The following is a 56642-nucleotide window of genomic DNA, read 5'->3' as shown; positions in this document are numbered from 1 at the left end:
GCACCGGAGGACAGGTCGCTGCGCGCCTCGGCCTGGGCGAGCTCGTCGAGCCGCGCCGCGCGCATGCTCAGCAGCGGGCCGACGAGCCCGGCGATCAGCAGACAGGCCGCGAGGACGGCACCGATCGCCGGGTTGAGCCACGCGACGAGGGTGACGGTCCCGACGCCGACGGCGGCGGCGACCGCGGCGGGCAGCAGGCCGCGGACGACGATGTCGCCCACGGAGTCGACGTCCGCGCCGGTGCGGGTGAGCATCTCACCGCGCTGGAGGCCGGAGACGACGTCGGTGGGGGCGTCGGCGAGGGTGGTGTAGACCCGCTCGCGCAGGGTGGCCATGCCGCGCAGGGCGACGTCGTGGGAGACGAGTCGCTCGACGTAGCGCATGAGGCCACGGGAGATGCCGAAGGTCCGCACGGCGACGGACGCGACGCCGAGCTCCAGCACCGGCGGCATCTGCGAGGCGCGGGCGATGAGCCAGGCGGAGGTCGCCGACAGGGCGACCGCGCTGCCCAGGCCGGCCGTCCCGGCGAGGACGGCGAGGACGAACCGCCACCGGTTGAGGTCGAGCAGGTCGACCGCCCGGCGCAGCGCGCGCCGCTCGGCGGGGGTGAGGGCGACGACGGAGCTCATGCGCGCCCACCAACCCGGGCGTCGGCGTCGGTGTGGGGCTCGGCCGGGGCGTTGTGGACCTCGACGACGTCGTCGGCGAGGTCGATGAGCCGCGGCCGGTGCGCGATGACGAGGACGGCGCGACCCTCCGCTCGCAGGGTCGCGACGACGTCGAGCACGCGCTGCTCGGCCGCGGCGTCCAGGTGCGCCGAGGGCTCGTCGAGGACGACGAGCGGGGCCGGGTCGAGGAGGGCGCGGGTGAGGGCGAGGCGCTGGCGCTGGCCGAGGGACAGGCCGGCGCCGCCCTGGCCGATGGGGGTGTCCCAGCCGAGCGGGAGACCCGCGAGGACCTCGGCCAGCCCGGTGGCGCGGGCGGCTGCCTCCTCGCGCTCGCCGACCTCGCCGTCGGGCCCGAGCACCGCCTCGGCGACCGTCCCCGGCGTGAGCACGGGACGCTGGGGGACCCAGGTGACCTGGGCGTGCCAGGAGGCCGGGTCGACGGTGGCGAGGTCGACGGCGTCGGCGTCGGCGTCGGTGTTCGCGCGGAACTCCGCTGTCGCGCGGAAGTCGGCTGTCGCGCGGAAGTCGGCTGTCGTGCGGAAGTCGGCTGTCGCGGGGGAGGGGGTGGCGGGGAGGAGGAGGACGCGGCCGCGGTCGGGGCGCAGCAGGCCCAGTGCGAGCATCGCCGTCGTCGTCTTCCCGCCGCCCGAGGGGCCGACGAGCGCGGTGACGCGGCCGGGCAGGACGCGCGCGCTGAGGCCGGCGGGCGCGAGGAGGTCACGGCCGGGGGCCGCGACCGAGACGTCGTCCAGGACGAGCCCGCCGAAGGCCGGGGCGGGCACCGAGCCGTGGGCGGGCAGCGGGCGCTCGAGCACGGCGAAGGCCTGCTCCGCGGCCGCGATGCCGTCGGAGGAGTTGTGGAACTGGGTGCCGACCTCGCGGATCGGGCGGTAGGCCTCCGGGGCGAGCATGAGCACCGCGAGACCGGTCGTGAGGTCGACGTGCCCGTAGACGAGGCGCATGCCGATCGTCACCGCGACGAGGGCGACGGCGATCGAGGCGAGGAACTCGAGCACCGCTCCGGAGAGGAACGCGACCCGCAGCGTGCTCATCGTCGTGCGGTTGTACGCCTCGCCCAGCGCGCGCACGCGCAGTCCGGGGCCGCGCTCGCGGCCGAGTGCCTTGAGCGTGGTCAGCCCGGCGAGCAGGTCGAGCAGCTGGGCGCCGAGGCGTTGCATGGCGGCGAGCTTGTCCGCCGCGAAGCTCTGCGTGAGGCGCCCGATGAGCCACATGAACACCGGGATGAGCGGGATGGTGAACGCGACGATCGCCGCGGACCCGACGTCGAGGCCGGCGATGACGACGAGCGTGGCGGGCGTGAGTGTCGCGGCCAGCAGCAGCTGGGGCAGGTAGCGCACGAAGTACGGCTCGAGGTCGTCCAGGCCGCGGGTGACGAGGGTGACGAGCTCGGTCGGCTCGTTCATCGCGCGCGGGCCGAGCGCGACGGCGTGGTCGAGCACCTGGGCCCGCAGCTCGGCGACGACGTCGACCGCCGCCCGGTGGGCGAGGGACTCCTGGAGCACCGTGACGAGCACCCGGACCACCGCGAGCACGGCGAACCACCCGACGAGAGGGACCGCGTGCGCCCACCCGGCGTCGCCGTCGATCACCGGCGCGATCGCGTTGGCGATGAGGAGCGCCTGGGTGATGACGAGCCCCGCCGAGACGATGCCGAAGACGGTCGTCAGGGCGATGTACCGGCGAGCCGAGCGCGCGTGGCGGAGCAGCCGGGGGTCGAGGGGCTTCATCAGCCCGACGCGCTGCCCGTCGCCTCGAAGCTGCGCTCCTCCTTGGGGTGCAGCCCCTCGTCCCCGACGATGTCACCGGCCCACACCCGCTTGCGGAAGACCCAGTAGGTCCACGCCTGGTAGGCCAGGACGATCGGCACGAAGATCAGGGCGACGACGCTCATCACGGTGAGGGTCGCCTGGGTCGCGGCGGCGTCGGCGATGGTGAGCGAGGCCGCCGGGTCCAGGGAGGACCGCATGACGTTGGGGAACATCGCGCAGAAGATGAACGCGACGGCGCCGACGATGGCGAGCATGTGGAGGGCGAAGGCCCAGCCCTCACGCTCGAGCCTGGTCGCGACGACGACGCCGATGAGGCTCGCGGCGGCGACGACGGCCGGGATGAGGGAGAAGGAGTTCTCCGAGTAGGAGAACTGCGCCCACAGCACCCACACGAGCGAGACGACCGCGGACGGCGCCGCGAGGCGGTAGGCCAGGGTGACGGCGCGCTCGTGGATCGGGCCCGCGGTCTTGAGCGCGGTGAAGATCGCACCGTGGGTGAGGAAGAGCCCGAGCGTCACCAGGCCGCCGAGCAGGGTGAACGGCGTGAGGAGGGACAGCAGCCCACCGGTGAGCTGGTGGCTGCCGTCGACGACCTCGATCTCCATGCCCTGGACGAGGTTGGCGAAGGCCACGCCCCAGAGGATCGAGGGGATCCACGAGCTGAAGGTCAGGCCCCAGTCCCAGCGGTCGCGCCACGTCGGGTCGTTGATCTTGGCCCGCCACTCCAGGGCACAGATCCGCACGATGAGGGCGATGAGGATGATGAACAGCGGCAGGTACATGCCGGAGAACATGGTCGCGTACCACTCGGGGAAGGCGGCGAACGTCGCGCCGCCCGCGGTGAGCAGCCACACCTCGTTGCCGTCCCACACCGGGCCGATGGTGCGGAGCATGACGCGCCGCTCACGCTCGTCCCGGGCGAAGGGGCGCAGGAGCATGCCGACACCGAAGTCGAAGCCCTCGAGAGCGAGGTACCCCGTCCACAGGACGGCGATGAGCAGGAACCACAGCAGGGGGAGGTCCACGGTCTTACTCCTCGATCAGTACGCGAAGGACAGGGTGGGCTCGGGCTGGTCGGCTGTCGGTGGCTCGACCGGCGTCACGCCCTCACGGACGTACCGGCGCATGAGGAGGAACCACACGACCCCGAGGGCGGCGTACAGCAGGGTGAAGATCGTGAGGGAGAGCAGGACCGTGCCCCCGGACACGACGGTCGAGACGCCGTCGGTGGTGAGCAGGAGCACCTGGTCCACCGGGCTGGCCGGGTTGGGGTGGACCACCCACGGCTGACGTCCCATCTCGGTGAAGATCCACCCGAAGCTCGAGGCGAGGAAGGGCATGGGCAGCGCGACGAGGCACAGGCGGGAGAACCAGGTGGAGTCGGTGACCTTGCCCTTGCGCAGCAGCCAGAGCCCGGCGACGGCGAGCGCCGCCGAGAAGACGCCGAGCCCGATCATCAGCCGGAAGCTCCAGAAGGTGACGAAGAGGTTCGGGTAGAACTCGGTGTCCGCGGTGACGCCCGGCAGGTCGCCGTAGAGCTCCATCTGCTGCTCCTGGACGTCCTTGACGCCGGGCAGGTAGGAGTCCGGGCCGGTGAAGCTGCCGGTGCCGAGGAAGGAGGTGAGGAAGGGGACCTCGAGGACGTGGTCGACGTTCTCGCAGTCGTTGCTGCCCGGCAGGCCGACCGACAGCAGCGAGAAGCCGACGCCCTCGCCCCCCTCGCACACCGCCTCGGCAGCGGCCATCTTGCCGGGCTGCTGCTGGTACATGAGCTTGCCCTGGACGTCGCCGGTGCCGATGACGCCGACACCGGCGATGAGCATGGTGACGAGGCCGACGTAGGCGCCGCGCCGCCACACCGACGCGGCCTCCTCACGCTTGCCCGCGCGCACCGTGCGCACGATCCACCAGCCGCAGATGCCGGCGACGAAGGTGCCGGCGACGAGGAAGGCGGCGGTGATCGTGTGGGTGAAGGCGGCGACGAGGGTGTTGTTCGTCATCACCTCGAAGAAGCCCTGGACGCCGTCGAGCTCGGCCCGCCCGGTCTCCTCGTTGAAGACCGCGCCGACCGGGTGCTGCATCCACGAGTTCGCGGCGAGGATCCAGTAGGCGGAGAGCGTCGTGCCCACGGCCACCGCCCAGATGCAGGCGTTGTGCAGCCACTTGGGCAGCTTGCCCTCACCGAAGATCCACAGCCCGAGGAAGGTGGACTCGAGGAAGAACGCCGCGAGGGCCTCGATGGCGAGCGGGGCGCCGAAGATGTCGCCGACGTAGCGGGAGTACTCCGACCAGTTCATGCCGAACTGGAACTCCTGGACGATGCCGGTGGCGACGCCGAGGGCGAAGTTGATGAGGAGGAGCTTGCCGAAGAACTTCGTCAGCCGGTGCCACTCGGCCTTGCCGGTGCGCACCCACGCGGTGTGCATGATCGCGACGAGCGTGGAGAGGCCGATCGTCAAGGGGACGAGGATGAAGTGGTAGACGGTCGTGATACCGAACTGCCAGCGGGCGAGGTCGAGCGCTTCCACTGCCATCTCCTCCGTCGTGAACACGTGCCCTTCCGAAGGCACCCCTGTCCACGTTAGGAATGGGGAGAAATCAGGAGTGGGACCTAGGTCCCGACCGCGCGCCAGAGTGTCGCTCGCGCCGCTGATCAGGCGCTGTGCGATACTACGACTGGCCGGTGGACAGGTCCACACCCCGTTCCCCGGCCCGACGACGAAAACAGGTACTCGCCTCGACTTCGCGCCGCCTCACCACCCGGGTGAGTGCGTTGCTGCAGAAGCGGTGAGGGTCTTCGCCGGACGTCCTTCGGGTCCGTCAGGTGGCACCTGCGACGCCGTCGCCGCCCGACCGACGCACACCGCGGAGGTCGGACGTGAACCAACGACTTCCGTCGTCGGCCCCCGCCGGCGACGACTGAACCGGCCGTGGCGCCGATGGTGTGGGCGGTGACCACGGCGAGGGACAAGTCAATGACCACGACACCAGACTCCGAGTCGACCCAGCCGGTGGAGAAGCCCAAGCGACGCCGGGTCACCCGGGCCACGGCGGCACCGACGACGGCGCAGCCGACCGAGGCCCAGCCCGCCGAGACGCAGCCCGCCCAGGCCCAGCCCACCGACGGCCAGGCCACCGAGACCAAGGCCGCCCCGCGCAAGCGCGCGCCCCGCAAGACGGCGCCGAAGCCGGCCGCCGAGACCCCGGCCGCCGAGACGCCGGCTGCCGACAGCCCGGCCGCCGACGCGCCGGCTGCGGACGCCGCCGTGCAGACCGACGTGCCCGCTCCCGCGCGCAAGCGCGCTCCCCGGACCCGCAAGCCGGCCGCCGCCGAGGCGACCCCCGAGCAGGCCCCGGCAGCCGCCGAGGAGAGCCCGGCAGCCGCCGAGGCCCCGGCCGCCCGCAAGCCGCGGACGCGCAGGGCCGCCGCCCCGGCGCAGGCGCCCGCCGACACCCCGGCCGAGGAGAGTGCGGAGCCGGCGCCGAAGCGCGCCGCGACCACCCGCCGCCGTACGACCAAGCCCGTCGCCGCTGCCGACGCGCCCGAGGCGCCCGCCGCCGAGGTCACCGAGGCACCCGCCGCCGAGGCGGCCACCGACACTCCGGCCGCTCCCAAGCGCGCGCCGCGCAGCCGCGCCCGCAAGCAGCCCGCCGCCGAGGAGGCGGCGCCCGAGGAGGCCGTGGCCGAGCAGTCGGCCGAGGCCGCCGCCGACGCGCCCGCGACGCGGACGCCCGCCGCCCGACGCAGCCGCGCGAGGAAGCCCGAGGCCGAGGTCGCCGCGGAGGCGCCCGCCACGGACGCCGAGCCGACCGCCGCCGAGGAGACCCCGGCCCCGCGCCGTCGTCGGGCCGCCCGCAGCGCGGAGCAGACGATCGACGTGCTCGCCGAGTTCAGCGCCCCGGGCCAGCTCGCGGAGCAGGCCGAGGAGGACGAGGACGCCGAGGAGGTCGAGGAGGCAGCCGAGGTGCGCCTGCCGGCCACCGCGCTGCTCTTCCAGGCACCGGAGCCGCGGGCCCGCCGCCGGGTGCGCACCGACGCCGGCGCGCCGCGCAAGCGCGCCGCCGCCGCTGATGCCGAGGCACCCGCCGCTGATGCCGAGGCACCCGCCGCTGCTCCCGAGCAGCCGGCCGCGGTGACCGAGGCGGACGAGGAGACGATCGAGGCCCCGGAGGACGCCGAGGCACCGGAGACCACCGACGGTGAGGGGAGCGGCCAGCGCCGTCGCCGTCGCCGCGGTGGCCGTGGCCGCCGCAACCGCGGGGGTGGCCGGGAGGACTCCGCCGAGGAGTCCACCGACGAGTCCACCGACGACGAGGACGAGCAGGACGAGACGGCCGCGCCGGACGTCGAGTCCGAGTCCGAGACCGAGTCCTCCGACGACGAGGGGACCGACGGCGACGACGAGACCGACGACGACGGCTCGGCCTCCAGCCGTCGCCGCCGCCGTCGCCGCCGGAGCGGGTCGAGCGCCCGCGCCGCCGACGACGGCTCGGCGACCTCTCGCGAGGGCCGCGCCGCCCGCGACGAGATCACCGCCCTCAAGGGCTCCACCCGCCTGGAGGCCAAGCGTCAGCGCCGCCGGGAGGGCCGCGACGCGGGCCGCCGCCGCACGACGATCACCGAGGCCGAGTTCCTCGCCCGCCGTGAGGCCGTCGACCGCTCCATGATCGTGCGCGAGCGTGACGGCCGTACCCAGATCGCCGTCCTCGAGGACGGCGTGCTCGTCGAGCACTACGTGGCCCGCGAGACGCAGACCTCGATCGTCGGCAACGTCTACCTCGGCCGCGTGCAGAACGTGCTGCCGAGCATGGAGGCCGCCTTCGTCGACCTCGGCAAGGGCCGCAACGCCGTCCTGTACGCCGGTGAGGTCAACTGGGACGCGGTCGGCATGTCCGGCCAGCCCCGCCGCATCGAGCAGGCGCTGAGCCCCGGCGACCCCGTGCTCGTCCAGGTCACCAAGGACCCGATCGGGCACAAGGGCGCGCGCCTCACCGCGCAGGTCACCCTCGCCGGGCGCTTCCTCGTCCTCGTGCCCTCCGGCGCGATGACCGGCATCTCCCGCAAGCTGCCCGAGAACGAGCGCACCCGGCTCAAGAAGATCCTCAAGCAGGTCGTGCCCGAGGGCTCCGGCGTCATCGTGCGCACGGCGGCCGAGGGTGCGAGTGAGGAGCAGCTGCGCGCCGACGTCGAGCGCCTCACCGCGCTGTGGGAGGACATCCAGGCCAAGGCGAAGGCAGCGAAGAGCGCCCCGGTGCTCCTCAAGGGCGAGCCCGAGCTCGCCGTGCGCGTGGTCCGCGACGTCTTCAACGAGGACTTCGGCTCGCTCGTCGTCTCCGGTGACGGGGCGTGGCAGACGATCTCCTCCTACGTCCGCGAGCTGTCCCCGGACCTCGTGGACCGGATGCACCACTGGACCCACCGCGCCGACGTCTTCGCCGAGTACCGCATCGACGAGCAGCTGGCCAAGGGCATGGACCGCAAGGTCTACCTGCCCTCCGGCGGGTCGCTCGTCATCGACCGCACCGAGGCGATGACGGTCGTCGACGTCAACACCGGCAAGTTCACCGGCTCGGGCGGCACGCTCGAGGAGACGGTGACGAAGAACAACCTCGAGGCCGCCGAGGAGATCGTCCGCCAGCTCCGGCTGCGCGACATCGGCGGCATCATCGTCATCGACTTCATCGACATGGTCCTCGAGTCCAACCGGGACCTCGTGCTCCGTCGCCTCGTCGAGTGTCTCGGCCGCGACCGCACGCGTCACCAGGTCGCCGAGGTCACCTCCCTCGGGCTCGTCCAGATGACCCGCAAGCGGGTGGGCCAGGGCCTCGTCGAGGCGTTCAGCGAGCCGTGCGAGCACTGTGGCGGCCGCGGGTTCATCGTCCACGACCACCCGGTGGAGAAGGGCGGCTCCGGCGGCGACAACGGGGGCGACGGCGGCAGCCGGCGACGCCGCGGACGCGGAGGACGTTCCGCGGAGACCGCCGAGGGTGGGGACGAGCAGGAGTCGCAGGCCGCCCGCGAGGCGGTCAAGGCCACGCTCGCGACCATCGCGGCCGCAGCGGCCCAGGCCCACTCGGACAAGCCCGCCCACCGGACGGCGTACGCCGAGCCCGAGCAGGAGCCCGAGACCGGGTCCACCCCCGACGCCGCGCCCGAGCCGGAGCAGGCCTCCGAGCCCGGGGCCACCCCCGAGCCCGAGGCCACCCCCGAGCCCGAGGTCACGCCCGAGCCCGCGCAGGCCGCCCCGGCGCGCGGGTCCAGGCGGGGCTCCGGTGCCCGCGGCGGCAGGCGCGGGACGACGCCCGCGATCGAGCTGCCCGAGCCCGTGCGGGAGACCACGCCCACCGTGGAGCTCCCCGCCGCGGTCGACGCGACCAGCCGGAAGGTCGAGGACGTCAAGGCGAGCCTCGACGCGCTGGCGGCCGCGCTGCCCAACGGACACGGCGAGCCCGCCGCCCCGGCCCCCGCCGAGGCGCAGGTCCAGGTGGAGGCCGACGAGCCCGCCGCCGAGGAGCCGAGCACGGCCGAGCAGCCTGCTGCAGCCGAGCCCGTCGCCGCCGAGCCGGTCGCCGAGCCGGTGCCCGCCGAGGAGCCGGCAGCCGCGCCGGTGCCCTCGGAGGAGCCGGCCGCGGAGGAGCCGCCGGCCGAGCAGCCCTCCACCGGACGCAAGCGGCGCCACCGCCGCGTGACCTCCGGCGGGCCGATCACGGCCTGACCTGCACGGAGAACGCCCGCCCCTCCGGGGGCGGGCGTTTCTCGTGTCCGGGCCCCGGCGCCCGGGCAGGGGCCGTCGCCTCAGGCCGCCGGTGAACCGTCGAGCACGGCCTGGGCCCGGCGCACCGCGGCGTCCACGTCGCGCAGCAGGCACACGGCGTCGGTGCCGAGCGGCTCCTCGGCCAGCCGGTCACGCAGCGCCGCCACCACGCGCAGCTGCGCGTGGGCGTCCGCCAGCGCCGGCAGCAGCCACGCCGGGTGGCAGAAGCCGGGCAGGGCGACGAGGAGTGCCTCCGCGCCGACGACCCGCAGCACCGCGTCCCGGGGCTGGAGCTGACGCTCGGCGTGGAGGAGGGTGAGCTCGTCGTTCGTCAGGCAGTCCTCCGCCTCGGTGTCCAGGTAGGTGAGCAGGTGGGCACGCACCCGCGGCACCCGCGCCCGGATCGCCGGGTGCGCAGCGACCGGCGCCGTGGCGAAGAAGGACGTGAGGAGGTCCTGCGCCGAGACCGGGACCTGCTCGCCGTCGTCCATGACCGCATCGTGCCACCGACCACCGACATCGCCGGGACGGGCGTTCCCGCCTCGCGGGGACCTCCCCGTGAGACTTGGGACCTTCGGTCTGGCGTCGGGCGCCACGCAGGTGGTCTACTTAGGTAATGCTCACCTCACTTCAGGGCCCGACCGACGAGGCGGTCGCCACGCAGGACGTCCCGCTCGACGGGCGTCCCGCGTACCGGCCCTTCGCCGTCGAGGTGGCCGCCGTCCGTGTGCTCGGGCCGAGCTTCCGGCGCGTCACCCTCACCGGCGCGGACCTGCGGTGGTTCGGCACCCACGGCCACGACCAGCGGGTCAAGCTCGTGCTCCCGCTCGAGGACGGCCACCTCACCGACGTCGGCCAGGAGGACGAGGAGACGATCCTCGCGGGCACCTGGTACGAGCGCTGGCGCCAGACCCCGGAGGACCGGCGCAGCCCGTTCCGCACGTACACCGTGCGCGCCGCGCGGCCCGCGAGCCGCGAGGTCGACATCGACATGGTCGTCCACGGCGACGCCGGTCCCGCCTCACGCTGGCTCACCCGGGCCCAGGTCGGCGACCGCGTCGTCCTCGTCGGCCCCGACGCCCGCTCCCGCGACAACGCCGTCGGCTCGGACTGGTCGCCCGGCACCGCCACCGACCTCCTCCTCGCCGGCGACGAGACCGCCGCCCCCGCGATCTGCTCGATCCTCGAGAGCCTGCCGGCCGGCCGCCGTGCCCGCGCGTTCATCGAGGTGCCCGAGGCCGGTGACGTCCTCGACGTCACCCTGCCGCCGGGCGCCCGCCTCACCTGGCTCAGCCGGGAGGGCCGCGCCCACGGCGAGGAGCTCGTCCCCGCCGTCCGCTCCTGGGTCGACTCGCACGCGGCGCTGCTCGGCGGCGCCCGCGCCGTCGAGCGCCAGACCCTCGAGGACGTCGACGTCGACTCCCAGCTCCTGTGGGACTCCCCGGTCCTGCAGATCCAGCCGATCGACAGCTGCGGCCGCGGCGAGCGCTGCGGCTCCGACTTCTACGCCTGGTTCGCCGGCGAGGCCGCCGTCATCAAGACGCTGCGCCGCCTGCTCGTGAGCGAGGTCGGCGTCTGCCGGCGCCGCGTCGCGTTCATGGGCTACTGGCGCCAGGGCCGCGCCGAGGCGCAGTGACCCCGCGCACCACCCGTCGATGACCCAGACCCTCACCACCGACCCCCGACGACGCACCGCCCCCACCCGGCGGCGCGTGCTCGCGCTCGCCGGCGCGGCCGTGCTGCTGCTCCTCGTCGTCGCGGCCAGCCTCGCGCTCGGTGCCCGAGACATCCCGCTCGGCACCGTCGTCGACGCGCTCACCGCACGCGTGCCGGGCGACGCGGACCACAACGTCGTCCTGGACCAGCGGCTGCCGCGCACCGTCGTCGGGCTGCTGGTCGGCTGCGCGCTCGGCCTCGCGGGCACCGTCATGCAGGGCGTCACCCGCAACCCCCTCGCCGACCCCGGCCTGCTCGGCATCAACGCCGGCGCCTCGCTCGCCGTCGTCCTGTCGATCACCGTCCTGGGCATCACCAGCCCGGCCGGGTACGTGTGGTTCGCCTTCGCGGGCGCGGCGGCCGCGATGGTCGTCGTCTACGGCATCGGCTCGATGGGCCGCAGCGGCACGACCCCGGTCAAGCTCGCGCTCGTCGGCACCGCGCTCACCGCGGGCATCACCTCGGTGCTCACGCTCCTGCTCCTGGGCAGCACGACGGCGACGAACACCTACCGCTTCTGGGCGGTCGGCTCCCTCGCGGGCCGGGGGAGCGGCACCGGCGCCGACGTCCTCGTCACGCTCCTGCCCTTCCTCGCCGTGGGCGCCGTCCTCGCCCTGCTCTCCGGACGCGCGCTCAACCTGCTGTCGATGGGGGAGGACCTCGCCCGCGGGCTGGGCCTGGACATCCGCCGCTCGCGGCTCCTCGCCGTGCTCGCCGCCGTCCTCCTCGCCGGAGGGGCGACCGCCCTCGCCGGCCCGGTCGTCTTCGTCGGGCTCGTCGTGCCGCACATCGTCCGCCCGCTCACCGGGCCGGACTACCGCTGGGTGCTCGCCTTCGCCGCCGTCGTCGGTCCTGCGCTCCTCCTCACCGCGGACGTCATCGGCCGGCTCGTCGCCCGCCCGGGTGAGCTGGAGGTCGGCCTCGTCGTCGCCCTCGTCGGCGCGCCCGTGATGGTCGCCATCGTCCGCCGAGCACGGCTGGCCGGGCTATGACGACGATCGCGACCCCCGCCCCCGCCCGCGACGTGCTGCGCACCGTCCGCCACGCGCGGCGGCGCCGCGCGGTCCTCGTGTGCGCCGTGCTCGTCGCCGCGGTGCTCGTGCTGGCCTGGCTCAGTCTCGTGTGGGGCGGCCGCACGGCCGACACCCTCGACTACTTCGCCGGCCTGCTCGGCACCGGCGAGGGCGGCGGGGAGTTCACCATCGGGCGGCTGCGCCTGCCGCGGGTCGTCCTCGCCGTGCTCGTGGGCGCGGCCCTCGGGATCGCCGGCGGGATCTTCCAGTCCGTGCTCGGCAACCCGCTCGCCAGCCCCGACATCCTCGGCGTCAGCGGCGGCGCGAGCCTGGCGGCCGCGTTCGCGATCCTCGGGCTCGGGCTCAGCGGCGCCGCCGTCGGCATCGCCGCCTTCCTCGGGGCCACCGTGGTCGCTGTGGCGATCTACCTGCTCGCCTGGCGCGACGGCGTCACCGGCTTCCGCTTCGTCCTCATCGGCGTCGCGGCCGCGTTCGTCGTCAACGGCGCCATCGGGTACCTCCTCACCCGCGCCGAGGTCAACGACGTGCGCGCCGCGCTCGTGTGGATGGTCGGCAGCATCGGCACGCCCCGGTGGGGCGACGTCGCCGTGCTCGCCGTCGTCATCCTCGTGCTCATCCCGTTCGTCGTCGGCGTCTCCTGGCAGCTGCGGGCCCTCGGGCTCGGGGACGAGGCGGCAGGCGGTCTCGGCGTGCGCGTCGAGCGCGCCCGGCTGCTCGCCCTCGCCCTCGCCGTCGCCCTCACCGCCGGCGCCACCGCCTTCGCCGGTCCGGTCGCGTTCGTCGCCTTCGTCTCCGCGCCGATCGCGCGCCGCCTGCTGCCGAGCGGGGGGACGGTCCTCGGCCCGGCCGCCCTCGTGGGCGCCGTCGTCGTCCTCGCCGCCGAGCTCCTCGCCACGCACCTCGTCCCGTCCCTGGAGGTCCCCGTGGGAATCGTCACCGGCATCGTCGGGGCCGCCTACCTGCTGTGGCTGCTCGCCACCACCGACCGCCGGGAGGCGACCTCATGACCGCCGAGCACGACCTGCGCGCCGTCGGGCTCAGCCTCGCCTACGACGGCCGGAAGGTGGTCACCGGGCTGGACCTCGCGCTGCCGCCCGGCGCCGTCACCGTCATCGTCGGGCCCAACGGCTGTGGCAAGTCGACGCTGCTGCGCGGCCTGGCGCGCCTGCTGCGGCCCGCGGGCGGCGCCGTGCTGCTGGACGGCACCCCGCTCCACAAGCTCCCCTCCCGCGACGTCGCCCGTACCGTCGGCATCCTCCCGCAGAGCCCCACCGCCCCCGAGGGCATCACCGTCGCCGACCTCGTCGGCCGCGGCCGCCACCCCCACCAGGGCTGGTTCCGGCAGTGGGACGCGGCCGACGACGGCGTCGTGGCCGCGGCCCTGGAGGCCACCGGCACCCTCGAGCTCGCCGCGCGCCGCGTCGACGAGCTCTCCGGTGGCCAGCGCCAGCGCGTGTGGATCGCCATGGCGCTGGCCCAGGACCCCGACATCCTCCTGCTGGACGAACCGACGACGTTCCTCGACGTCACCCACCAGCTCGAGGTCCTCGACCTGCTCGCCGACCTCAACCGCGAGCGTGGCACCACGGTGGCGATGGTCCTCCACGACCTCAACCTCGCCGCCCGGTACGCCGACCACCTCGTCGTCATGTGCGACGGCGAGATCACCGCGCTCGGCCCTCCGAGCGAGGTCCTCACCACCGAGCTCGTGGCCGACGCGTTCGCGCTCCGCGCGCGCGTCGTGCCCGACCCGGTGACCGGCTCGCCGATGGTCGTGCCCATCGGCCCGTACGCGAGCCGGCCCCCCACCCGCCTCCCCGGGTGACCCATACCCCTGTCAACCGACCACTTCCCCAAGGAGACCATCCAGTGTCCCGACGTTCCATCCCGGTGGCCCTCACCGCCACCGTGGCCCTCGCCCTCACCGCCTGCGGCAACGCCGAGGAGCCCGCAGGCAGCGAGACCACCGCGACCGCGGAGGCAGTGACGATCGAGCACGCCTTCGGCAGCACCGAGATCCCCGCCGGCGCGACCGACGTCGTCACCCTCGGCTGGGGCTCCACCGAGGCCGCGCTCGCGCTCGGTGTCGTCCCCGTCGGCATCGAGGCGCAGACCTACGCCGTCGACGAGAACGGGCTGCTGCCGTGGGTCAACGAGGCCCTTGCCGAGGTCGAGGCGGAGCCCACGATCCTCCCCGCCACGGTCGAGGAGCCGGCCTACGAGGACATCGACGCGCTCGACCCCGACGTCATCCTCGCGCCCTACTCCGGCATCACCGAGGAGCAGTACGACATCCTCAGCGAGATCGCCCCCACCGTGGTCTACCCCGAGGAGCCGTGGACCACGCCGTGGCGCGACGTCGTCTCGATCGTCGGTGAGTCCCTCGGCATGGACGAGGAGGCCGACGCGCTCGTCGCCGAGCTCGACGCCACCCTCGAGGAGACCGCCGCCGCCCACCCCGAGCTCGACGGCGTCACCGTGGCCGCGATCTGGGACGTCGGCGGCACGTTCTACGTCTACAAGCCGGCCGACTCGCGCGTGGACTTCCTGCTCGACCTCGGCCTGGAGAGCGCGCCGTCCGTCGAGGAGCTCGACACGGGCGGGGAGACCTTCGTCTACTCCCTGTCCTACGAGGAGACCGACAAGCTCGACGCCGACGTCATCGTCAACTACGCGAGCACCGAGGAGGAGATCGAGAACTTCCTCGCCCAGTCCTACGCCCAGGCGATCCCGGCCGTGCAGGACGGTGCCATCGCGAACATCACCGGTGACCAGCTCATCGCCGCGATGTCCCCGCCCACCGCGCTGTCGATCAACTGGGGCCTGGACGAGTACGTCGACGCCATCAGCGCCGCCGTCGACCAGATCGGCTGACCGACTCCCGGTCGTCCCGCCCTTCTCCGCCGAGAGCCGGATCCTGCCCCGCGCAGGGTCCGGCTCTCGCCGTCGCCGGGGGCGTGCCCTCGCACCCACCCCACCTCACCCCCACCCCAGCCCACCCCGCACCCGCCGAGCGCTGGATCGTGCGCGTCAGCCGACCTGGTCGGCGAGTGCAGGATCCAGCGCTCGGTGAGAAGAGGGCGGGGTGGGTGGAGCGGAAGGCCGGGTGCAGGATCCAGCTCTCGGCGGTAGGTCGCGGAGGGTGGGGGGAGGGGAGACGGGGGTCTCGGTGCGGGTGGGTGGGAGCGGGGCTCGGGGCGGGTAGAGTAGGGGCGGCGAGCAGGGCGCGGTGTGCGCGAGAGCACACCCGTTCCGCGGCTCCACCGGGCTTTGCACATTTGCCCGAGCGGGGCGCGGCGCGTACCCTAGAACGTCGGTGCGTCTCGGACGCGCCTCCCTTGTACGCCTTGCGCGTGCCGGCCTGACGGCCGCCGCGCGAGGTCCCGTAACGACAGAGATGAGCAGCAACGTGGTGTACGCGATCGTCAAGGCCGGCGGCCGACAGGAGAAGGTGTCCGTCGGCGACGTCGTCGTCATGAACAGGGTTGGCGGCAAGGTTGGTGAGACCGTCAACCTCACCCCGCTCATGCTCGTGGACGGCGACAAGGTGACCACCGGCGCGGACGACCTGGCCAAGGTCACCGTCACCGCCGAGATCGTCCGCGCCGAGCGCGGCAAGAAGATCACGATCATGAAGTTCAAGAACAAGACCGGCTACCGCAAGCGTCAGGGTCACCGCCAGGAGCTGACCCGCGTCAAGGTCACCGGCATCAAGTAAGGCTCGCGGTCCCACCGGGCCCGGTTCCGCACCCGTTCCCCCCTCACCACGAAAGCAGGTTCGAGATGGCACACAAGAAGGGCGCCAGCTCATCCCGGAACGGCCGCGACTCGAACGCGCAGCGCCTCGGCGTCAAGCGCTTCGGCGGTCAGGTCGTCAACGCCGGCGAGATCATCGTCCGCCAGCGTGGCACCAAGTTCCACCCCGGCGACAACGTCGGCCGCGGCAAGGACGACACCCTGTTCGCCCTCGCCGCCGGCGCCGTCGAGTTCGGCTCCAAGCGCGGGCGCAAGACGGTCAACGTCGTCGCGGCCGAGGCCTGAGCGACACCGCTCCACACGCTTCCGGCGGGGGCGGACGGCACGAGCCGTCCGCCCCCGCTGCCGTATCCGCAACACAGTAGGAGGACAGATGGCCAGCTTCGTCGACCGGGTCGTGCTGCACGTAGCCGGCGGCAACGGCGGCAATGGCGTCGCCTCCGTCCGGCGTGAGAAGTTCAAGCCCCTCGGCGGCCCCGACGGCGGCAACGGCGGCAGGGGCGGGGACGTCATCCTCGAGGTCGACCCGCAGACGACGACGCTGCTCGCCTACCACCACTCCCCGCACCGCCGCGCCACGAACGGCGCCCAGGGTGCAGGGGACCTGCGCAACGGCAAGAACGGGGAGGACCTCGTCCTCGCCGTGCCCGACGGCACCGTCGTCAAGACGAAGGACGGTGAGGTCCTCGCCGACCTCGTCGGGGCCGGCACCCAGTTCGTCGCCGCCGCCGGCGGTCACGGCGGCCTGGGCAACGCCGCCCTCGCCTCCCCGCGCCGCAAGGCTCCCGGCTTCGCGCTCCTCGGTGAGGAGGGGGAGACCACCGAGCTCGTCCTCGAGCTCAAGAGCGTCGCCGACGTCGCGCTCGTCGGCTTCCCCAGCGCGGGCAAGTCGAGCCTCATCGCCGCGATGTCCGCCGCCCGCCCGAAGATCGCGGACTACCCCTTCACCACGCTCGTGCCGAACCTCGGCGTCGTCCAGGCCGGCGACGAGCGCTACACCGTCGCCGACGTGCCCGGCCTCATCCCCGGCGCCAGCCAGGGCAAGGGACTGGGCCTGGACTTCCTGCGCCACATCGAGCGCTGCGCCGTCATCGTCCACGTCCTCGACTGCGCCACCCTCGAGCCCGACCGTGACCCGATCAGCGACCTGGACACCATCGAGGCCGAGCTCTCGGCCTACGCCGAGGACCTCACCGTCGCCGGCCGGCTCCCGCTCGCGCAGCGTCCGCGCGTCGTCGTCCTCAACAAGGTCGACGTCCCCGAGGCCCGTGACCTCGCCGAGCTCGTCCGGCCCGAGATCGAGGCCCGCGGTCTGGAGGTCCACGAGATCTCCGCAGCCAGCCACGAGGGCCTGCGCCCGCTGTCCTTCGCGCTGGCCCGGCTCGTCGCCGAGGCGCGGGCCGCGGCCCCCGCCGCCGAGCCCACGCGCGTCGTCCTGCGGCCCAAGGCGGTCGACGACGCCGGCTTCACCGTGACCGCCCGTCACCGCCACGACGGCGTCTTCTACCAGGTCCGCGGCGCCAAGCCCGAGCGGTGGGTGCGCCAGACCGACTTCGCCAACGACGAGGCGGTCGGCTACCTCGCCGACCGGCTCGCCCGCCTGGGCGTGGAGGACGAGCTGTTCAAGGCGGGCGCGAAGCCCGGCGACGAGGTCGTCATCGGCCCGGTCGAGGGCGGGGTCATCTTCGACTGGGAGCCGACCATGCTCACCGGCGCCGAGCTCCTCGGCCCGCGCGGCAGCGACCAGCGGATCGAGGACGTCGAGTACGCTCCCCGCTCCTCGCGCGCCGAGCGGCGCAAGGGGTACAAGGAGCGGATGGACGCCAAGGCCGCCGCCCGCGAGGAGCTGTGGACCGAGCGGGAGTCCGGACACTGGGCCACTCCCGAGCCCGAGGAGCCGCACGCGGCACAATAGCCCCGTGAATCCCGCGCTCCTCGACCGTTCCGGCATCCCGCGGGCCGGACGGGTCGTCGTGAAGATCGGCTCGTCCTCCCTCACCGGGTCCGACGGCCGGCTCGACCTCGACCGCGTCCGCTGGCTCGCGGCGGTCATCGCCGGGCGCCGCGCCGCCGGGCAGGAGGTCGTCCTCGTGTCCTCCGGCGCGATCGCCGCCGGGATCGCGCCGCTCGGGCTGCCGATGCGCCCGAACGACCTCGCGACCGCGCAGGCGACGGCGTCGGTGGGCCAGGGGATCCTCGTGGCCCGCTACACCGAGGCCTTCGCCCAGCACGGCCGGCGTGTGGGCCAGGTGCTCCTCACCGCCGAGGACCTCATCCGCCGCCAGCACTACCGCAACGCCCAGCGCGCACTCGAGCGGCTGCTCGCCCTCGGCGTCGTGCCCGTCGTCAACGAGAACGACACCGTCGCGACCGACGAGATCCGGTTCGGGGACAACGACCGCCTCGCGGCGCTCGTCGCCCACCTCGTGCGCGCCGACGTCCTCGTCCTGCTCACCGACGTCGACGGCCTGTACGACGGGCCGCCGAGCAGGCCCGGCGCCCGGCGCATCGCGGAGGTGCACGGGCCGGAGGACCTCGCCGGCATCGAGGTGACCGGACGGGGCACGACCATCGGGACCGGTGGCATGGTCACCAAGCTCGAGGCGGCGTCGATCGCGACGAGCGCGGGCGTGCCCGTCGTCCTCACCGCGGCCGCCAACGCCGACCGGGCGCTGGCCGGGGAGCCGGTGGGCACGTGGTTCGCGGCCACCGGGCGGCGCAAGAGCACCCGCCGGCTGTGGCTGGCGCACGCCGCGCGCACCGCGGGCCGGCTCGTGCTCGACGACGGCGCGATCCACGCGATCACCCACGGCAAGCGGTCGCTGCTCGCCGCGGGCGTCGTGGGCGTCGAGGGGGACTTCGAGCCGGGCGACCCGGTCGAGCTCGCCACCACCGGCGGGGTGGTCGTGGCCCGCGGCATCGTCGGGCACAGCGCGGCCGAGGTGGCCCAGATGCAGGGCAGGACCACCGCCCAGCTCCGGGAGGAGGACGGCGCCCCCCATCCCCGTCCCGTCGTCCACCGCGACGACCTCGTCATCGTGCGTCGCTACTGACCCACCCCGCCGCGAGAGAGCTGGACGGCGCGGCACCGGAGCGGCCCCAGGACGAGCGTGCGGCCGAGCCGGTCGCTAGGCGTCCGTCCTGGCCACGGGCTGCCGCAGGATCGTGCGCAGCCGGTCGGCGGCCGTGCGCCGCGCGTCGCTGAGGTAGATCTCGTGGTGCTTGCCGGTCATCCGCAGACCGTGCGAGGGGATGAAGCGGTCGTGCATCTCCTCGAGCACCGGCGCTTCGTCGTCGTAGGACCCGACGTGGAGGGTCTGGACGCACAGGCCCTCGTCGAACGTCTCCAGGCGCACGGCGTCGAGGGCGGGGGCGCCTCCCTTGCGCGCGACCGTCTCGACGGCGGCGCCCAGGTGCTCGCCCGTGATCCACTCGGGGACCATGACCATCATGGTCCAGGACCACCGGGACTTGTCCCGGTCGGTGGTGAACGCGGCCATGTCCGTGGACCACCACAGGCCCTCGAGCGGCATCACCGTGTAGTCGCGGCCGAGCTCGCCCTTGCTGAGGAACTTCAGCGTGTACGCGACGGGGTAGAGCGAGGACAGGGCGTCCTGGTACGCCGTCGAGGTGTTGGGGTCGCCGTGCCCGTCGACCATGAGGAACTGCAGGGCCGGCACGGTGACGACCGAGAACTCACCGCGGCGCGCGGTGTAGGTGGCGATCTCCTTCTTGAGGTCAGCCTTCATGCGTGCGCACGGCCGCGCGGGCTCAGGAGCCCTCGGGCCAGCTCGACGGCGCGTCCGCGCCACCTTCGACGACGTCCTCCTGGGCGCCGGGCAGGGTCGTCCAGTCGTCCTTCGGCCGGTAGCCGAGCTCGAGCATCGTGTTGGTGAGGTCCCAGCGCCGGTTGGGGTTGTCGGAGATGGCGTAGTAGACGCCGTAGGGGACGTCCGCCTCGATGGCGCGGCGCACGACGTGCTCGGTGTCGTCCGGGCTCAGCCACATCGCGCGCAGGATGTCGTCCTGCGCCTCCAGCGGGTCCTCGGTGTACCAGCCGATGCGCAGGGCGATGAACTCGATGCCGTGCTCGTCGTGGTAGAACCGCCCGAGCGTCTCCCCGAACACCTTCGACACCCCGTACAGCGAGTCGGGGCGGGGCAGGTGGTGGGGGTAGACGGGCCACTCACCGAGCCGGTCGTACATGCCCATCGCGTGGTTGGACGAGGCGAAGACGAACCGCCGCACGCCGGCCTCACGCGCCGCCTCGAGCACGTTGCGCAGCCCCACGATGTTCGCGGTGAGGACCGCGTCCCACTCCGACTCCGGTGACGCCGACCCGGCGAGGTGGACGACGACGTCGACTCCGTCCATGAGCTCTCGCACCTCGTCGTAGTCGTCGAGGTCGGCCCGGTGCATGGTCCGTTCCTGGTGCTCGTCCGCCGGCGTCCGGCCGTGGGTCACGACGTCGTAGTCAGAGCCCAGGCGTTCCTCGAGCAGCTGTCCGATGCCGCCGCTCGCGCCGGTGAGAAGCACACGTGTCCGTCGGTCCGTCGAAGTCATCCCCCCATCGTGGGACACCGTGGCGCGGCGCGCCCGTCGTTCAGCGCTCCTCGACGTCCGAGCCGTCCTCCGCGGGATCGGGCACGGCGCACACGCCGTCGACGCACACGCCGGCGTCCTGCTCCCCGAGCGGGACGAGGCCCGGCTGGGGAGGGAAGGGGGAGAGCGGCAGCCCGCTCACCGGGCCTCCACCTGCTCGCTGCGCACCTGCTCGAGCGCCTGGGTGAACACCTCGGGCTGCTGCGCGCCGGAGACGCCGTACTTGCCGCCGATGACGTAGAACGGCACGCCCTGGATCCCGTACTGGCGCGCCTGCGAGATGTCCTGCGCCACGGCGTCGGCGTAGGTGCCGTGCTCCAGGGCGTCGCGCAGCGCGTGGCCGTCGAGCCCGGCCTCGGAGCCGAGCGCGACGAGCTCGTCGACCGAGCCGAGGTGCCGCCCCTCCTGAAAGTACGCCGCGAAGAGCCGCTCGACGAGCTCGAGCTGGCGGCCCTGGGCGCGGGCGGCGTGGAGCGCCTCGTGCGCCAGGAGCGTGCGGGTCTGGCGCACGGCGGCGAAGTCGTAGTCGAGACCGACGTCGGCCGCGATCGTCGTGACCTGGGAGAGCATCTGCTCGACCTGCTCGGGCGCCATGCCCTTGTGGGCGAAGAGGAAGTCGACGACGCTGCCGTCGTAGTCCACCGGGGTGTCGGGGGAGAGCTCGAAGGAGTGGTAGGTGACGGTGACGTCGTCGGCGCCGTCGAAGGCGGCGAGCCCGGCCTCGAACCTGCGCTTGCCGATGTAGCACCAGGGGCAGGCGATGTCGGACCAGACGTCGACGTGGAGGGGTTCGGTCATACCCGGGTGAACCACACCCGACGCCGAAACCTTCCCGGGGGTCAGGCGGACTTCTTGCTCGCCGGCTTCTTGCGGGTGGTCGTCCCCGACTTCTTCGCGGCCGACGCCGCGGGCTTCTTCTCGGTCGAGGAGGAGGCCTTCGCGCCGCCGGAGGCCTTGCGGGGGGAGCGCGAGCCGGAGGACGACGCCGAGGATCCGGAGCCCTTCGCCGAGCTGCCGCCGGACTTCTTCTCCTTGGCCGCGGAGACCGAGCGGCGCAGCGCCTCCATGAGGTCGAGCACCTCGGCCTCCTCGCCCTTCTCCTGCTCGCCGAAGGTCTCCTCGGTGTCGACGGTGTCGCCCTGCTCGAGCTTGGCCTCCACGAGGGTGCGCAGCTGCTCCTGGTACTCGTCGGTGTAGTCGGCGGGCTCGAAGTCCCCGGAGAAGTTCTCCACCAGGGCCGAGGCCATCTCCAGCTCCTTGGCGCTGATCCGCACGCCGGAGTCGAGGCCGGTGAAGTCCGGCTCGCGGACCTCGTCCTCCCACAGCAGCGTCTGGAGCAGCATGACGTCATCGCGCACCCGCAGCGCCCCGAGCTGGGTGCGCTGGCGCAGCGTGAAGGAGACGATGGCGGTGCGGTCGGTCTCCTCGAGCGTGCGGCGCAGCAGCGCGTAGGACTTGGCCGACGTCGAGGCGGGTGCGAGGTAGTAGGTCTTCGACATCATGATCGGGTCGACCTGGTCGCTCGGGACGAACTGGAGGATCTCGATCTCGCGGGAGCGCTCGGTCGGCAGCTCCCCGAGCTCGTCGTCGGTGAGGACCACGGTGCGGTCGCCGTCGTCGTACGCCTTGTCGATCTCGCCCCACTCGACGACCTCGCCGCACACCTCGCAGCGGCGCTGGTAGCGGATGCGCCCGCCGTCCTTGCCGTGGACCTGGTGCATGCGCAGGTCGTGGCTCTCGGTGGCGCTGTAGACGGAGATGGGGACGTTGACGAGGCCGAAGGTGATCGAGCCCTTCCAGATCGCGCGCATACGGGCCTCCTTCCGGGCACGGTCGAGTGGCACTGGCATCCAGTGAAGTGCCCGTACCGTACTCCCGCCAGCGGAAATCCGGAATGCCGGCGCAAACCCTCCCCGCGCGGGTGCGGGTGGCCGTAGGTTGTCCCCGCGCAGTGTCGCGCGCCGGGAGGAGTCCTCGTGGAGATCTGGTTGTGGGTGGTCACGGCCCTGCTGGCCGTCGTGTTCCTCGGGTCGGGCACCTCGAAGCTCGTCAAGTCCCGTCAGGCGCTCTACGACGCCGGGATGACGTACGTCGAGGACGTGCACCCGGCCGCCCTCAAGGGCATCGGCGTGCTCGAGGTGGCGGGCGCGCTCGCCCTCGTCCTGCCGCCGGTGCTCGAGCGTGGCCAGCAGGCGGTGCCGGCCGCCGCCTGGGCGCTCGCCGTCATGATGCTCGTCGCCACGGCGCTCCACGTCCGGCGGCGCGAGCCGTTCGTCGTCCCGCTCGTCGCGGCCGTCGTCGCCGGGACGCTGGCCGTCCTCCATGCCACGGGCTACCCCCTGTAGCGGAGCGGCGCGGCGCCGGGCAGCATGACGGCATGGCGAAGGACGGCGATCCCACGGTCGTGCAGGTCGACGGTCACCGGCTGCGTCTGACCAACCTCGACAAGGTCCTCTACCCGGCCACCGGGACGACCAAGGCCGACGTCCTGGAGTACTACGCCCGCATCGCCCCGGTCATGCTGCCGCACTGCGCGGGGCGCCCGGCCACCCGCAAGCGCTGGCCGAACGGGGTGGGCACGGCCGAGAAGCCGGGGGAGGTGTTCTTCCACAAGAACCTCGGGGCGGGCACGCCGGACTGGGTGGAGCGGGTGGAGCTGCAGCACAGCGACCACACCAACACCTACCCGATCGTCGACGAGGCGGCGACGCTCGCCTGGTTCGCGCAGGTGGCCGCGCTCGAGGTGCACGTGCCCCAGTGGCGCGTGGGCAGCGACGGCAAGCGCCGCAACCCCGACCGGCTCGTCCTCGACCTCGACCCGGGGGAGGGCGCCGGGCTGCCCGAGTGCGTCGAGGTCGCCCTCCTCGCCCGGGAGATCCTCCAGGGCATGGGGTTGGAGAGCGTCCCGGTCACCAGCGGGTCCAAGGGCGTGCACCTGTACGCCCCGCTGCGCGGCGTCGCGACCTCCGAGGAGGTGAGCGAGGTGGCCCGGGAGCTCGCCCGCACCCTGGAGACCGACCACCCCGACCTCGTCGTGTCCAACATGAAGAAGGAGCTGCGCCGCGGGAAGGTGCTCGTCGACTGGTCGCAGAACAACCGGAACAAGACGACGATCGCCCCCTACTCCCTGCGCGGGCGCGAGCACCCGATGGTCGCCGCGCCGCGCACGTGGGAGGAGCTGGAGGACCCCGGTCTGCGCCACCTCGACCTCCACGAGGTGCTCGAGCGTGTCGAGCGCGAGGGAGACCCGATGGCGGCGCTCGCCGACGCCGCCGACCAGGCCGGTGGGGCGCCCCGCCGCGACCGGCTCGAGGTCTACCGCGCCAAGCGCGACGCGGGCCGGACCCCCGAGCCGGTCCCCGCCTCCGTCGCCCCGCACGACGGCACGCTCGCCTTCGTCATCCAGGAGCACCACGCCAGCCGGCTCCACTGGGACCTGCGCCTCGCCCACGACGGCGTCCTCGTCAGCTGGGCGCTGCCCAGGTGCGTGCCGACGACGCCGCGCAAGAACCACCTCGCCGTGCAGACCGAGGACCACCCGATGGAGTACCTCACCTTCTCCGGCGCGATCCCCAAGGGCGAGTACGGCGCCGGTGAGATGACGGTCTGGGACCACGGCACCTACACCTTCGAGAAGTGGCGCGAGGGCAAGGAGGTCATCGTCACCCTCACCGGGCAGCCCGACGGCGGTCTCGCCGGTCCCGACGGGCCCGGCCGCACGAGCCGCTTCGCCCTCATCCACACCGGAGGGCGCTCCGAGGCGGAGGAGAACCACTGGCTCATCCACCTCATGTCGGCGCCCGGCGAGGACGACGCGCAGGACCGTCCCGTGCAGGACCGTCCCGCCCCGGAGCGGCCGCGCCCGACCCGCGGCCGCGCCGCGAAGGAGGAGGGGCCCCGGGGCGCTCCGCCGGAGTTCATCAGCCCCATGCTCGCCACCCCGAGCGACGCCCAGGTCCTGGACCGGTCGGCGCAGTGGGCGGTGGAGATGAAGTGGGACGGGGTGCGCGCCGTCGTCCTCGTCGACCACGGGAAGGTGCGCATCGTGGGCCGCAGCGGCCGCGACGTCACCGCGAGCTACCCCGAGCTCGCCGGGCTGGCCGACTGCCTCGACGCGGAGACCGCCGTGCTCGACGGGGAGATCGTCGCCCTCACCCCCGAGGGCCGGCCCGACTTCGGGCTGCTCCAGCAGCGCATCCAGCTCGCCGACCAGCGCCAGATCACCCGCGCCGCCGGGCAGAACCCGGTGCGGCTCATGCTCTTCGACGCGCTCGAGGTCGACGGCCGCAGCCTGCTGCGCCGCACCTACGACGAGCGACGCGAGGTGCTCGAGGAGGTGGTCGACGCCGGGGCGCACGACCTCGTCGAGGTCCCGCCCGCCTTCGACGGCGACCTCGACGCCGCCGTCGCGGCGAGCCGGCAGTGGCGCCTCGAGGGCGTCGTCGCGAAGCGTCGCGACGCCGCCTACACCCCTGGCCGGCGCAGCCGCTCCTGGCTGAAGATCAAGCACTCGGCCACCCAGGAGGCGGTCGTCGTCGGGTGGCGGCCCGGGCAGGGCGCGCGCGAGGGCAAGGTCGGCTCGCTCCTCCTCGCCCTCCCGCACGACGACGGGCTGCAGTACATCGGCCGCGTGGGAAGCGGGTTCTCCGAGCGCGAGGCGACCCAGTGGGCCCGCGAGCTCGGACGCGAGGAGCGCAAGACGGCCCCGCTCGAGGTGCCGCGGCCCGAGGCGCGCGACGCCCGCTGGGTGACCCCGCGGCGCGTCGCCGAGGTCGAGTTCGCCGAGTGGACCTCCACCGGCCGGCTGCGCCACCCCCGCTGGCGCGGCTGGCGCCCGGACAAGGACCCGGCCGACGTCCTGCGGGAGTCCTGAGCCCCGTCCGCGGGCTGCCGGACGTGGGCGGTGCCACGTCCAGGGCACCCCGGAGGCCCGGCTCGGCGTCGTAGCATCGAGGCGACACGACGAAGGGAACCTCCACCATGGCGACACCCGCGGTCCTGCGTGCCGACGACCTCTGGGCGGGCTACCCCGGCGCGAGCGTGCTACGCGGGGTCACCCTCGAGGTCCGCGGCGGGGACGCGCCCGTCGGCGTCGTCGGCCCCTCGGGCGCCGGCAAGACGACCCTCGTGCGCGCGCTCCAGGGCCGGCTGCGCCCGAGCCGCGGCTCGGTGACCTTCGACGGCCGGCCCGTCCACCGTCTCCCGCGCCGGGAGAACAAGGCGTTCAAGGCTGCCGTCCGGTTCACCTCCCAGGACTCCCTCACCGTCACCGACCCGCGCCTCACCGTGGCCCGCAGCCTCGGCGTCGCGCTGGGCGAGGCACGCAAGGCAGGGCGCTCCCACGGCACGTCGATGAACGACCTGCTCGAGACCGTCGGGCTGGCCCCGCACTTCGCCGCCCGTCGCCTCGTCACCCTGTCGGGCGGGGAGAAGCAGCGGGTCGCGCTCGCGTCGGCGATCGCCACCCGCCCCGAGATCCTCGTCCTGGACGAGCCGCTCACCGCCGTCGACCCGCAGGCCCGCGCCGACCTCGCGCGGCGACTGGCCACGGTCCTCGGCGAGCTGGGCACCGCCGTCGTCCTCGTGTCCCACGACCTCGAGCTCGTCGAGCGCACCTGCCCGCAGGTCCACGTCCTCGCCGAGGGCACCTTCGTCGCCACCGGCCGGCTCGGTGAGCTCCTCACCGCCGCGGAGCAGCACCCCACCGTGCGCGAGCTCGCGCAGGCCGCGCCGCTCGCGGTCCAGCGCTTCCGCTGACCGTCAGGGGCTCTGCGTCCGCGCGGGCTCCTCGGCCTGCTCCTCGGCCAGCGCCTCCTCGTTGGCCCCGAGCGCGGCGCCGCGCTGCTCGTGGCGGCGCATCTTCTGGTACTTGAACCGCTCGGCCACAGTCGCCTTGCCGGCGACCCGGTCGCGTGGACTGATCGGGTCGTCCCCGAGCTCGTTGTCGTAGCCCGCCTGGTAGCCCGAGGCCCAGATCTGCACCACCGCCCACGCGACGGCGGTGTAGGGCACGGCGAGGATCGCCCCGAAGATGCCACCCACGATGGTCCCGACGGTGAGCGCGAGGAGGATGACCATCGGGTGCAGGCTGAGCGTGCGGCCCATGATCACCGGCTGCAGGATGTTGCCCTCGACCTGGTTGACGACGATGATCCACGCGACGAGCAGCAGGGCGACGAGCGGCCCGTTGGTGACGAGCGCGATGAGCGCGGCGATGATGCCGGCGAGCGTCGCCCCGACGACGGGGATGAAGGCGGTGACGAAGACGACCACCGACAGCGGGATCGCGAGCGGCACCCCGGCGATGACGAGGAACGCCCCGATGAAGACGGCGTCGACGAGCGCGACGAGCGCCGTCCCGCGGACGTAGCCGCCGAGCACCTCGGTGCCCCGGTCGACCGACTCGGCGAGCTTGGCCCGCCGCTCACCCCGCACCCAGCGCAGGGCGAAGTTCCACATCGTCGTCCCGTCCTTGAGGAAGAAGAACAGGACGACGACGACGAGCACCGCGCCGGTGACGAACTGGGCGGCGGCCGAGATCCCGGTGATCGCGCCGCTCGCCGCCGCGCCGCTGGTGAGGAACTCCCCGGCCTGGGTGAGTGCCTCGTCGATGGCGGTCGTGTCGATCGGCAGCGGTCCGGAGGTGACGACGTCCTGCAGCTCCTCCCAGCCCTCGGCGGCCTGGGTGGTGAGGGTGTCCCACTCGCTGAGCACCGAGAAGACGATGCCGGTGACGACACCGCCGACGATGACGAGGATGCCGACGAACGCGGCGAGGGTGGCGAGCAGGTTCGACCAGCCGCGGCGCTCGAGCCAGTTCACCGCGGGGGAGACCGCCGCGGCGAGGATGAGCGCGACGAGCAGCGCGATGACGACGACCTGGACCCGCAGCAGCAGCCACGTCACCCCGACGACGACGGCGGCGATGAGCAGGGTCTGCGCCGCCCGGGAGGCCGCGCGCCCCATGCCGTCGGCCCACGGGCCGATGGCGGGGGTGACGGTATGGGCGGCGTCACCGACGTCGGCGAGGCCTGCCTCCGGGGTCGTGCCCTGCGGCGCGGAGGGGGACGGGGGCGGGACCGGCGAGGCCATCGGGCTGCTCCTCTGGACGTGCGCGGCGCGGTGCGCCGCGGGCCTCGACGAGGCCCGTCCCGCTGACGATAGGCCACCCCGGGGCGCGCGGCCCGGAGGACCGGATGACGACACCGGGAGGCGGACCACCCCTCGCGGGGCGGCGCCTCCCGGTGTCGGGCCGGCCACGCGGGCCGGCGTCAGGTAGCGGGCGTCAGCTCGCGTCGCCCGAGGCGGCGCGGAACATCCACGCCTGCTTCTCCAGCCCGGTGGCGATGCCGGTGAGGAGGTCGGCGCTCAGCGGGTCGGCCTCCTCGACGTCCTCCAGGCGCGCCTTGATCCGGTCGGACACGCCCTGGAGGCGCTCCTCGAACTGCCGGATCACCTTGTCGTCGGCGAGCCGACCGCCGGACAGGGCCTCCACCTGGGAGGAGCTGGCCACGGTCGAGGCGCGTCCGTCGGGCTCGCCGCCGATCGCCACGAGGCGCTCGGCGACGTCGTCGGAGGCCAGGCGCACCTGCGCGGTGACCTCGTCGAGCTGGAGGTGGATGGCCCGGAAGTGGGAGCCGTAGATGTTCCAGTGGGCCTGCTTGGCCTGCAGGGACAGGTCGATGAGGTCGACCAGGGAGTCCTGGAGGCCGGTGAGAACCTTCTCCGAGGGCTTGGCAGCCATACTGCTCCTCCTTCCACGGCGCGAGTGCGCGCCGTGACGACGGTGACGGGAACGACGTCGAGCATATGGCGGCGCCGGTGGATGCGCCTGCCGGACCTGGGCGCCCTCGCACGCCTGCGGTAGGCTGGGGCGCATGTCGCGACGGGTCCTCCTTACGCAGCCGCGCTGACCTCAGCGGGCGCCATCGGCGCCGCATCAGCGCGGCAACCTCCCTGCGGGGAGGTTTTTCCATGCCGGGAACGACTCGCCCCCACCGTGAGGAACATCGATGAGCACCGACACCACCGCGCAGCCCGCCTCCACCGGTCCCGCGGAGCCGCAGTACCGCTACACCGCCCGGCTCGCCGGTGAGATCGAGCGCGCCTGGCAGGACCGCTGGGAGGAGCAGGGCACCTTCCACGCCCCCAACCCCGTCGGTGAGCTGGCCGGGGACGCGGCGCAGGAGAAGTTCTACGTCCTCGACATGTTCCCCTACCCCTCCGGCAAGGGCCTGCACGTGGGCCACCCGCTGGGGTACATCGCCACCGACGTCGTGGGCCGGTACCAGCGGATGAAGGGCAAGAACGTCCTCCACGCGCTGGCCTACGACGCCTTCGGCCTGCCCGCCGAGCAGTTCGCCGTCCAGACCGGCCAGCACCCGCGGGTCACCACCGAGGAGAACATCGCGACCATGCGCCGCCAGCTGCGCCGCATGGGCCTGGCGCACGACGAGCGCCGCTCCTTCGCGACGACCGACACCGGCTACGTCCGGTGGACGCAGTGGATCTTCCTCCAGCTCTTCAACGCCTGGTACGACGAGGACGCCGTCCGGCCCGACGGCGGCCGCGGCGCTGCCCGCCCGATCGCCGAGCTGGAGGCCGCGTTCGCCGACGGCACCCGGCCGACGCCGTCGGGCACGCCGTGGGCCGAGATGGACGCCGCCGCCCGTACGGCCGCCCTCGACGCCCACCGGCTCGCCTACCTGTCCGAGGCGCCGGTCAACTGGTGCCCCGGCCTGGGCACCGTGCTGGCCAACGAGGAGGTCACCGCCGACGGACGCTCCGAGCGCGGCAACTACCCCGTCTTCAAGCGGAACCTGCGCCAGTGGATGATGCGCATCACCGCCTACGCTGACCGGCTGGCCGACGACCTCGACTCCATCGACTGGCCCGACAAGGTGCGCACGATGCAGCGCAACTGGATCGGGCGCTCCGAAGGTGCAGCCGTCCGCTTCGCGCTGCCCTCCCGGGTGAGCAGCGGGGAGGCCGCCGGCGGCGCCACCGACCTCGCGCTGGAGGTCTTCACCACCCGTCCCGACACGCTGTTCGGCGCGACGTTCATGGTCGTCGCCCCCGAGCACCCGATGATCGACGACGCCGTCCCCGCCGCGTGGCCCGACGGCACCCCCGACGCGTGGACCGGTGGGCACGCCACGCCGGTCGAGGCCGTGGCCGCCTACCGTGCGCAGGCCGCCGCCAGGACCGACGAGGAGCGCCAGGACGAGGGCCGCACGAAGACCGGCGTCTTCACCGGCGCCTACGCCACCAACCCGGTCAACGGGGCCAAGCTGCCCGTGTTCGCCGCCGACTACGTCCTCATGGGCTACGGCACCGGTGCGATCATGGCCGTCCCCGGCGGTGACGACCGCGACTACGAGTTCGCCCGCACCTACGGCCTGGACGTCATCCACACCGTCCAGCCGCCGGCCGACCACACCGAGGGCGCCTGGACCGGCGACGGGCAGATCATCAACTCGGCCAACGAGGAGATCTCGCTCGACGGCCTCGACGTCGCCGCCGCCAAGGCCGCGATCATCGAGTGGCTGTCCGCCAAGGGCCTGGGCGAGGCGCGCACGACCTACCGGCTGCGCGACTGGCTGTTCTCCCGCCAGCGCTACTGGGGCGAGCCGTTCCCCGTCGTCTACGACGAGGAGGGACGCGCGCACGCGCTGCCCGAGGAGATGCTGCCGGTCGACCTGCCCGAGGTCCCCGACTACTCCCCGCGCACGTTCGACCCGGACGACGCCGAGTCCTCCCCGGAGCCCCCGCTGGGCCGCGCCGAGGACTGGGTCGCCGTCGAGCTCGACCTGGGCGACGGAGTGAAGACCTACCGGCGCGACACCAACACCATGCCCAACTGGGCCGGCTCGTGCTGGTACGAGCTGCGCTACCTCGACCCCCGCAACGACGAGCAGCTCGTCGACCCGGCCAACGAGCAGTACTGGATGGGCCCGCGGGACGGGAAGCCCGCCGGGGGCGCCGACCTGTACGTCGGCGGCGTCGAGCACGCCGTGCTCCACCTGCTCTACGCCCGGTTCTGGCACAAGGCGCTGCACGACCTGGGCCACGTCGCCAGCTCCGAGCCGTTCCACAAGCTCTTCAACCAGGGCTACATCCAGGCCTACGCCTACGCCGATGCCCGCGGCCAGTACGTCCCGGCCGACGAGGTCGAGGAGGTCGCGGCGGAGGACGGCTCGGGGGAGGTCACCTTCCGCTGGCAGGGCCAGGAGGTCTTCCGCGAGTACGGGAAGATGGGCAAGTCCCTGAAGAACATCGTCACCCCCGACGACATGTACGACGCCTACGGCGCCGACACCTTCCGGGTCTACGAGATGTCGATGGGCCCGCTGGACGTCTCGCGCCCGTGGGACACCCGCGCCGTCGTCGGCTCCCAGCGCTTCCTGCAGCGGCTGTGGCGCAACGTCGTCGACGAGAGCACCGGGGAGCTGCTCGTCACCGACGAGCCGGCCGACGAGGAGACCCGTCGCCTCGTCGCCAGGACGATCGACGAGGTCGAGACCGAGATGTCGGCGATGCGGGTGAACACCGCGATCGCCCGGCTCATCGTGCTCAACAACCACCTCACCCCCATGGAGCGCAGCCCTCGCGAGGCCGTCGAGCCGCTGCTGCTCATGCTCGCGCCGGTCGCCCCGCACATCGCCGAGGAGCTGTGGCGGCGGCTGGGGCACGAGGGGTCCCTCGCGCACGAGCCGTTCCCGGTCGCAGACCCGGCGCTGCTCGTCGAGGACACCGTGACGTGCGTCGTCCAGGTGGCGGGCAAGCTGCGCGACAAGCTCGAGGTCCCCGTGGCGATCGACCCCGAGGAGCTCGAGCGGCTGGCGCTGGCGACCCCCGGCGTCCGGCGCGCGCTCGGTGACCGCGGCATCCGCAAGGTCATCGTCCGCGCCCCCCGCCTCGTCAACGTCGTCCCCGCCTGACCCCCTCACCCGACCCCGCCTGCCCCCCACCCACCCACCACCCACACCGCCACCCCACCACCCCCGCGACAGCCGACTTCCGCACGAGGGCCGACTTCCGCACGACAGCCGACTTCCGCTCGAGAGCGGAGTTCTGCGCGGGAGCCGACTTTCGCGCGACAGCCGACTTTCGCTCGAGAGCGGAGTTCTGCGCGGGAGCCGAATCGGCGTGGTGGACCACCTCGACGCGCGAGGAGGGCTGGCCGGTCGGGTGGCTGGAGGCAGGAACCTGCCACGAAGTGCTTCTCCGGGGGCCGTGATCGACGCAGAGGCGGCGTGTCGCGCGGTGTGTCGCGGACTTGGTGGCAGCTTCTGCGCGAGAGCCGAGGGTCAGCGGGGCGGCGCCAGCTCGGGGAACGCCCGGTCGAGGTACACGAGCGGCTCGGCGGCGACGTCGCGGTGGGCGAGGACCGCGCGCACGGTGAGCAGGAGGCTGTCACCCACCGGCACGCGGTGCTCGACGACGCCGCGGATCCACGCCGTCGTGCCCGGGAGAACCGGCTCGCCGGTGGGGAGGGTGCAGTGGTCGAGGCCGGCGAAACGGTCGACGCCGCGGGCCGCGAAGCGTCGCGCGACCTCGGCCTGGTCGGCCGCGAGGAAGTTGACGACGACGCTCGCAGCGGTGTCGAGGATGCGGCGCGCCATCGACCCCGCCGCGACGGAGAAGGCGAGCATCGCGGGGTGCACCGCCACGGAGATCACCGAGGTGGCGGTGAAGCCGGCAGGTCCGGCCGGGGTGGCGCAGGTGACGACGGCGACGCCGGCCGGGTGATTGCGGAAGACGGCCTTGAACTCCTCGGCCCCCACCGACTCGGGTGCCGGGGGAACGGGCTGCTCGGCAGTCATGGGTAGGCGTCGTCCTCTCGGTGGGTCGGGTGTCGTCCCATTCTGGGTCACGTGGGTGACCGGGGCGTCCCGCGGGCCCGCCGCCCGTGCGCAACTCGGCTGTCGTGCGGAAGTCGGCTGTCGGGAGCAAGTCCGCTGTCGTGCGGAAGTCCGCTGTCGTGCGCAACTCGGCTCTCGCGCGGAAGTCGGCTCTCGGGAGCAAGTCCGCTGTCGTGCGCAACTCGGCTGTCGTGCGGAAGTCGGCTGTCGCGGGGGAGGGGGAGTGGGGTGGGGGTGGACGGGCGGGGAGTGGGGGCGGGCGGCGGACATAGACTGACCGCCGTGCGTGAGACCTCCCTCCCGGTGCGGCCGGACCTCACGGGCCTCGAGCCCTACGGTGCCCCCCAGCTCGACGTGCCCGTCCTCCTCAACGTCAACGAGAACCCGCACCCGCCGTCGGCGCAGGTCGTCGCGGACCTCGCGGCGGCCGTCGCGGAGGCCGCGCCCGGCCTCAACCGCTACCCGGACCGCGAGTTCCTCGACCTGCGCGCCGACCTCGCCGACTACCTGCGCGTCGAGTCCGGCGCCACGCTGCGCCCCGAGCAGATCTGGGCCGCGAACGGCTCCAACGAGGTCATGCTCCACCTCCTCCAGGCCTTCGGCGGTCCGGGGCGCACGGCGCTGTCCTTCGCGCCGACGTACTCGATGTACCCCGAGTACGCCCGAGACACCATGACCGGCTGGGTCGCCGGACGCCGCGAGGACGACTTCACCCTCGACCCGGACCACGCCGTCGCCCAGCTGACCGAGCACCGCCCCTCCGTCGTGCTGCTCGCCAGCCCGAACAACCCCACCGGGACGGCGCTGCCGCTCTCGACCATCGAGGCGGTCGCCGAGGCAGCCCGCACCACCGGCCCCGAGGGCGCCGACGGCGCACCGACGGCGAGCGTCGTCGTCGTCGACGAGGCGTACGCCGAGTTCCGCCGGGAGGGCACGCCGAGCGCCCTGGAGCTGCTCGACCGCTACCCGCACCTCGCGGTGAGCCGGACGATGTCCAAGGCGTTCGGCCTCGCCGGGGCGCGCGTCGGCTACCTCGCCGCCGCGCCCGCGCTGGTCGACGTCCTGCGGGTCGTGCGCCTGCCCTACCACCTGTCCGCCGTCACCCAGGCCGTCGCCCGGGCCGCCCTGCGCCACCGGGGGGAGCTCATGGCGCAGGTCGCCGAGCTGCGCGCGGAGCGCGACCGCACCGTCACGTGGCTGCGCGGGCACGGCCTCACCGTCGCCGACTCGGACGCGAACTTCGTCCTCTTCGGTCCGGTGGAGGACCGTGAGAGGGTGTGGCGGGGACTGCTCGACCAGGGAGTTCTCATCCGGGTCGTCGGTCCGCCAGGATGGTTGCGGGTATCGATCGGTACCGCAGCGGAGATGGCCGCCTTCCGGTCGGCCCTAGAGGAGGTGCTCGGGCTGTGATCGAACCTGGGACGCGCACGGCGCGACTGGAGCGCACGACGTCGGAGTCGAGTGTCCTCGTCGAGCTCGACCTCGACGGCACGGGCCGGACCGACATCTCGACGACGGTGCCCTTCTACGACCACATGCTCACCGCGCTGGGCAAGCACTCGCTCATCGACCTCACCGTCCGGGCGACCGGTGACACGCACATCGACGCCCACCACACGGTCGAGGACGTCGCCATCACCCTCGGTGAGGCGCTGCGCGTCGCGCTCGGCGACAAGCGGGGCATCTCCCGGTTCGGCGACGCGCTCGTGCCGCTGGACGAGGCGCTCGCGCAGGCGGTCGTCGACGTGTCGGGACGCCCGTACCTCGTCCACACCGGCGAGCCGCCCGGCCAGGAGTACCACCTCATCGGCGGGCACTTCACCGGCTCGCTCACCCGTCACGTCCTCGAGTCGATCGCCCACCACGCCGCGATCGCGATGCACGTGCGCGTGCTCTACGGGCGCGACCCGCACCACATCGTCGAGGCCCAGTTCAAGGCCGTCGCGCGGGCACTGCGGGCGGCGATCGAGCCCGATCCCCGTGTCGAGGGGATCCCGTCCACCAAGGGGGCGCTGTGAACGAGGTCCCCGCCGTCGCCGTCGTGCTCACGCCGGTGGCCTCCGCCTCCGCGCTCGCCGGCCTGTGCGCCATGCAGGACGTCGACGTACACGTCGTGCCCTCGCGCTCGGGGGCGGTCGCGGTCGTCGACCTCGAGCCGGCCACCGAGCCGGCGGCCGAGCAGGCCGCCGAGCCGAAGGACTGGGACATCGCCGAGCTGCTCGGCACGCCCGGGCAGGAGGTGCCGCCCGCGGCCGACCAGGCCGCCCGCACCCTGTCCCGGCTCACCAAGGCCGGTGTCGTGCTCATCACCTCCGCCCTCACCACCGACTCCGGCGTCGAGCACGGCCTGTCCGGCCAGCTCACCGCCCGCCGGTACGAGCGCGGCGAGCCGGGCGAGGACGTGCCCGTGGGCCTCGTGCTCGCGGGTGCCGACGACGTCGTTGAGGACCTCGTCCTCGGCCGTGTCCGCGCGGCCGACGTCCCGGGCCACCAGCGCTCGGGGGACCTGCCCCGCTGGAAGGCCGCCCGCATGTTCGCCAAGGGCCTGCGCAAGCCGCGTCCCTGACCGCGGGCCGCGACGCACCCGCGTCGTCGCGGCCGGACGCGGGGCCGCACGTGCCGGGCGCTGTGGTTAGACTCCTCCGGTGACCAGCCAGCCGAACGTCGTCGTCCTGGACCACGGCTCCGGCAACGTCCGGTCCGCGGTCCGCGCCCTCGAGCGCGCGGGTGCCCACGTGGAGCTCACCAGCGACCCGGAGGACGTCGCGGAGGCCGATGGCCTCGTCGTCCCCGGCGTCGGCGCCTTCGCCGCCGTAATGCGCCAGCTGCGTGAGGTCGGCGGCCCGCGGATGATCGAGCGGCGCCTCGCCGGCGGCCGCCCCGTCCTCGGCATCTGCGTCGGCATGCAGGTGATGTTCGCCAGCGGCAACGAGCACGGCGAGCACGCCTCGGGCCTGGACCAGTGGCCCGGCACCGTCGACCGGCTCGAGGCCCCGATCGTCCCGCACATGGGCTGGTCCCCGGTGACCCCGCCGGAGGGCACGACCCTGTTCGCGGGGCTGGAGGACGAGCGCTTCTACTTCGTCCACTCCTACGCCGTCCAGGAGGACCCGGCCGCCGCCCTCGGCTCCGACGGGCCGCTCGAGCCGCCGCTGGTCACCTGGGCCGAGCACGGGACGCCCTTCGTCGCCGCCGTGGAGAACGGCCCGCTGTCGGCCACCCAGTTCCACCCCGAGAAGTCCGGCGATGCCGGGATCCAGCTGCTCCGCAACTGGCTGAGCACCCTGCGCTGACCGCGCGCTTCCCAAGGAGAGATCGACCCATGCCCCGCCGCCTCGAGCTGCTTCCCGCCGTCGACGTCGTCGACGGTCAGGCCGTCCGTCTCGTCCAGGGGGAGGCCGGCTCGGAGACCTCCTACGGCGACCCTGCCGAGGCCGCCCGCACCTGGGCCGAGCAGGGCGCGGAGTGGATCCACCTCGTCGACCTCGACGCCGCCTTCGGTCGCGGCTCCAACGCCGAGCTGCTCGCCGGGCTCGTCTCCGACCTCGACGTCGCCGTCGAGCTCTCCGGCGGCATCCGCGACGACGAGAGCCTCGCCCGGGCGCTGGACACCGGCGCCAAGCGGGTCAACCTCGGCACCGCGGCGCTCGAGGACCCCGAGTGGACCGCCAAGGTCATCGCCCGTCACGGTGAGCGCATCGCCGTCGGGCTCGACGTGCGCGGCACCACCCTCGCCGCCCGCGGCTGGACCCGCGAGGGCGGGGACCTGTGGGAGGTGCTCGCCCGGCTCGACGCCGACGGCTGCGCCCGCTACGTCCTCACCGACGTGCGCAAGGACGGCATGCTCAGCGGACCGAACCTCGATCTGCTGCGCGAGGTGTGCGAGCGCACCGAGGCACCGGTCGTCGCCTCCGGCGGCGTCTCCTCCCTCGAGGACATCGCCGCGCTGCGCACCCTGGTCGACGCCGGCGTCGAGGGCGCGATCGTTGGCAAGGCGCTGTACGCCGGGGCCTTCACCCTGCCCGAGGCGCTGGACGTCGCGGGGCGGCCGTGACGCCGCTGCCTCCCGAGATGATGCCGGGCGGCGGTGACGCCGCGCGTCCGCGCCCGGACCTCGCCGCCAAGCTCGGCGCCCGGACGCCCAGCGAGACCGCCGACTCCGCGGGCCAGCCGTGGGCCGGGCGCACGCTCAAGGCCAACCCGTTCTCCGGCGACGACGGCTCGGCACCGCCCGAGCTCGTCGCCGCCCTCGCCCTCACCGACGAGACCGAGCGGCTCGTCGCGGTCGCCGACGTCCTGCGCGAGGCGCGGGTGCTCGTGCCCGTCGTCGCCCACGCCCACCCCGGCCGGGACGAGGAGGGCGCCGTCTCCGGCCACACGAAGCACGGGTCGGGCGACCCGCAGGCGGACGCGTGCGCCTCGGCGGCGATGGTCTCGGTGCGGACACCGGACGGCCGTGCGGCGCTCCCGGTGTTCAGCTCGGTCGACGCGATGCGGGCCTGGGACGCCACCGCCCGCCCGGTGCCGGTCGAGGGCGTGCGCGCCGCGCTGTCCTCCGTCGCGGACGCCGACTCCATGCTCGTGCTCGACCCCGCCGGCCCGGTGACGGTCCTGCTGGGGCGGCCCGCCGTGTGGGCGATCGTCAACAACGTGCGCTGGGTGCCGTCCTGGCAGGACCCCGAGCTCACCGCCGTGGCCGTCAACGCGCTGCGGGGGATCACCGAGCTCACCGCGGTGCGCCTCGAGCGCGGCGTGCGCAGCGAGCTGCGCGCCCTGCTCGCCCTCGCCCCGGGCCTCACCCGCGAGCAGATGATGGACGCCGTCACGCGGGCTCAGGAGGCGCTGAGCGCCGACCCGGTCCTCACCGACCGCGTCGACTCCCTCGAGCTCTACCCGATGACCGCCCCCTCCTGACCCTGGTCGCGGCTCCCCGGCGGGAGCACACTGGGTCGATGTTCATCGACGAGGGGCGGCGGGCCGAGGAGGCCGACGTCGCGGAGTACTACGCGGGGGAGCGCGAGGTGTGGGGCTTCGTGCCGAACTACGCCGCGTGCTTCGCGCCGCGCCCGCAGGTCGCTCACGCCTGGCGCGCCCTCAACGGCACCATCCGCTCCGGGATGGACAGGCGACGCTACGAGATCGCCTCCATCGGGGCCGCGCGGGCCGTGCGCTCGACCTACTGCACCGCCGCCCACTCCACGGCGCTGCGCGACGTGTGCGGCGACGAGGAGGCGGTGCGTGCCATCGCCGGCGGCGCCGGGCTCTCCCCTGTGGACGAGGCTGTCCTGCGGTTCGCCGGGAAGGTGGCGACGGACGCCGCCTCGATCGAGCAGACCGACGTCGACGAGCTCCGCGCCCTCGGGCTGAGCGATGCCGACGTCGCCGACGTCGTCTACGCCGCCGCGGCCCGGGCGTTCTTCACCGCCGTCCTCGACGGGCTCGGCGCGCGCCTCGACGAGCAGACAGCGGCCGTGTTCGACCCGGACCTGCGGGACGCGATGGTCGTGGGGCGCCCGCCGGCGGACCCGGCGGCCTAGCCGCCGGTCTCGCGGCAGGAGGTGAGCGGCTCGAACGCGTCCTCGGCGAGGAGGTCGTGCAGCGTGCTCACCGGGACCATGTAGCTGTTGGACCACACGTCCATGGCGTAGACGACGCCGACCACCTGGCCCTCGCTGCCGAGGACCGCGCTGCCCGAGGAGCCGTGGTCGACCTGGGCGTTCGTCCGGCCGACCATGCCGAGGTCCGAGCCGAGGGTGTCGAGCTCGTAGCCGAGCACCGACCCCTGCGCCGTCGACAGCTGGCCGCCGCGCGGGTAGCCGACGACCGTCACCGGCTCGCCGACCTCGGCGTCGACCTCGGCGAGGCCGGGCACCGTGGCCAGCGGCTCGGCGGTGCGGAGCAGGGCGAGGTCCGCGACGTCGGCGACGCTCGCGGAGACGGCGTCGATCTCGCGGCCGTCGTAGGTGGAGATCTGGATCCGGTCGGCGTCGGCGACGACGTGCCGGTTGGTGATGACGGTGCGCTCGTCCAACGCGAAACCCGAGCCGGTGCTCAGCTCCCCGCACCCGACGTTGCGGATCCGCACCGCCATGCGCTCGGCGGCGTCCACGCCGTCGGCGGACAGCGCCCCGGGGTCGGAGACGGAGGGGGCGGGGACCTCGGGGACGTAGTCGGTCGGCAGCTCGCCGGGCAGCTGCGGCACGACCCCGCAGGCCGTCAGCGCGAGCGTGGCTGCAGCGATCACCCCGGCGCGGGCGGGTCGCCTCATGAGTCGCTCAGCCTGCGGGTGAGGTCCTCGTGCGCCTCGGCCGCCTCCTGGCAGGAGGTGACGAGCGCCTCGCGGAGCGAGCGGAGGTCGGGCTGGGCCTCCGCGGCGCCGTCCGTGGGGGCGGGGGAGGGGGAGGCCTGCTCCGCCTGCGCGCGCCGGGTGAGCTCGCCCTCGAGCGCCAGCAGGTAGTCCTGCTGGTCGCTGATGCACCCGGCCATCGTGCCGGTGACCCCGGCCGCCGCGGCGAACAGCTCGCCCTGGTACTCCGCCACCTGCCGCTGGACCTCCCGGTCGTCGCCCGTCTGGGCGACCGTGTCGGCGAGCTCGTGGATCTGCTCCTGCGCGCCCTCGAGCTGGGTCTCGACGAGCGCGAGCGTCCCGCGGGTCTCCTCCAGGTCGGTGCGGGCCTCGGCGAGCTCGGCCCCGAGCTCCCGTGCGACGTCGTCGACCTCCGCCGCGCGGTCCTCCCACGCGCGGGCGAGGACGAGGAGGTAGCCGCTCGCGCCGAGCGCGAGGACGAGCGCGACCGCGAGGACGGGCACCACCCAGCGTCGGCGCGGGCGGTGATCTGCCCCACGTGGGGAGGCGGAGGGCGGCGGACCCGGCGGGAAGTCCGCGGGTACGCTGACGGGGGAGGCGCTCGTGGCACCCTCGGCCCCGTGCATGCGGCTGGTCATGCGTGCTAGTCTCTCAGACTGACCGACCGGGACGTACGTTCCGGTGTGCAAGCGGAGCTCTCTCCCACCTCGTCCCGACCGTCTCGCAAGAGCGACAGGGGCTGGGTCCAGGTCGTTGGAGACGCAAGTCTCCTCGTACGGCACCCGCCGTGCAGCGACCCTGCGAGGCCTCCGTGCGCACCTGCGAACGGAGGCCTTCTTCGTAAGCAGACCGCGACGAGCAGGAGGAGCAGCACATCAGCGAGCCCCGTATCAACGACCGCATCCGAGTCCCCGAGGTCCGCCTTGTGGGACCGGGCGGTGAGCAGGTGGGTGTCGTCCGCGTCGAGGACGCACTGCGTCTGGCCCAGGAGGCCGATCTGGACCTCGTGGAGGTCGCGCCTGACGCGCGTCCCCCCGTGGCCAAGCTCATGGACTACGGAAAGTTCAAGTACGAGTCCGCCCAGAAGGCGCGCGAGGCACGTCGGAACCAGGCCAACACCTCGCTCAAGGAGATCCGGTTCCGCCTCAAGATCGACCCGCACGACTACGCCACCAAGAAGGGGCACGTCGTCCGGTTCCTCGAGGGCGGCGACAAGGTCAAGGTCATGATCATGTTCCGCGGGCGTGAGCAGTCGCGCCCGGAGATGGGCATGCGCCTGCTGCAGCGCCTCGCCGAGGACGTCAGCGACCTCGGCTCGATCGAGAGCTCCCCGCGGCTGGACGGCCGAAACATGACCATGGTCATCGGCCCGCACAAGAAGAAGCAGGGCGGGGCGAAGAGCGAGCAGCGCCGCACCCGCGAGCGCAAGGAGGCCGAGGCCGCCGAGGCCCAGCAGTCCGAGCAGTCGGTCGAGCAGGCCGAGACGACGCCGGTCGAGCAGACCGAGCAGGAGGCGTAGCAGCCGCTACGCGACGCCAGGAACCGGCGCCAGCCGGCAGACATGGCCGTGCCCGGGCACGGCCCGGAGTAAGGAAGAGACAATGCCGAAGAACAAGACGCACTCCGGTGCCAAGAAGCGTTTCCGCACCACCGGTAGCGGCAAGCTCATGCGCGAGCAGGCGAACCGCCGGCACCTCTTCGAGGCCAAGTCCAGCCGGCGCACCCGCCGCCTGGCCCTGGACAAGGCGGTCTCGGCGGCTGACGCCCCCGGGATCAAGAAGCTGCTCGGCAAGTAAGCCGCCCCACTACTAAGGAGACAAGACGTGGCACGCGTCAAGCGGGCGGTCAACGCCCACAAGAAGCGCAGGACGACCCTCGAGCGGGCCAGCGGTTACCGCGGCCAGCGCTCGCGCCTGTACCGCAAGGCCAAGGAGCAGGTCACCCACTCGCTCACCTACAACTACCGCGACCGCAAGGCGCGCAAGGGTGACTTCCGCCGGCTCTGGATCCAGCGCATCAACGCTGCGGTCCGCGCCGAGGGCATGACCTACAACCGCTTCATCCAGGGCCTCAAGGCCGCTGGTGTCGAGGTCGACCGCCGCATGCTCGCCGAGCTCGCGGTCAACGAGCCGGCTGCCTTCGCCAAGCTCGTCGAGCTCGCCAAGGCGAACCTTCCCGAGGACGTCAACGCGCCCGTCGCCTGACACCTTCGATGACCGAACGCCCGGACCTGCTGACCAACCCCCGATCCGATCGGGTCGCGATGGTCAAGCGGCTGTCCGGGCGTTCGGCACGTCGGCGCCACGGCCAGTTCCTCGTCGAGGGCCCGCAGGGCGTGCGTGAGGTGGTCCGGCACGCGCCCGAGCGGGTGCGCGACCTCTACCTCACCGAGGAGGCGGCCGACCGCCACCCCGAGATCCTCGCCGAGGCACGCGTGACCGTGCGCCACGTCCACCTCGCTACCCCCGAGGTCCTCGCGGCGATGAGCGGGGACGCCCAGGGCGCGCTCGCCGTCGTCCGCACCGAGCCCGACGTCGCGCTGCCCGCCGGGCCGCTGCGGCTGGTCGCCGTCCTGCCGTGGGCGGCGGACCCGGGCAACCTCGGCACCATCGTCCGCGCTGCCGACGCCGCCGGGGCCGACGCCGTCGTCCTCGGCCCGGACAGCACGGACCCGCACAACCCCAAGGTCGTCCGGTCGACGGCCGGGTCGCTGTTCCACCTGCCCGTCGTGCCGGTGGAGGACCTCGTCGCGACGACGGCCCGGCTGCGCGTCGACGGCCTCCAGGTGCTCGCTGCCGCCGCGGACGGTGAGTGGGACGTCGACGACCTCGCCGACGCCGCCCTCGCCCCCGTGCCCGACGTGGTCGTGCCGGACCTGCGCCGGCCCACCGCCTGGCTCTTCGGGAACGAGGCCCACGGACTGCGCCCCGAGGAGCGGGACCTGGCCGACGCCGTCGTGCGGGTGCCCATCCACGGGCTGGCCGAGTCCCTCAACGTCGCGACGGCCGCGACGCTGTGCCTCTACGCCTCCGCGCGTGCCCAGCGCCGCGCCCCCGACTGACCCAGCCCCGCCCCCACACAACCGCCTGGGACACCCCTCCCGGCCCGGGGACACCCCCTGCAACCGCCCCGGCGCACCGCAAAGGGGCGTCCCAGAGGTGGGGTCGGTCGGCCGGCCGTGGTGGGATGGCAGCATGCGGCTCTTCGCCTCCTTGCGGCCCCCGGCCGAGGTGCTCGAGCACCTCGCCCACGCCCTCGACGGCGTCGCCCCCGGCTCCCTCGACGCCGGGCCGCCGCCGCTGCGCTGGGTCCCGCCCGAGCAGCGCCACGTCACGCTCGCGTTCTACGGCGAGGTGCCCGACGGCGCGCTCGAGGACCTCGCCGAGACGCTCGGCGCCGTCACCGCGAGCACCGCGCCGCTGCAGGTACAGCTCGCCGGCGCGGGCGTCTTCTCCGGCGCGACCCTCTGGGTGGGGGTCCGCGTCGTCGACGGCGACGAGCGGGCCCTCACCCGCCTCATGGGTCGGGTCGAGGCGGCGGGGGAGGACATCTCGCGCCTCGAGCCCCGCGACCGGCACCGGGCGCACCTCACCGTCGCCCGGCTCAGTGCCCGCGCACAGCGGGAGAGGTCCGACCGCCGGCGGCGCTCGGGACGCGGCGACCGTCGTCCGGGGCGTGGTCCTGCCGTCGACCTGCCCGCGGTCGCCCACGCCCTGTCCGTCTACCGCGGCCCGGAGTGGACGGCGCGGGAGGTCGAGCTCGTCGAGTCCCACCTTGGGGCCGGCCGCAGCGGCGGCCCGCTCCACGAGGTCAGGGCGAGGCTGCCGCTCACGGGCGAGCAGGCGTGACCTCGGCAACTCCGCACGCCCCCCGAGAGGGCGGCCGGTAAGGTGGGGCGCATGTGGGGTGAGAGCCGATTTAGCAGGCCCGTTCGGGCCCAGCGCTGAGGCGCCCCGGCTCCGCACCGTAGCGGACGCCCCCGAGCCCGAGCGGGCAGCACGACTACAGTCCTGTGCTGGATGCCGACAGGCACGACGACGCTCGGAAGGTTCGCATGACCACTTCACCTCTGTCCCCCCTCGACGCCGACGGCGTCGCGGCAGCCGTCGAGGCCGGCCTGGCCGCCCTCGCCGCGGCTGCCACCCTCGAGGAGCTCAAGACGGCGCGGCTCGCGCACACCGGCGACGCCGCCCCACTCACCCTCGCCAACCGCGAGATCGGGCGCCTCGACCCCAAGGACAAGGCGACCGCGGGCAAGCTCCTCGGCCAGGCGCGCGGCCGGCTGCAGCAGGCGATCGCCGCCCGCCAGAGCGAGCTCGAGGCGCAGGAGGAGGAGCGCCGGCTGCGCGAGGAGCGGGTCGACGTCACCCTGCCCGTCGAGCGTCGTCCGCGCGGCGCCCGCCACCCCCTGGAGACCATCCAGGAGGAGATCGGCGACTTCTTCGTCTCCATGGGCTGGGACATCGCCGAGGGCCCCGAGGTCGAGCACGAGTGGCTGAACTTCGACGCGCTCAACCACGGCCCGGACCACCCGGCCCGCCAGATGGCCGACACCTTCTACGTCCAGGGCACCGCCGAGCAGGAGACCCCCGGCCTCGTCCTGCGCACCCACACCTCCCCGGTCCAGGCGCGCACCATGCTCAGCCGCGAGCTGCCGATCTACATCGCCTGCCCCGGCAAGGTGTTCCGCAACGACGCCCTCGACGCCACCCACACCCCGGTGTTCCACCAGGTCGAGGGGCTCGCCGTCGACAAGGGCCTGACCATGGCCCACCTCAAGGGCACCCTCGACCACTTCGCCCGCGCGATGTTCGGCCCCGAGGCCCGCACCCGCCTGCGCCCGAGCTTCTTCCCCTTCACCGAGCCGAGCGCCGAGATGGACCTGTGGTTCCCCCAGAAGAAGGGCGGCGCCGGCTGGATCGAGTGGGGCGGCTGCGGCATGGTCAACCCGCAGGTGCTCCTCGCCGCGGGCATCGACCCCGAGGAGTACACCGGCTTCGCCTTCGGTGTCGGCACCGAGCGCGCCCTCATGCTGCGCCACGGCATCGCCGACATGCACGACATCGTCGAGGGCGACATGCGCTTCTCCCTCCAGTTCGGCACCACCGGAAAGGGGCACTGACCATGCCGTACGTCCCGCTCAGCTGGCTCGCCGAGCACGTCACCGTCGCACCGGGCACCACCGCCGCCGACCTCGCCGCGGACCTCGTGCGCGTCGGCCTGGAGCCCGAGCAGATCATCCCGCCCGCCGTGACCGGCCCGCTCGTCGTCGGCCGCGTGCTCTCCGTGGTGACCGAGGAGCACAAGAACGGCAAGTCGATCAACTACTGCCGGGTCGACGTCGGCCCGGAGCACAACGACGCCCCCGGTGAGGGCAAGGAGCCCGCGGACGTCCCCTCGCGGGGCATCGTCTGCGGCGCGCACAACTTCACCGTCGGGGACGACGTCGTCGTCGCGCTGCCCGGCACCACGCTGCCCGGCGACTTCCACATCGCCGCCCGCAAGACCTACGGCCACACCTCCGACGGCATGATCTGCTCGGCCCGCGAGCTCGGCCTCGGCGAGGACCACTCCGGCATCATCGTGCTGCGCGAGTTCCTCCCCGGCACCGAGGTCCCCGCCCCGGGCTCCGACGCCATCGCCCTGCTCGGCCTGGGCGCCGAGGTGCTCGAGGTCAACGTCACCCCCGACCGTGGCTACTGCTTCGCCATGCGCGGCATCGCGCGGGAGTACTCCCACGCCACCGGCGCGGCCTTCACCGACCCCGGGCTGGCGGAGAACCTCCCCGGGGGGACGCCGCCCGCCGCGACCGAGGACGGCTTCCCCGTCGAGGTCGACGACGCCGCGCCCATCGCCGGCAACGTCGGCTGCGACCGCTTCGTCACCCGCATCGTGCGCGGCATCGACCCCTCGGCGCCCTCCCCGGCGTGGATGACCGAACGGCTCACCCAGGCCGGGATGCGCCCGATCTCCCTCGCCGTCGACGTGACGAACTACGTCATGCTCGACCTCGGGCAGCCGCTGCACGCCTACGACCTCGCCACCGTCCACGCGCCGATCATGGTGCGCCGCGGCCGGGTGGGGGACGAGCTCACCACCCTCGACGACGTGCGCCGCACCCTGCACATCGAGGACCTCCTCATCACCGACTCGCCCGACGGCGAGCTCGGCGGGCGCGTCCTCGGGCTCGCCGGCGTCATGGGCGGCGCCGAGACCGAGGTGAGCGCGACGACGACCGACGTCCTCATCGAGGCCGCGCACTTCGACCCGGTCTCCGTGGCGCGCACCGCCCGCCGGCACAAGCTGCCCAGCGAGGCCGCCAAGCGCTTCGAGCGCGGCGTCGACCCGCGGCTGCAGGCCGTCGCCGCGCAGCGCGCCGTCGACCTGCTCGTCGAGTACGGCGGCGGCACCGCCGACCCGGCCGTCTCCGACCTCGACCGCACCGCCCGGCCCGCGCCGGTGCGTATGCGACTGGACGAGCCGCGCCGCCTCACCGGCGTGGACTACCCGGCCGAGCGCGTGGTCGCCCTCCTCCGCGAGATCGGCGCCACCGTCTCCGAGCCGGAGGACGGGGTGGTCACCGTGACCCCGCCGAGCTGGCGGCCCGACCTCGTCGGCCCGGCCCACCTCGTCGAGGAGGTCGCCCGCCTCGACGGCTACGACAACATCCCCACGGTCCTGCCCGCGGCCCCCGCAGGGCGCGGCCTCACCGCCGACCAGGTCCGCCGGCGGGACGTCGCCCGGGCGCTGGCCGACCTCGGGCTCGTCGAGGTGCTGTCCTACCCGTTCGTCGGGGACACCCACGACCGGCAGCAGCTCCCCGCCGACGACGAGCGCCGCGTCGCGCTGCGCCTGGCCAACCCCATGGCCGACGACGCGCCCCTCATGCGCACGACGCTCCTCGACACGCTCCTGGACACCGCGCGCCGCAACGTCGGCCGCGGCCTGGAGGACACCCGCGTCTACGAGCTCGGGCTCGTCACCCGGCCCGCCGGGGTGGGCGTGGCCTCCTCGCCCGGCGTCGGCGGGCGTCCCTCGGACGCCGAGCTCGCCGCCATCGCCGCCGCCGTGCCGCGCCAGCCGCGCCACGTCGCGGGCGTCATCACCGGCAAGGTCGTGCCCGACGGCGTCCAGGGGCCGGGCCGCCCCGCCGACTGGACCGACGCCGTCGACGCCGTCCACGCCGTCGCCGAGGCCGTCGGCGTGAGCGTCGAGCTCGCTGCCGCCGAGCGCGCCCCCTGGCACCCCGGCCAGTGCGCAGAGGTCCGTGCGGGAGGCGCCGTCGTCGGCCACGCAGGTGCCCTGCACCCGCGCGTCGCGGCCGCCTTCGACCTGCCGCGCGGCGCCGTCGCCTTCGAGCTCGACCTCGACGCGCTGAGCGCAGCCGGTGAGGACGCGCTGGTCGTCCCGGTGCCCGTCTCCACCTACCCGCCGAGCAAGGAGGACATCGCGCTCGTCGTCGACGCCGACGTGCCGGCCGGGGAGGTGCTCGCCCTCGTCCGCGAGGGCGCCGGCGAGCTCGGTGAGGACGTCCGGCTCTTCGACCTCTACACCGGCGAGCAGCTCGGGGAGGGCAAGAAGTCCCTCGCCTTCGCGCTGCGGCTGCGCGCCCCGGACCGCACGCTCACGGCCGAGGAGACCGCCGCCGTGCGCGAGCGGGTCGTCGCCCTCGCGGCCGAGCGGGTCGGCGCGGTGCTCCGTGGCTGAGGTCCCGGCGGCCCGCACCGCCCTCGTCTCCGGGGCCTCCCGGGGCATCGGGCGGGCCCTGGCCCTGGGCCTGGCCGCCGCCGGGCTCGACGTCGCCCTCCTGGCGCGGGACGAGCGCAGGCTCGAGGAGACCGCCGAGGAGGTCCGCGCCGCGGGCGTGCGCGCGGTCGTCCTCCCCGTCGACGTCACCGACGTCGTCGCCGTGCAGCGCGCGGTCTCGCGCGCCGAGGCCGAGCTCGGGTCGATCGACCTGCTGGTGAACAACGCCGGCGCCATCGACCCCGAGGTGCCGCTGTGGGAGGCCGACCCCGAGACGTGGTGGTCGGTCGTCGAGACGAACGTGCGCGGCCCGTTCCTCCTCGCCCGCGCCGTCGTGCCGGGGATGCTCGCCCGGGGCGGGGGTCGCGTCATCGACGTCAACTCCGGCGCGGGCACCCGTGACGGCGTCGACGCCACGGCCTACTACGTGTCCAAGACGGCGCTGTTCCGTATCGGCGGGGCGCTGCACGAGGCCGGCTTCGCGCAGGGGCTGCGCAGCTTCGAGCTCGCCCCCGGCGTCGTGCGCACCGACATGACGACGTCGATGTGCATGCACGCCGACCGCACCGACTGGACCGAGCCGGCCGACGTCGTCGCCCTCGTCGTCGCGCTCGCCGGTGGCGGGCTCGACGCGCTGTCCGGGTGCTACGTGCGCGTCGGGGCCGACACCCCCGACTCGCTCCGCGCGCTCGCCGCCCGGGGCCTCGCCCCCGAGGAGCGGCGGCTGCGGGTGGTCAAGCCCCCCGCCTGACCCCTCGCACAGCGACGCCGGGACGTGCCCCGCCCACCGAGGCACGTCCCGGCGTCGCCATGTCCGGCCGGCACTGGTCCGTCAGCGGGCCGGCGCCTCCGGGGCGTCGCCGGCCGCGTGCCGCCCGTGGGCGGGGTGCTCGGCCTGGGCCTGGTCCGGAGTCGGGTCCGGAGCCGGGGCCGTGGGCCCTGCCTGCGCCTCGGCCCGGGTCCTCGCCTCGTGGTCGGGCTCGGTGCCCGTGGACCCGTCCATGACGTCCGGGTCGAGCGCGTCGGCCTGCGCGCGCTGCTGCTCCACCCGCTCGCGCACCTCGTCGGCCGACTCGGCCCGCTCCCGGGCCTCACGCTCCTTGCGCTCGGCATCCACCCGCGCCCGCTCTGCCACGGCCTGCGCCTCCGCGGCGGACGCGTGGCGCTCCTTGGCCTCGATCTCCTGGTCCTCGGCCTCGCGGCGCAGGTGGCGCGCGCGCTGCCGGTTCTCCTCGTCGCGCCGGGCACGCTCGACCTTCTCCCGCTCGGCGCGCTTCCTGCTCGCCACGAGCACGGCCACGACGACGATCGCCAGGACGATGACGCCGATGACGATCCAGACCCACGTGTCCATCGCACAACTCCTTGCTGTAGAGGTGCGCCCATCGAACTGGACGCCGCTGCGGTCCGCGACCCGAGAGCACCGCAGAAGCGGTCACGAGATGACCGCATCGGCCCCTAGGGTCGGCGCATGCTCACCGACAGGGACGTCGCCCGGTGGCGCCTGGCGACCCAGCGACTCGTCGCCCCGCACCACGGCTCGGTGCTCGACGTCGTCACCGGCCTGCTCGCCGTCCAGGCCGAGAACCGGGGCCAGTCCGGCTGGTCGGTGGCCTCCCGCACCTCCGGCCGCACCGCGGGCGAGCTGGACGAGCTGCTCGCCGAGGGGGCGGTGGTGCGCACGCACGTCCTGCGGCCCACCTGGCACTACGTCGCCGCGGCCGATGTCGACTGGCTGCTGCGGCTCACCGCGCCGCGCAACCGCCCCGTCTTCGAGCGTCAGCTCGCCGACCTGGGGTTGACGTCCGCTGTGCTCGACCGGGCGGGCGTCGTCGTCCTCGAGCACCTCGCCACCGAGCCGGACCGTGACCGCACCGAGCTCGCCGCTGTGGTCGCCGCGCACGGGATCGCCCTCACCGGCCACGCCTTCATGCTCTTCCTCGGCCTGCTCGAGCTCGACCGGCTGATCGTCAGCGGCCGCGAGCGCGGGACCACCCACACCTACGCGCGGTACGCCGACCGCGTCGTCGCGCCGTCCCGGTTCGACCGGGAGGAGGCGCTCGCCGAGCTGGCGTGGCGCTATCTCGGCGGTCACGGACCGGCCACCGAGCGCGACCTCGCCTACTGGGCCACGCTCACCCTCACCGACGCGCGCCGGGCGATCGCCGCCAGCCGCCACCGGCTCGCCTCCTTCGAGCACGACGGGCGGACGTTCTGGCACGACCCCGCCGGCGCCCCGCCGTCGGGGGAGGAGCAGGAGCCCGCCGGGCACCTGCTCCTGCTGCTCGACGAGATCTACCGCGGCTACCAGGACAGCCGGATGGTGCTCGACGTCGCCGGCATCGTGCCGCGGGGGCGCGAGACGGCGATCGGGATCGCCCTCGTCGGCGGCCAGATCGTCGGCAGCATGCGACGCACGCTGGGGAGCACGGTCCGGTTCGACGTCGAGGCCTACCGCCCACTCGGTCCTGTGGAGCTCGCGGCCCTCGAGGCGGCCGCCGCGCGGTACGCCAGCTACCTCGACCTGCCGCCCGTCCTCACCGTCCGGTCCTGACGCCGTACGCACCGGCGAGGACCGGCGTCCTAGCTGCCGGGGGCGAGGTGCTCGGCGAGCTCGGCGTCGATGCGGCGGGAGAAGGCGTCGACGGCGTCCCAGTCGCGCAGGTCCCCCTGCGGCGCCTTGACGAGCCGGGCGACCGAGCGCTCGCGGAAGTTGAGCAGCTCCGGGTCGATGCGGCCGGCAAAGGTCGCGGTCCCGACCGGGTCGACGGCCGCGACGATCCGCGGCTCGACCTTCTCCGGCTCGTCGGCCTCGGCTCCGGCCAGGCCGACGGAGAACACCCAGGTGGGCAGTTTGGCCAGCTCGGCGGCGTGCCGCTCGGCGAAGTCGCGCGCGTGCGCCATCCAGCGCGACATGTAGACGGCGGAGCCGAGGACGACGGCCTCGGCGTCGCCGATGTCGGCGCTCTGGGCGGGTTCGTGCCGGACCGTGTGGCCGAGTGATTCCAGCCCCGTCGAGATCGCCGCGGCGATCTCGGAGGTGGCCGAGTGCTTCGAGGCGGAGACGACGAGGATTCGCATACCCCACTGTGACCCGGCTCACGACGGAGCGCCAGGGACGTTCGTCCGGGCAGGGGGCCGGGGGGTGGTGCCTTCGTGCATGCAGGGGCGTGTATAGTTATACGGGTGACTGTGTCTGTGGCCGTAGCCGGTGCGAGCGGGTACGCGGGTGGTGAGGTCCTGCGACTGCTCCTCGCGCACCCCGACGTCGAGATCGGCGCGCTCACCGCGAGCTCCAGCGCCGGGGACCTCCTCGGCAAGCACCAGCCCCACCTGCTGCCTCTCGCGGGCCGCGTCATCGAGCCGACCGACCCGGCGCGCCTGGCGGAGCACGACGTCGTCGTCCTCGCCCTGCCCCACGGCGCCTCCGGTGAGCTCACCGCCGCGCTCGAGGCGCTCGAGGGCCCCACGCCCCTCCTCCTCGACTGCGGCGCCGACCACCGCCTCGAGGACGCCGCGGACTGGGAGCACTTCTACGGCGGCACCTTCGCCGGCGCCTGGCCCTACGGCATGCCCGAGCTGCGCCACGCGGGGGAGACAGGCACCGCCGCCGCGCAGCGCGAGGTCCTGCGCACGGCGCGCACCGTCGCCGTCCCCGGCTGCAACGTCACCGCGATCACCCTCGCCCTCCAGCCCGGCGTGAGCGCCGGCGTCGTCGACCCGTCCGACGTCGTCGCCGTCCTCGCCAACGGGTACTCCGGGGCGGGAAAGTCGCTCAAGCCGCACCTGCTCGCCAGCGAGGGCCTGGGCACCGCGACGCCCTACGCCGTCGGCGGCACCCACCGTCACGTCCCGGAGATCGAGCAGAACCTGCGCCGCGCCGGCGCCGCGAGCGTCCGGCTCTCCTTCACCCCCACTCTCGTGCCGATGGCCCGCGGCATCCTCGCCACCGTCACCGCGCCGCTCGCGGCCGCCGCGAGCGCCGCCGACGTCCGCCGCGCGTGGGAGGACGCCTACGCCGGGGAGACGTTCGTCCGCCTGCTCCCCGAGGGGCAGTGGCCGACGACGGCGGCGACCCTCGGCGCGAACACCGCCCACGTCCAGGTGACCGTCGACGAGCGGGCCGGGCGCGTCGTCGCCGTCTGCGCGATCGACAACCTCGTCAAGGGCACCGCCGGTGCCGCCGTCCAGTCGATGAACCTCGCCCTCGGCCTGCCGGAGGGCCGGGGCCTGACCACCGTGGGAGTCGCCCCGTGACCGTCACCGCCCCCCGGGGCTTCCGGGCCGCCGGCGTCGCCGCCGGCCTCAAGAGCAGTGGCGGCAAGGACGTCGCGCTCGTCGTCAACGACGGCCCCTCGGCCGTCGCCGCCGCCGTGTTCACGACCAACCGCGTCGTCGCCGCGCCGGTCGTGTGGTCGCGCACCGCCGTCGGGGACGGGATCGCCCGCGCGGTCGTCCTCAACTCCGGCGGTGCGAACGCCTGCACCGGGCCCGAGGGCTTCCTCGACACCCACCGGACGGCCGAGCACGTCGGGGAGCTCCTCGGCGTCTCCGCCGGGGACGTCGTCGTCTGCTCCACCGGCCTCATCGGCGAGCGGCTCGACATGCCGGCGCTGACCGCGGGTGTCACCGCCGCGGCCGCGGCCCTGTCCGCCGACGGCGGCCCCGACGCCGCCGAGGCGATCATGACCACCGACACCGTCGCCAAGACCGTGCACGTCGAGGGGGAGGGCTGGTCGGTGGGCGGCATGGCCAAGGGCGCGGGCATGCTCGCCCCGGCCCTGGCGACCATGCTCTGCGTCCTCACCACCGACGCCGAGCTCGACACCGAGCAGGCCGACGCCGCTCTCCGTGAGGCCACCCGGCTCACCTTCGACCGCGTCGACTCCGACGGCGCGATGTCGACGAACGACACCGTCGTCCTCCTCGCGTCCGGCGCCAGCGGCGTGCGCCCGGACCCGCAGCGCTTCCAGGACGCGCTCACCGAGGCGGCCCGGCAGCTCGCCCGCGCGCTCGTCGCCGACGCCGAGGGCGCCAGCCACGACGTCGCCGTCACCGTCACGGGGGCGACCAGCGAGACCGCGGCCCTCGCCGTCGCCCGGGCGATCACCCGCTCCAACCTCGTCAAGACCGCGATCTTCGGCAACGACCCCAACTGGGGTCGCATCATCGCCTCGGCCGGGACCGTCCCCGAGGACGTCGCCCCCTACGACCCGCTCGCCCTGGACGTCACCGTCAACGGTGTCCAGGTCTGCCGGGCCGGCGGCGTGGGGGATGACCGTTCGCTCGTCGACCTCGCGGGCAGCCGCGAGGTCCACATCGAGGTCGCCCTGCACGCCGGTGACGCCCCGCCCGTCACCGTCTGGACCAACGACCTCACCCACGACTACGTCCACGAGAACAGTGCGTACTCGACATGACCGAGCTCCCGCACAGCCTCCGCCCCGAGCAGAAGGCCGAGGTCCTGCTCCAGGCCCTGCCGTGGCTCGAGCGGTTCGCCGGCACCCGCGTCGTCGTCAAGTACGGCGGTAACGCGATGGTCGACGAGCAGCTCCAGCGCGCGTTCGCGGCCGACATCCTCTTCCTCCACCAGGTCGGCATGCAGCCGGTCGTCGTCCACGGCGGCGGCCCGCAGATCTCCACGATGCTCGACACGCTGGGCATCGCCACCGAGTTCCGCGGCGGGCTGCGGGTGACGACCCCCGAGGCGATGGCCGTGGTCCGCATGGTCCTCACCGGCCAGGTGCAGCGCGACCTCGTCTCCCTGCTCAACGAGCGCACGGCGCACGCCGTCGGCATCTCCGGCGAGGACGGCGGCCTGCTGCGCGCCGAGCGCCGCACCGCCGTCGTCGATGGTGAGCCGGTGGACGTCGGGCTCGTCGGCGACGTCGTCGAGGTCCACCCCGCCGCCGTCGAGGACCTCCTCGCCGCCGGGCGCATCCCGGTGATCTCGACGATCGCGCCCGACGTCGCCGACCGCAGCCAGGTGCTCAACGTCAACGCCGACACCGCGGCCGCGGCGCTCGCCATCGCCCTCGGGGCGCGCAAGCTCGTCGTCCTCACCGACGTCGAGGGCCTGTACCGCGCGTGGCCCGACCGCTCCTCGATCGTCCGGCGCATCCACGCCGACGAGCTCAGCCTCATGCTCCCCGACCTCGAGTCGGGCATGGTGCCGAAGATGGAGGCCTGCCTGCGGGCGGTGCGCGGCGGTGTCCCGCAGGCGCACATCGTCGACGGCCGCCTGCCCCACTCGATGCTGCTGGAGATCTTCACCGACGAGGGCGTGGGCACCCTCGTCCTGCCCGACTGGGGCCGCCAGTCCACCCACCCGGAGGCACCGTGACCGACATCGTCCCCGAGACCCAGCAGTCGACGACCGTGTGGGCCGAGCGCTACTCCCACGCGCTCATGAACACGTTCGGGCCCCCGCAGCGCGTCCTCGTGCGCGGGGAGGGCGCGTGGGTCTGGGACGCCGACGGCCGCCGCTACCTCGACCTGCTCGCGGGCATCGCGGTCAACTCCCTGGGCCACGCCCACCCCACGCTCGTCTCGGCCGTCTCCGCCCAGCTCGGGACGCTCGGGCACGTGTCGAACTTCTTCGCCACCCCCACCCAGGTGCACCTCGCCGAGCGGCTGCTCGAGGTCGTCGAGCCGGGCGGGGCGCCCGCCGGTTCGCGGGTGTTCCTCGCGAACTCCGGCACCGAGGCGATGGAGGGTGCCTTCAAGCTGGCCCGCCGGCACGGCGGGGCCGCCCGCCCCCGCATCCTCGCCCTCGAGGGGGCCTTCCACGGCCGGACGATGGGCGCGCTCGCGCTCACCCACAAGGCCGCCTACCGCGAGCCGTTCGAGCCGCTGCCCGGCGGCGTCGAGCACCTGCCCTTCGGTGACGTCGATGCGCTCGCCGCCGCCATGGGCGACGACGTCGCCGCCCTCGTCCTCGAGCCCGTCCAGGGCGAGGCGGGCGTGCGTCCGCTGCCCCCCGGCTACCTCGCCGCGGCCCGCGAGCTCACCTCCCGCCACGGCGCGCTCCTCGTCCTGGACGAGGTGCAGACCGGGATGGGCCGCACCGGCCGCTGGATGGCCCACCACCACGACCACATCGGAGGCGGCGTCGTGCCCGACGTCGTCGTCCTCGCCAAGGGGATGGCCGGCGGGCTGCCCGTGGGCGCCGTCGTCGCCCTCGGTGAGCACGCGGCCACGCTCCTGGGACCGGGCCAGCACGGCACGACCTTCGGCGGCAACCCGGTCGCCTCCGCCGCGGCGCTCGCGACGATGCACGTCATCGAGCGTGACGGCCTGCTCGACGCCGTCACCGAGCGGGGCCGCCAGCTCGTCGACGGGGCCACCGCCCTGGAGCACCCGCTCGTGTCCGGGGTCCGGGGGGAGGGGCTGCTCCTGGCCCTCACCCTCACCCGGCCGGTCGCCCAGGACGTCGCGCGCGCGGCGCTGGACGCCGGCTACATCGTCAACCCGGTGGCGCCCGACGCGATCCGACTGGCACCGCCGTTCATCCTCACCCCGGAGCAGGCCGCCGGCTTCCTCGCCGACCTGCCCGCCGTGCTCGACGCCGGAGGCTCCGCATGACCGTCCACTTCCTGCGTGACGACGACCTGACCGTCGACGCCCAGCGCTCCGTCCTCGCCCTCGCCCTCGACCTCAAGGCCGGCGCCGTCGCGCCCCGCCCGTTGGAGGGCAAGGCCGTGGCCGTCATGTTCGACAAGGCCTCCACCCGCACCCGGGTCTCCTTCTCCGTCGGCATCCACGAGCTCGGCGGCTACCCGCTCGTGCTCGACGCCGCCGGCACCCAGGTGGGCCGCGGGGAGTCGGTGGAGGACACCGTGCGGGTGCTCGACCGGCAGGTCGCCGCGATCGTCTGGCGCACCTTCGGCCAGCAGAACCTCGACCGCGCCGCCGCCGTGAGCGCGGTGCCGGTGGTCAACGCGCTCACCGACGAGTTCCACCCGTGCCAGGTGCTCGCCGACCTCCAGACCGTCGCCGAGCACCGCGGCGGCCTGGCCGCCGAGGGTCCCGCTCTCGCCGGGCGGTCCCTCGCCTACCTCGGCGACGGCGCGAACAACATGGCCCACTCCTACCTCCTCGGCGGCGTCACCGCCGGCATGGACGTGCGCATCGCCGCCCCCGCGGGCTACAACCCCGACCCCGCCGTGGTCGAGCGGGCGCGGGAGATCGCGGCGCTCACCGGGGGCAGCGTGCTCGTCACCACCGACCCCGACGAGGCCGTCGACGGCGTCACCGCCGTCGCCACCGACACGTGGGTCTCGATGGGGCAGGAGGCCGAGGCGGGGGAGCGGGAGTCCCCGTTCGTGCCCTACCGGGTGGACGAGCGGCTCATGGCGCGCGGCGCGGACGCCGTCTTCCTCCACTGCCTGCCGGTCTACCGGGGCATGGAGGCGACCGCCGACGTCGTCGACGGCCCCCGGTCCGTCATCTGGGACGAGGCCGAGAACCGTCGCCACGCGCAGAAGGCCGTGCTCGTCCACCTCCTGGAGGAGGCAGCCCGGTGAGCATCCCGGTCACCCGGGCGGCACGCCACGCGCTCATCGCCCGACTCCTGTCCCAGCAGCGCATCTCCTCCCAGGGGGAGCTCAGCGCCCAGCTTGCCTCCCACGGCGTCCAGGTGACCCAGGCGACCCTCTCGCGCGACCTCGTCGAGCTGCGCGCCGGGAAGATCACCCTGCCCGGCGGCGGGCAGGTCTACGCGCTGCCGGAGGAGGGCGCCGCCGGCGCCATGGCCCCGCCCGTGGCCCCCGGGGAGGGGCACGGCGTCGCGCGCCTGGCGCGCTGGTGCAGCGAGCTGCTCGTCTCCGCGGACCGCGCCGACGCGCTGGTCGTCCTGCGCACCCCCGCGGGCGCCGCGCAGCTGCTCGCCTCCGCGGTCGACACCGCCGTCCTTCCCGAGGTCATCGGCACGATCGCCGGTGACGACACCGTCCTCGTCATCACCCGTGACGGCAAGGCAGGGGCCGAGCTCACCGCCCGGCTCCTCGCCCTCGCCGCCCCCAGCACCAACGGCCCGGCGCGCGCCGGCGCCGACCGCCCTATCGCACCATCCATCGAAAGAGACTCAGCATGAGTGACAGCACCGCCCCCGCCACCACCCCCGCCGGCAAGGAGCGGGTCGTCCTCGCCTACTCCGGCGGGCTGGACACCTCGGTGGCCATCGGCTGGATCGGCGAGCAGACCGGCACCGAGGTCATCGCCGTGGCCGTCGACGTCGGCCAGGGCGGGGAGGACCTCGACGTCATCCGCCAGCGCGCGCTCGACTGCGGTGCGGTGGAGGCCTACGTCGCCGACGCACGCGAGGAGTTCGCCACCGAGTACTGCATGCCGGCGCTCAAGGCCAACGCCCTCTACCAGGACCGCTACCCGGTGGTCTCGGCGCTCTCGCGCCCCGTCATCGTCAAGCACCTCGTGCGCGCCGCACGCCAGTTCGGCGCCACGACCGTGGCCCACGGCTGCACCGGCAAGGGCAACGACCAGGTCCGCTTCGAGGTCGGCATCACCTCCCTCGCCCCGGACCTCAAGTGCCTGGCCCCGGTCCGCGACCTCGCCCTCACCCGCGACGTCGCCATCGACTACGCCCAGCGCCACCAGCTGCCGATCGAGACGACGAAGAACAACCCGTTCTCCATCGACCAGAACGTGTGGGGCCGCGCGATCGAGACCGGCTTCCTCGAGGACATCTGGAACGCCCCGACCAAGGACGTCTACAGCTACACCGACGACCCGGCCTTCCCGCCGGTCCCCGACGAGGTCGTCATCACCTTCAAGGAGGGCGTGCCCGTCGCGCTCGACGGCGTCCCGGTCACCCCGCTCCAGGCGATCCAGGAGCTCAACCGCCGCGCCGGCGCCCAGGGCGTGGGCCGCATCGACATCGTCGAGGACCGCCTCGTGGGCATCAAGTCCCGCGAGGTCTACGAGGCCCCCGGCGCGATCGCGCTCATCACCGCCCACCAGGAGCTGGAGAACGTCACCGTCGAGCGTGAGCAGGCCCGCTTCAAGAAGGGCGTGGACCAGCGCTGGACCGAGCTGGTCTACGACGGCCAGTGGTTCTCCCCGCTCAAGCGCTCCCTCGACGTCTTCATCGACGACACCCAGCGCTACGTCTCCGGCGAGATCCGGCTGCTCCTGCACGGGGGCCGCGCCGTGGTCACCGGCCGCCGCAGCGACTCCAGCCTCTACGACTTCAACCTCGCCACCTACGACTCCGGCGACACCTTCGACCAGTCCAACGCCAAGGGCTTCATCGAGATCTACGGCCTCACCGCCAAGCTCGCCGCCGCCCGTGACGTCGTCTTCGGCAACGCCGTCGACCTCGGGCAGGGCACCTTGGAGGTCTCCGACCATGGGTGAGTCCCCCCTGAGCCTGTGGGGCGGCCGCTT

55 protein-coding genes (2 of these 55 running past the window's edge) are annotated in these 56642 nt (G+C 73.9%); 38 read left to right on the top strand and 17 right to left on the bottom strand.

The window, feature by feature from the left end; translation table 11 throughout:
• The 4 genes in view from cydC to FE251_RS10855 are tightly spaced (at most 15 nt apart) and all read right to left on the bottom strand, a layout consistent with a single transcriptional unit that may run on beyond the window.
• Positions 1 to 629: the beginning of a thiol reductant ABC exporter subunit CydC gene (cydC, locus tag FE251_RS10870; RefSeq protein ID WP_139948761.1), read on the bottom strand. It extends 1225 nt beyond the left edge of the window; the window shows 629 of its 1854 coding nt (coding positions 1–629); its start codon is at positions 627 to 629; its stop codon lies beyond the left edge, outside the window.
• On the bottom strand, positions 626 to 2416 hold the full coding sequence (cydD, locus tag FE251_RS10865; RefSeq protein ID WP_139948760.1) for a thiol reductant ABC exporter subunit CydD: 1791 nt from the start codon (positions 2414 to 2416) through the stop codon (positions 626 to 628). Before cydD ends, cydC begins: the two co-directional genes overlap by 4 nt.
• On the bottom strand, positions 2416 to 3483 hold the full coding sequence (gene cydB / locus FE251_RS10860) for a cytochrome d ubiquinol oxidase subunit II (protein ID WP_139948759.1): 1068 nt from the start codon (positions 3481 to 3483) through the stop codon (positions 2416 to 2418). The genes cydD and cydB overlap by 1 nt, the downstream gene beginning before the upstream one ends.
• A 15-nt stretch (positions 3484 to 3498) precedes the next feature.
• The gene (locus FE251_RS10855) at positions 3499 to 4986 is read right to left on the bottom strand and encodes a cytochrome ubiquinol oxidase subunit I (protein ID WP_139072499.1); all 1488 of its coding nucleotides are present in this window, start codon (positions 4984 to 4986) and stop codon (positions 3499 to 3501) included.
• 447 nt (positions 4987 to 5433) lie between these two features.
• On the opposite strand from FE251_RS10855, the gene FE251_RS10850 reads away from it, so the two are divergent.
• On the top strand, positions 5434 to 9174 hold the full coding sequence (locus FE251_RS10850; protein WP_223147533.1) for an Rne/Rng family ribonuclease: 3741 nt from the start codon (positions 5434 to 5436) through the stop codon (positions 9172 to 9174).
• Between the two features lie 80 nt (positions 9175 to 9254).
• Here the strand turns inward: FE251_RS10850 and FE251_RS10845 are convergent, their stop codons facing one another.
• Complete coding sequence (locus tag FE251_RS10845) at positions 9255 to 9704, bottom strand: hypothetical protein (protein WP_139948758.1); 450 nt, start codon at positions 9702 to 9704, stop codon at positions 9255 to 9257.
• A 125-nt stretch (positions 9705 to 9829) separates the two neighbouring features.
• On the opposite strand from FE251_RS10845, the gene FE251_RS10840 reads away from it, so the two are divergent.
• The 9 genes from FE251_RS10840 (at position 9830) to proB (ending at position 18772) form a co-directional block, all read left to right on the top strand.
• Positions 9830 to 10849, top strand: a complete 1020-nt coding sequence (locus FE251_RS10840) for a siderophore-interacting protein (protein ID WP_139072496.1) — start codon at positions 9830 to 9832, stop codon at positions 10847 to 10849.
• A 19-nt stretch (positions 10850 to 10868) separates the two neighbouring features.
• Positions 10869 to 11921 carry a FecCD family ABC transporter permease gene (locus FE251_RS10835; RefSeq protein ID WP_139072495.1) on the top strand — a complete coding sequence of 351 codons (1053 nt, stop codon included), beginning with the start codon at positions 10869 to 10871 and terminating at the stop codon, positions 11919 to 11921.
• Complete coding sequence (locus tag FE251_RS10830; protein WP_139072494.1) at positions 11918 to 12970, top strand: FecCD family ABC transporter permease; 1053 nt, start codon at positions 11918 to 11920, stop codon at positions 12968 to 12970. Before FE251_RS10835 ends, FE251_RS10830 begins: the two co-directional genes overlap by 4 nt.
• Positions 12967 to 13788, top strand: a complete 822-nt coding sequence (locus tag FE251_RS10825; protein ID WP_139072493.1) for an ABC transporter ATP-binding protein — start codon at positions 12967 to 12969, stop codon at positions 13786 to 13788. Before FE251_RS10830 ends, FE251_RS10825 begins: the two co-directional genes overlap by 4 nt.
• Before the next feature lie 44 nt (positions 13789 to 13832).
• Entirely contained in the window at positions 13833 to 14837 is a 1005-nt protein-coding gene (locus tag FE251_RS10820) for an iron-siderophore ABC transporter substrate-binding protein (RefSeq protein WP_139072492.1), read from the top strand.
• A 535-nt stretch (positions 14838 to 15372) separates the two neighbouring features.
• Positions 15373 to 15681 (top strand): 50S ribosomal protein L21, encoded by a 309-nt coding sequence (rplU, locus tag FE251_RS10815; protein ID WP_176554708.1) that lies wholly within the window; start codon positions 15373 to 15375, stop codon positions 15679 to 15681.
• A gap of 65 nt (positions 15682 to 15746) precedes the next feature.
• Positions 15747 to 16004, top strand: a complete 258-nt coding sequence (gene rpmA / locus FE251_RS10810) for a 50S ribosomal protein L27 (protein WP_139948757.1) — start codon at positions 15747 to 15749, stop codon at positions 16002 to 16004.
• A gap of 88 nt (positions 16005 to 16092) precedes the next feature.
• Positions 16093 to 17634, top strand: coding sequence for a GTPase ObgE (gene obgE, locus FE251_RS10805; RefSeq protein WP_139072509.1), 1542 nt, complete (start codon positions 16093 to 16095; stop codon positions 17632 to 17634).
• Between the two features lie 4 nt (positions 17635 to 17638).
• Positions 17639 to 18772: a glutamate 5-kinase gene (proB, locus tag FE251_RS10800; RefSeq protein ID WP_139072490.1), complete on the top strand. Its 1134-nt coding sequence runs from the start codon at positions 17639 to 17641 to the stop codon at positions 18770 to 18772.
• A gap of 75 nt (positions 18773 to 18847) precedes the next feature.
• Here the strand turns inward: proB and FE251_RS10795 are convergent, their stop codons facing one another.
• From FE251_RS10795 to ku, 5 genes are read right to left on the bottom strand one after another with little or no spacing between them, the layout of a single operon-like run.
• The gene (locus FE251_RS10795) at positions 18848 to 19468 is read right to left on the bottom strand and encodes a GyrI-like domain-containing protein (protein ID WP_139948756.1); all 621 of its coding nucleotides are present in this window, start codon (positions 19466 to 19468) and stop codon (positions 18848 to 18850) included.
• Positions 19469 to 19490: 22 nt separating this feature from the next.
• Complete coding sequence (locus tag FE251_RS10790) at positions 19491 to 20282, bottom strand: NAD-dependent epimerase/dehydratase family protein (RefSeq protein WP_139072488.1); 792 nt, start codon at positions 20280 to 20282, stop codon at positions 19491 to 19493.
• 40 nt (positions 20283 to 20322) lie between these two features.
• On the bottom strand, positions 20323 to 20463 hold the full coding sequence (locus tag FE251_RS15540; RefSeq protein ID WP_168202709.1) for a hypothetical protein: 141 nt from the start codon (positions 20461 to 20463) through the stop codon (positions 20323 to 20325).
• On the bottom strand, positions 20460 to 21119 hold the full coding sequence (locus FE251_RS10785; RefSeq protein WP_139948755.1) for a DsbA family oxidoreductase: 660 nt from the start codon (positions 21117 to 21119) through the stop codon (positions 20460 to 20462). Before FE251_RS10785 ends, FE251_RS15540 begins: the two co-directional genes overlap by 4 nt.
• Before the next feature lie 41 nt (positions 21120 to 21160).
• Positions 21161 to 22132 carry a non-homologous end joining protein Ku gene (gene ku / locus FE251_RS10780; protein WP_139948754.1) on the bottom strand — a complete coding sequence of 324 codons (972 nt, stop codon included), beginning with the start codon at positions 22130 to 22132 and terminating at the stop codon, positions 21161 to 21163.
• Between the two features lie 165 nt (positions 22133 to 22297).
• On the opposite strand from ku, the gene FE251_RS10775 reads away from it, so the two are divergent.
• The 3 genes from FE251_RS10775 to FE251_RS10765 all read left to right on the top strand — a co-directional run bounded on the left by FE251_RS10775 (position 22298) and on the right by FE251_RS10765 (position 26078).
• Positions 22298 to 22666 (top strand): DoxX family protein, encoded by a 369-nt coding sequence (locus FE251_RS10775; protein WP_139072485.1) that lies wholly within the window; start codon positions 22298 to 22300, stop codon positions 22664 to 22666.
• A gap of 32 nt (positions 22667 to 22698) precedes the next feature.
• On the top strand, positions 22699 to 25194 hold the full coding sequence (locus tag FE251_RS10770) for an ATP-dependent DNA ligase (RefSeq protein WP_139072484.1): 2496 nt from the start codon (positions 22699 to 22701) through the stop codon (positions 25192 to 25194).
• Between the two features lie 107 nt (positions 25195 to 25301).
• Positions 25302 to 26078: an ABC transporter ATP-binding protein gene (locus FE251_RS10765; protein ID WP_139072483.1), complete on the top strand. Its 777-nt coding sequence runs from the start codon at positions 25302 to 25304 to the stop codon at positions 26076 to 26078.
• A 3-nt stretch (positions 26079 to 26081) separates the two neighbouring features.
• Here the strand turns inward: FE251_RS10765 and FE251_RS10760 are convergent, their stop codons facing one another.
• Positions 26082 to 27413, bottom strand: a complete 1332-nt coding sequence (locus FE251_RS10760; protein WP_139072482.1) for an AI-2E family transporter — start codon at positions 27411 to 27413, stop codon at positions 26082 to 26084.
• Positions 27414 to 27606: 193 nt separating this feature from the next.
• Positions 27607 to 28065: a Dps family protein gene (locus tag FE251_RS10755; RefSeq protein WP_139072481.1), complete on the bottom strand. Its 459-nt coding sequence runs from the start codon at positions 28063 to 28065 to the stop codon at positions 27607 to 27609.
• Between the two features lie 268 nt (positions 28066 to 28333).
• On the opposite strand from FE251_RS10755, the gene leuS reads away from it, so the two are divergent.
• Positions 28334 to 31261 (top strand): leucine--tRNA ligase, encoded by a 2928-nt coding sequence (leuS, locus tag FE251_RS10750; protein WP_139948753.1) that lies wholly within the window; start codon positions 28334 to 28336, stop codon positions 31259 to 31261.
• A 369-nt stretch (positions 31262 to 31630) separates the two neighbouring features.
• Here the strand turns inward: leuS and FE251_RS10745 are convergent, their stop codons facing one another.
• On the bottom strand, positions 31631 to 32146 hold the full coding sequence (locus FE251_RS10745; protein ID WP_139948752.1) for a flavin reductase family protein: 516 nt from the start codon (positions 32144 to 32146) through the stop codon (positions 31631 to 31633).
• Between the two features lie 312 nt (positions 32147 to 32458).
• Between FE251_RS10745 and FE251_RS10740 the strand changes: the two genes are divergently transcribed.
• The 7 genes from FE251_RS10740 (at position 32459) to FE251_RS10710 (ending at position 37722) form a co-directional block, all read left to right on the top strand.
• Positions 32459 to 33595 (top strand): histidinol-phosphate transaminase, encoded by a 1137-nt coding sequence (locus FE251_RS10740; protein ID WP_139072508.1) that lies wholly within the window; start codon positions 32459 to 32461, stop codon positions 33593 to 33595.
• Complete coding sequence (gene hisB, locus FE251_RS10735; protein ID WP_230976401.1) at positions 33592 to 34203, top strand: imidazoleglycerol-phosphate dehydratase HisB; 612 nt, start codon at positions 33592 to 33594, stop codon at positions 34201 to 34203. Before FE251_RS10740 ends, hisB begins: the two co-directional genes overlap by 4 nt.
• Positions 34200 to 34751, top strand: a complete 552-nt coding sequence (locus FE251_RS10730) for a hypothetical protein (RefSeq protein ID WP_139072478.1) — start codon at positions 34200 to 34202, stop codon at positions 34749 to 34751. Before hisB ends, FE251_RS10730 begins: the two co-directional genes overlap by 4 nt.
• Positions 34752 to 34830: 79 nt before the next feature.
• Positions 34831 to 35478, top strand: coding sequence for an imidazole glycerol phosphate synthase subunit HisH (gene hisH, locus FE251_RS10725; RefSeq protein WP_139072477.1), 648 nt, complete (start codon positions 34831 to 34833; stop codon positions 35476 to 35478).
• 29 nt (positions 35479 to 35507) lie between these two features.
• Entirely contained in the window at positions 35508 to 36239 is a 732-nt protein-coding gene (gene priA / locus FE251_RS10720) for a bifunctional 1-(5-phosphoribosyl)-5-((5-phosphoribosylamino)methylideneamino)imidazole-4-carboxamide isomerase/phosphoribosylanthranilate isomerase PriA (RefSeq protein ID WP_139072476.1), read from the top strand.
• Positions 36236 to 37099 (top strand): SseB family protein, encoded by an 864-nt coding sequence (locus tag FE251_RS10715; protein ID WP_139072475.1) that lies wholly within the window; start codon positions 36236 to 36238, stop codon positions 37097 to 37099. Before priA ends, FE251_RS10715 begins: the two co-directional genes overlap by 4 nt.
• A 38-nt stretch (positions 37100 to 37137) precedes the next feature.
• A complete protein-coding gene (locus FE251_RS10710; protein WP_139948751.1) occupies positions 37138 to 37722 on the top strand; it encodes a carboxymuconolactone decarboxylase family protein in 585 nt (194 codons plus the stop codon).
• Here the strand turns inward: FE251_RS10710 and FE251_RS10705 are convergent.
• A complete protein-coding gene (locus tag FE251_RS10705; protein WP_139072473.1) occupies positions 37719 to 38453 on the bottom strand; it encodes a S1 family peptidase in 735 nt (244 codons plus the stop codon). The genes FE251_RS10710 and FE251_RS10705 overlap by 4 nt on opposite strands.
• Positions 38450 to 38995, bottom strand: coding sequence for a hypothetical protein (locus tag FE251_RS10700; protein ID WP_139948750.1), 546 nt, complete (start codon positions 38993 to 38995; stop codon positions 38450 to 38452). Before FE251_RS10700 ends, FE251_RS10705 begins: the two co-directional genes overlap by 4 nt.
• Positions 38996 to 39366: 371 nt before the next feature.
• Here FE251_RS10700 and infC point away from each other — a divergent pair, with 371 nt between their 5' ends.
• The 8 genes from infC to FE251_RS10660 all read left to right on the top strand — a co-directional run bounded on the left by infC (position 39367) and on the right by FE251_RS10660 (position 46989).
• The gene (infC, locus tag FE251_RS10695) at positions 39367 to 40011 is read left to right on the top strand and encodes a translation initiation factor IF-3 (RefSeq protein WP_139072471.1); all 645 of its coding nucleotides are present in this window, start codon (positions 39367 to 39369) and stop codon (positions 40009 to 40011) included.
• Positions 40012 to 40093: 82 nt separating this feature from the next.
• Positions 40094 to 40288: a 50S ribosomal protein L35 gene (gene rpmI, locus FE251_RS10690; protein WP_139072470.1), complete on the top strand. Its 195-nt coding sequence runs from the start codon at positions 40094 to 40096 to the stop codon at positions 40286 to 40288.
• Between the two features lie 27 nt (positions 40289 to 40315).
• On the top strand, positions 40316 to 40696 hold the full coding sequence (gene rplT / locus FE251_RS10685; RefSeq protein ID WP_139072469.1) for a 50S ribosomal protein L20: 381 nt from the start codon (positions 40316 to 40318) through the stop codon (positions 40694 to 40696).
• Between the two features lie 8 nt (positions 40697 to 40704).
• Positions 40705 to 41553: a TrmH family RNA methyltransferase gene (locus tag FE251_RS10680; protein ID WP_139948749.1), complete on the top strand. Its 849-nt coding sequence runs from the start codon at positions 40705 to 40707 to the stop codon at positions 41551 to 41553.
• 133 nt (positions 41554 to 41686) lie between these two features.
• On the top strand, positions 41687 to 42340 hold the full coding sequence (gene thpR / locus FE251_RS10675) for an RNA 2',3'-cyclic phosphodiesterase (RefSeq protein WP_139948748.1): 654 nt from the start codon (positions 41687 to 41689) through the stop codon (positions 42338 to 42340).
• Between the two features lie 206 nt (positions 42341 to 42546).
• The gene (gene pheS, locus FE251_RS10670; protein ID WP_139072466.1) at positions 42547 to 43614 is read left to right on the top strand and encodes a phenylalanine--tRNA ligase subunit alpha; all 1068 of its coding nucleotides are present in this window, start codon (positions 42547 to 42549) and stop codon (positions 43612 to 43614) included.
• A 2-nt stretch (positions 43615 to 43616) separates the two neighbouring features.
• Entirely contained in the window at positions 43617 to 46199 is a 2583-nt protein-coding gene (pheT, locus tag FE251_RS10665) for a phenylalanine--tRNA ligase subunit beta (protein WP_139072465.1), read from the top strand.
• Entirely contained in the window at positions 46192 to 46989 is a 798-nt protein-coding gene (locus tag FE251_RS10660; RefSeq protein ID WP_139948747.1) for an SDR family NAD(P)-dependent oxidoreductase, read from the top strand. The genes pheT and FE251_RS10660 overlap by 8 nt, the downstream gene beginning before the upstream one ends.
• Positions 46990 to 47070: 81 nt before the next feature.
• On the opposite strand, the gene FE251_RS10655 is transcribed toward FE251_RS10660, so the two are convergent.
• Complete coding sequence (locus tag FE251_RS10655; RefSeq protein ID WP_139948746.1) at positions 47071 to 47592, bottom strand: hypothetical protein; 522 nt, start codon at positions 47590 to 47592, stop codon at positions 47071 to 47073.
• 117 nt (positions 47593 to 47709) lie between these two features.
• Here FE251_RS10655 and FE251_RS10650 point away from each other — a divergent pair, with 117 nt between their 5' ends.
• A complete protein-coding gene (locus FE251_RS10650; RefSeq protein ID WP_139072462.1) occupies positions 47710 to 48792 on the top strand; it encodes a winged helix DNA-binding domain-containing protein in 1083 nt (360 codons plus the stop codon).
• 29 nt (positions 48793 to 48821) lie between these two features.
• Here FE251_RS10650 and FE251_RS10645 read toward each other — a convergent pair whose 3' ends face one another.
• Complete coding sequence (locus tag FE251_RS10645) at positions 48822 to 49319, bottom strand: flavodoxin domain-containing protein (RefSeq protein WP_139072461.1); 498 nt, start codon at positions 49317 to 49319, stop codon at positions 48822 to 48824.
• 105 nt (positions 49320 to 49424) lie between these two features.
• On the opposite strand from FE251_RS10645, the gene argC reads away from it, so the two are divergent.
• The 8 genes in view from argC to argH are tightly spaced (each overlapping or abutting the next) and all read left to right on the top strand, a layout consistent with a single transcriptional unit that may run on beyond the window.
• Complete coding sequence (gene argC, locus FE251_RS10640) at positions 49425 to 50495, top strand: N-acetyl-gamma-glutamyl-phosphate reductase (RefSeq protein ID WP_139948745.1); 1071 nt, start codon at positions 49425 to 49427, stop codon at positions 50493 to 50495.
• The gene (gene argJ / locus FE251_RS10635; protein ID WP_139948744.1) at positions 50492 to 51658 is read left to right on the top strand and encodes a bifunctional glutamate N-acetyltransferase/amino-acid acetyltransferase ArgJ; all 1167 of its coding nucleotides are present in this window, start codon (positions 50492 to 50494) and stop codon (positions 51656 to 51658) included. The genes argC and argJ overlap by 4 nt, the downstream gene beginning before the upstream one ends.
• On the top strand, positions 51655 to 52581 hold the full coding sequence (gene argB / locus FE251_RS10630; protein ID WP_139072458.1) for an acetylglutamate kinase: 927 nt from the start codon (positions 51655 to 51657) through the stop codon (positions 52579 to 52581). The genes argJ and argB overlap by 4 nt, the downstream gene beginning before the upstream one ends.
• Positions 52578 to 53822 carry an acetylornithine transaminase gene (locus tag FE251_RS10625; protein ID WP_139072457.1) on the top strand — a complete coding sequence of 415 codons (1245 nt, stop codon included), beginning with the start codon at positions 52578 to 52580 and terminating at the stop codon, positions 53820 to 53822. The genes argB and FE251_RS10625 overlap by 4 nt, the downstream gene beginning before the upstream one ends.
• Positions 53819 to 54763, top strand: coding sequence for an ornithine carbamoyltransferase (gene argF, locus FE251_RS10620; RefSeq protein WP_139072456.1), 945 nt, complete (start codon positions 53819 to 53821; stop codon positions 54761 to 54763). The genes FE251_RS10625 and argF overlap by 4 nt, the downstream gene beginning before the upstream one ends.
• Positions 54760 to 55332 carry an arginine repressor gene (gene argR, locus FE251_RS10615; RefSeq protein ID WP_139948743.1) on the top strand — a complete coding sequence of 191 codons (573 nt, stop codon included), beginning with the start codon at positions 54760 to 54762 and terminating at the stop codon, positions 55330 to 55332. Before argF ends, argR begins: the two co-directional genes overlap by 4 nt.
• Positions 55329 to 56612 (top strand): argininosuccinate synthase, encoded by a 1284-nt coding sequence (locus FE251_RS10610; protein WP_139071918.1) that lies wholly within the window; start codon positions 55329 to 55331, stop codon positions 56610 to 56612. The genes argR and FE251_RS10610 overlap by 4 nt, the downstream gene beginning before the upstream one ends.
• Positions 56605 to 56642 carry the 5' end (the start) of an argininosuccinate lyase gene (argH, locus tag FE251_RS10605; RefSeq protein ID WP_139071919.1) on the top strand. It continues 1399 nt past the right edge of the window, so the window shows 38 of its 1437 coding nt (coding positions 1–38); the start codon lies at positions 56605 to 56607; the stop codon falls past the right edge of the window. The genes FE251_RS10610 and argH overlap by 8 nt, the downstream gene beginning before the upstream one ends.

The organism is Georgenia wutianyii, assembly GCF_006349365.1.
In the GTDB taxonomy this organism is placed as follows: Bacteria; Actinomycetota; Actinomycetes; order Actinomycetales; family Actinomycetaceae; genus Oceanitalea; species Oceanitalea wutianyii.
Note: the sequence above shows the minus strand (reverse complement) of the source record. Positions and strands in the feature narration are given on the sequence as shown.

Bases quoted from the DNA above. Each gene is read 5' to 3' on its own strand.
- FE251_RS10645 (WP_139072461.1), bottom strand. From the start codon at position 49,319: ATGCGAATCCTCGTCGTCTCCGCCTCGAAGCACTCGGCCACCTCCGAG.
- FE251_RS10655 (WP_139948746.1), bottom strand. From the start codon at position 47,592: ATGGACACGTGGGTCTGGATCGTCATCGGCGTCATCGTCCTGGCGATC.
- rpmA (WP_139948757.1), top strand. From the start codon at position 15,747: ATGGCACACAAGAAGGGCGCCAGCTCATCCCGGAACGGCCGCGACTCG.
- obgE (WP_139072509.1), top strand. From the start codon at position 16,093: ATGGCCAGCTTCGTCGACCGGGTCGTGCTGCACGTAGCCGGCGGCAAC.
- FE251_RS10825 (WP_139072493.1), top strand. From the start codon at position 12,967: ATGACCGCCGAGCACGACCTGCGCGCCGTCGGGCTCAGCCTCGCCTAC.
- pheT (WP_139072465.1), top strand. From the start codon at position 43,617: ATGCCGTACGTCCCGCTCAGCTGGCTCGCCGAGCACGTCACCGTCGCA.
- FE251_RS10845 (WP_139948758.1), bottom strand. From the start codon at position 9,704: ATGGACGACGGCGAGCAGGTCCCGGTCTCGGCGCAGGACCTCCTCACG.
- FE251_RS10785 (WP_139948755.1), bottom strand. From the start codon at position 21,119: ATGACCGAACCCCTCCACGTCGACGTCTGGTCCGACATCGCCTGCCCC.
- thpR (WP_139948748.1), top strand. From the start codon at position 41,687: ATGCGGCTCTTCGCCTCCTTGCGGCCCCCGGCCGAGGTGCTCGAGCAC.
- FE251_RS10745 (WP_139948752.1), bottom strand. From the start codon at position 32,146: ATGACTGCCGAGCAGCCCGTTCCCCCGGCACCCGAGTCGGTGGGGGCC.
- argB (WP_139072458.1), top strand. From the start codon at position 51,655: ATGACCGAGCTCCCGCACAGCCTCCGCCCCGAGCAGAAGGCCGAGGTC.
- argF (WP_139072456.1), top strand. From the start codon at position 53,819: ATGACCGTCCACTTCCTGCGTGACGACGACCTGACCGTCGACGCCCAG.
- FE251_RS10610 (WP_139071918.1), top strand. From the start codon at position 55,329: ATGAGTGACAGCACCGCCCCCGCCACCACCCCCGCCGGCAAGGAGCGG.
- FE251_RS10770 (WP_139072484.1), top strand. From the start codon at position 22,699: ATGGCGAAGGACGGCGATCCCACGGTCGTGCAGGTCGACGGTCACCGG.
- FE251_RS10710 (WP_139948751.1), top strand. From the start codon at position 37,138: ATGTTCATCGACGAGGGGCGGCGGGCCGAGGAGGCCGACGTCGCGGAG.
- FE251_RS10790 (WP_139072488.1), bottom strand. From the start codon at position 20,282: ATGACTTCGACGGACCGACGGACACGTGTGCTTCTCACCGGCGCGAGC.
- FE251_RS10765 (WP_139072483.1), top strand. From the start codon at position 25,302: ATGGCGACACCCGCGGTCCTGCGTGCCGACGACCTCTGGGCGGGCTAC.
- FE251_RS10650 (WP_139072462.1), top strand. From the start codon at position 47,710: ATGCTCACCGACAGGGACGTCGCCCGGTGGCGCCTGGCGACCCAGCGA.
- priA (WP_139072476.1), top strand. From the start codon at position 35,508: ATGCCCCGCCGCCTCGAGCTGCTTCCCGCCGTCGACGTCGTCGACGGT.
- FE251_RS10840 (WP_139072496.1), top strand. From the start codon at position 9,830: ATGCTCACCTCACTTCAGGGCCCGACCGACGAGGCGGTCGCCACGCAG.
- FE251_RS10830 (WP_139072494.1), top strand. From the start codon at position 11,918: ATGACGACGATCGCGACCCCCGCCCCCGCCCGCGACGTGCTGCGCACC.
- leuS (WP_139948753.1), top strand. From the start codon at position 28,334: ATGAGCACCGACACCACCGCGCAGCCCGCCTCCACCGGTCCCGCGGAG.
- FE251_RS10755 (WP_139072481.1), bottom strand. From the start codon at position 28,065: ATGGCTGCCAAGCCCTCGGAGAAGGTTCTCACCGGCCTCCAGGACTCC.
- ku (WP_139948754.1), bottom strand. From the start codon at position 22,132: ATGCGCGCGATCTGGAAGGGCTCGATCACCTTCGGCCTCGTCAACGTC.
- pheS (WP_139072466.1), top strand. From the start codon at position 42,547: ATGACCACTTCACCTCTGTCCCCCCTCGACGCCGACGGCGTCGCGGCA.
- rpmI (WP_139072470.1), top strand. From the start codon at position 40,094: ATGCCGAAGAACAAGACGCACTCCGGTGCCAAGAAGCGTTTCCGCACC.
- FE251_RS10795 (WP_139948756.1), bottom strand. From the start codon at position 19,468: ATGAAGGCTGACCTCAAGAAGGAGATCGCCACCTACACCGCGCGCCGC.
- FE251_RS10705 (WP_139072473.1), bottom strand. From the start codon at position 38,453: ATGAGGCGACCCGCCCGCGCCGGGGTGATCGCTGCAGCCACGCTCGCG.
- cydD (WP_139948760.1), bottom strand. From the start codon at position 2,416: ATGAAGCCCCTCGACCCCCGGCTGCTCCGCCACGCGCGCTCGGCTCGC.
- FE251_RS10835 (WP_139072495.1), top strand. From the start codon at position 10,869: ATGACCCAGACCCTCACCACCGACCCCCGACGACGCACCGCCCCCACC.
- FE251_RS10850 (WP_223147533.1), top strand. From the start codon at position 5,434: ATGACCACGACACCAGACTCCGAGTCGACCCAGCCGGTGGAGAAGCCC.
- FE251_RS10680 (WP_139948749.1), top strand. From the start codon at position 40,705: ATGACCGAACGCCCGGACCTGCTGACCAACCCCCGATCCGATCGGGTC.
- FE251_RS10760 (WP_139072482.1), bottom strand. From the start codon at position 27,413: ATGGCCTCGCCGGTCCCGCCCCCGTCCCCCTCCGCGCCGCAGGGCACG.